Origin of the sequence: Paenarthrobacter sp. NPDC090520 (assembly GCF_044769205.1) — a bacterium.
In the GTDB taxonomy this organism is placed as follows: domain Bacteria; phylum Actinomycetota; class Actinomycetes; order Actinomycetales; family Micrococcaceae; genus Arthrobacter.
The window spans coordinates 1-56889 of the sequence record NZ_JBIVXM010000020.1 but is presented as its reverse complement, the minus strand read 5'-3'; the positions used below and the strand labels follow the sequence as shown (position 1 = coordinate 56889).

Sequence of the window (56889 nt, the reverse complement as noted above, 5' to 3'; positions counted from 1 at the left end):
CTGCCTTTTACGATGAAGGCTGGCCAGGGCCGATGGTCTTAGGTTCGCGTTTCCGTATGATCCCGCGCGGACAAGCATTCCCTCTGGCGTTCGAAGAGCTTGAGCATTAGTTCCTGAGCCCACAAGGAAAAATAGAGCCTCGTGGTCCGATGCAGTAACATGGCCGTCAGACTCAGGGACTCGGGGTGCCTGGAGTACGGGCTTTCCTAACGTCGCCAGCAGCACTGAAATGGTGTCCAAGAATTCATGGCAGTCAGCTTCCAGCGGTCGTGGCGTGTGGCGATTGGAGGCGGCATTGCTGTTCTTCAGTGAGTATCTGCCTGCTGAATTAGCAATCTCTATCGACCGAAATTCCATATAGCCGACATGAGTGTCGGTCCAAGTGTTGGTCAGGGAAACTGCCACCAAAGCTCGGTACCAGAAATCTTTCTTCACCGCGTGTTCCGCTAGTCGCAGCCCCACGTTCCCGGTTTGCCCGATGTAGCATTCCGGCAAGTCCTCGGTTCCCCCTCCGAAGAGGAAATACAGTCCCACTTGTGTCGATTCCGGCATGGACCGAAAAGTCTGAAGCATTGACCTTGGAACCTCAAAAACCCTGACCGTGCGAGTGGTGATTTCGGCCTGCCGGATACCAGCGGGATCTCCATGGGGGAGAAAGATCTGTATCGTTTGAGGCCTTTGCATGCCGACTGCCTTTCGTCTCTACTTTCGATATTCGGTGTAGACCTAAGACAACCATGCGTTGCCCCGGTCAGGCGTGCCCCACGCTCTCGGCCACCAGCTTCGCGTCCATCCCCACCCCGCCCAGGATCGATGAGTAGTGCCGAGTCAGCCAGGGTAGCCCCACGGCGTACAACCCGGCGTGTTCGGTAACGCCGCCGGCGTGCCGCGGATATCCCCACTCGTCCAGCACCGGGATGTCGATGAACGACAGGTCCAGCCCATACCCGGTCGCCCACAAAACGGACGTGATCCCGGCTTCGGCCAAGTTCAACGAAGCAGGCTCTGACGGCAACCAGTCGTCGTCGGGCACAGGCGGCTGGTCCGGCGCATGAAGACCCGCCGCTGCGATGTATCCGTCAATCGCCTTCCGCATCCGCTGATCGAACCCGGACTCGACTGTCGCGAGGCGTTCGGGGAGGTCGTCGCTGAAGGTGATGTCGCCGTCGTTGATTGTTTCCAGGCGGCCGTGCAGGTGCATGCCGCGGCGGCCGAGTTCGCGGAGGTGGATGTCGTGGCCGCCGTCGGTGCCGGAGAGCAGCGGGTTGCACGCCAGGCGGGCGGCGGGGGAGGGGAGCGCCTCGCGGGTGAGGGCGTTGACGCCGTGATCGGGGCCGTGTTTGCCGGTCTCGAGGAGCCAGTAGAGGATGTCCTGGCCGCGGTATCGGCGAGGCGCTTCGGGGCAGGTGGAGACGGCCAGGTGGACTTCGCGGCCGGCGTCGTGCAGTTCCTCGGCGATCTGCCCGCCCGACTGCCCCGTCCCGACAATCAGGACGGCGCCCTCGGGCAGTTGCTGCGGATTGCGGTAGAGGTGGGTGTGGAGCTGGGTGACTTCCTTGGGAAGCTTGCCGGCCACGGCTGGCACCTTGGGCACCTGGTAGGCGCCGGTCGCGAGCACCACCTTCTTGGCTGCCAGCCTGCCCAGCGAGGTTTCGAGGCTGAAAGTGCCGTCCGTTCCCGCCGATAGTCTGGTGACGTCGACGCCGGTATGGATCGGAGCGCTGATGACTTCGGCGTATCGCCTGAGCAGATTTACGACGGCGGTTCGGGGCAGAAAGCCTTCGGGGTCATCGCCGGTGTAAGGCATCCCAGGGAGGTCGAGCGTGTAATTGGGGGTGTTCATGTAGAACCCGTCCCAGCGGTCCTGGAACGCGCCGCCCAGGGAGCCGCGCCGCTCGAGGAGCTGATGCTCGACGCCCGCTTGCGTGAGCCAGTAACTGGTGGCGAGACCGGCTTGGCCGGCGCCGATGATCACGGTACCTGGGGCGGATCCCATGGCGTGGATTTTACGCTTGGGGCTCCGGTTTGGGGATGGGTTTTTGGTGGTGCGTTTAGCTGTTTTGGGCCTCGAAGAATGCTGCGATCTCCGCGTCCGTCGGCTCCCTGAGTTCTACGGGGGTTGTGGCCGGCGTCGGGGCTATGTAGTCGTGGATGGAGGTCTGGCCTTCGAGCTCTGGGGTGGGCTCAGACGTAGCGTCGTCGGTCATTCGCAGCTCCTGGGGTCAAGTGTTAGACCACCATATTCGGCAGGCCGCCTGATCCTTCGGAAGACATGCAGGGATGCCCGGTGGGTTGGAGGATCGCCGATCCTCCAACCCACTCCTGGACGGGGCTCATGCAGAGACGAGCGCTTTGGCGGGGGAGTCTTCGACGCGTGCAGGCCTCAGCAGTGAAAGTGTGAGGGCAACACCTGTAAGGATGATCGCCGGGACGGTCATGGCCCACCAGAGGGCTTGATGTTCGAGGAGAGCTCCAGCAATTGCACCCAAGAACATCGATATGACGGCCGCGAGCCGGCGAAGGGTCGCTGCCGTCTTAGCGCCACCCCAAAAACGTCCTGCTTCGCTGAAGAGCAGGGACAACGTAGAGGTGATGACTACCGTGGAAACGTCCGGTACCCCCACCCGGCGCGCTGCGATTGCCTGAAAGCCCATGAAGATGCCGATGGCCACCGTGGCGGCATGCATCAGGGATTCATTGAGAGGCAGCAGGGACATGAGGACTGTGACGGCAACCATGCCGACGGCGATGAACCAGAACACGGGGATGACGGCCGTATCCTTACCGTGCTTGGGAGGAAACCGTCGCAGGATCAGCCCGAGGATCCACGAACCGAAGGCGAAGCCACCGAGCGCGGTGAGGGGTCCCCAGAGCGTTATGTGTTCGGATCCAGCGAGGGCCAGGCCCACCAGGATGACATTGCCGGTCATGTTCGCGCCGAAAATATGCTCCATGCCCAGATAGGTGGCAGCATCCAGCGCTCCGGTACCGAAACTGACGGCGATCATCAACCAGAACGTGATTCGTTGTGAAACCACCCGGCTACGTCCCGTCCGCCAACAATCCGTCGGAACGCGGATCGGACCCTACCGCGAAGGATGCCGCATCCTCAGTTAGCCGAACCACCTGCAGATGGCCGGCTGCGTCGTCGAAGGCTTCCAGTTCCTTGGAACGGAATCCTGCGGCGTGCAGGGCCTGGACCGCGCGGTCGGACACTCCTGATTCGACGGCGATGGTCGCGGCATCATCAACCGCGGCCGCCCCGGCTTCCATCTGCCCGATGATCCATCGGGCACGGGCGGAGGCCGCGTCGGGTGCCATGCCCAAGGCCAAGTTCAGTGCGAGGTGGGTATGGACCTGGGGTTGCGCCCGGCCGCCCATGGTGCCATGCGCCCCGACCAGCCTTCCGTCCTTTCGGACCAGCACTGGCATGAGCGTGTGCGGAGGGCGTGTGCCTGGCCGCAATTCGTTCGCTACACCCGGTACAAGGCTGAACGAGGCGGCCCTGTTGTGGAGGAGAATTCCAGTGCCTGGATCCAGGACGCAAGATCCAAACGCGTGGAAGGCGCTTTGTATGAGCGAGACCCAATTTCCTTCTGAGTCAGCGGTGACGACGGCCACCGTATCGCCGGTTCGTCGGGCGTAGGTGCGTCCCGTGATGCTTCCCGACAGACTGCGAGTGAGGGCGCGTTGTGCCGTCGCGGCGGCGGTTTCGCGTGACAGCAGGGCGTCGACTGGAACCTCGCGATGTGAGGGATCGCCCAAGTACTGGTCCCTGTCTCGAGCAGCTGCGGCGAGAATGCCGGCGATGACGCCGGCGTCTTCGCCATCCGGGTCGGGGATGCGTCCCAGCTCGTAAGCCACGACATCCAGCGCGGCCAGGCCTTGGAGGAAAAAGGTTCCCTGGCTGTTGCCTGCGGCGCTGAGGTACTCGGTCCCGGCAAACTCTACGGAAGCAGGGCGTTCAAGGGTGGCTTGGTGATCCTCAAGGTCCTTGCGAGTGAGCTCGCTGCCCAAGCCACGGAGTGTTTCAAGAACGCTTTCGCCAAGGGGTCCCCGGTAGAAGGCATTCACGCCATCTTCAGCCAGACGGGTCAACGTCTCTGCAAGGCGGACTAGTTTGAGGGTTTCACCTTGCTTGAGGACAACCCCATCCTGAAAAAATACTTCACGGCATCCCGCATCCTGGGACAGGAGATGCTGTTCGCGCATCAGGTCGCGGGCTACACCAGGTGCTACGGTGACCCCGGCCTTTGCCACGGCTGCAGCCGGGAGCAGGGCTGCCGCCAGAGGCTGACGTCCCCACTTATCCGCAAGCACCTCCCAAGCGCTGAGAACGCCGGGCACAGTGACGCTAAGAGCTCCGGCGACGGGTACGAAGCCGTCTGGTCCTATGTATTTATTGAGGTCAGTGGTGTGGGCGGAGCGCCCGCTGCCATTGACGACTGTGACGTTTCCGTCGGGGGTACCAACCATGGCTATGGCATCGCCGCCGATGGTGCACTGATTGGGATAGACAACGGTGAGCATGGCTGCCGCAGCCAAGGCAGCGTCCACTGCGTTGCCACCTTCGGCGAATGCCCGATGGGCTGCGGCCGTCGCTCCGGAATGCGGAGTGGCCGCCGCCCCGGTGAGGGAGTTCTGATTCATTGCTTAGGTTGCTTTCTCGTTTGGTGTGTCAGGGTCCCAGGCGCCGACGCCGATGGCCTCGGCGACCTGGTGGATATGCCCGGACATGGATGCGCGTGCTTCGTCGGCGTCGTGGGCGCGGATGGCCTCGTAGATCCTCCGATGCGCGGCCACGGATTGCTCTATTCGAGCCATGGTTTGGTGGGTTCTCTCCCTGGAAGGTGCCATCCATTCGTTGGCGACACCCAGGAGCTGAACCAGCATGGGATTGCGGGTTAGCTTCGCAACTGCAGCGTGGAACTCGACGTCGAGGCGAACGAGCAGTTGGAGGGATGGTTCCCGGCGGCGGAGTTCACTCTCAGCAAGCTCCAGTGGTTGGAGCAGAACTCCCAGTTCACTGGCTCTCGCGCGGAGAGCGGCACGCTCAGCCATCGGAGGTTCTACCACTGCGCGCAGGTCCATTACCTCGGCCAGCATCCTCTGTGAGGAATCCATGGCTCCGAGCATTCCTGCGTGGAGCTCGGGCCTGGTTTGTTCCTCGACAATCGTCCCGCGTCCTGGTTTGCGGCTTATGAGGCCTCGCAGCTCCAGCTCGCGCAGGGCTTCCCGGACAGAAGTGCGGGATATGCCGGCGGTCTGGGCCAATTCGCGTTCGTTGGGAAGTTTGTCGCCTGCCTTGAGTTCACCGTTGGTGATCATCCGGATCAGCTTTTCACTTAACCGTTCGGAAAGGGGGCCGCTGGCCACGGAAAGACTGCTCATGGACGACATAGTTACCTCCGCTGAATTGGTTAGACAAACCTACCAGCCGCAGAACCCACGCCCGGTCTGGCTAGTCGAGGATCTCCACGGTGACCCAGTTTTCGAAACAACTGCCGCCGGCAAGGCTCATAACGCCAATAGTTGCCCGCCCACCCAGCCCGACTTCGGGACCGAACACCTCCACGAAGAGGTCTGTGGCGCCCGAGGAGACCTTGTGGACTTCAGTGAATTCCATCGTGGAGGTCACGAAGCACAGCGAACGAACGATACCTTTCACGCGGTCCAAGGAGCCGAGTGCCAAGCGGATTCCGCCCAGGCAGTTCAGCGCCGTCAGACGGGCCGCCTCATAACCTTCCTCGACGCTGAGGTTGGCCCCGAGACGCCCTGGGTATCGGACTGTGCCATCGCTTTTGTCCGGGGTATGACCGCTGAGGTAGAGAACGTTCCCCACGATATGGTGCGGCTTCATGCTCCCGTAGGTGTCGGCTCCGTAGTAGCCGTCAACTTTGAAGTCCGGTATCTCCAGACCGAGTTCCCGGACGCGGTCTTCATAACTAGTGGTCAAGGTAATGCTCCTAAGTATCCTGCCTCGCCAGTGGCAGATAGTCCAATGGTCCAACCAAGTACCTATGAGCGTAGTCACACGAGGGGGCTAGGTCAACAAGGCAACTAAAAAATGAACGATATTCATAAAAACTGTTGACTTAGGTCCAAAGGTCGGACAAACTCCAGATATGGGAGTCATCGCCGCCTCCCGTACAACCAAGTGATTCTTCCCCCAAACACCAGCTCTGACTTGAGCTCGTACGTCACTTGCAAAGGAATTCCCATGTCCACTCCGGACCACCCCCTTCAGCCCTTACAGGTCAGTTACGTGGATGACCCGCGCGTCGTGAAAGAAGCCGCGACCGAGGACTACACCACCCACGTAGTCCCTCTCTCGTGGCGCAGTAACAAGAAGTCCCTGTCGATGTCTTGGTACTCGCTGGTCAGCGGAATGTTCTACCTCGTCACCGCGGCAACGCTGGCCGCAGTCGTTGGTACCGTCGATACCCTTATCGGCATAGTCCTGGCCTGCCTGGCTTTCGGAGGCTTGGGCTTTATCTTCTCCAGCTACGCGGCCAAGACAGGCCTGACAGTCGCACTCATTTCCCAGCGGCTGTTCGGTGCCTCAGGTTCCATCGTGGCCCCGCTCATCCTCGCGGCCACCTCCATCTATTACGCCGTGTTTGAAAGCTCAATGATCGCCCATGCCTTCCATGCATATATCGGCGGCATTGATATCCGGATCTGGTACGCGATCGCAGTGGCCATGAACCTTCCGCTGGTCATGGGCGGAATCAGGCGTTGGATGGACAAGTACAACGCTGCCTTGCTTCCGGTCTACTGGGGCGGGCTCATCCTGGTGATCGTCTTGGCAGCCACCCACGCAGACACGTCGGCTTGGCTCGCACATACCCCTGAAGAAGCCACAAGCCTTGCTGCGCCTGGCTGGCTATACGCTTTCTTTATCTACCTGGGTGTCCTCGTCCTCATGATGTTCACCATGGACTTCGCCCGCTTCGGCAAACCACGCGACACCAAGGTCAACGGCGTCGGCACCTTCGGACCCGTCTTCTACGTCTTCGTCTACCTGGCTAACGGTCTCATCGGTATTTTCATCGCCTACTCTGCCGGCCTGGCGGGAGGCGTATCCTCCACGGCAATCGTCGAGTTCATCGTCACGCTGATGGGCGGCTGGGGCCTCTTCCTGGTCTGGGTCACGCAAGCCCGCATTAACACTGCCAACTTCTACGTTGCCTCAACCAACATGGAAGCCCTCTGGACCAGGCTCTTCCGCGCTCGGCTTCCACGAGCTTGGGCAGTGCTGATTTGTGGTGCCATCACCTACCTGATCATGCTCACCGATGTTCTCAACTACGTGCTTGTTGCCCTTGCCTGGCAGGGTGCGTTCATTGCATCGTGGGTTGGCATCATGCTCGTCCACATTCTTTTCAGCTCGCGTGGCGACAAGAATGGACTGCCGGAATTCCGCCCAGGGCGCCTGGCCCGCTTCACTTTGGGAAGCTGGATTTGGATTGGCAGTTCACTCCTCGGTGCGTTGCTCTACCAGTTCGGCGGTCCATTCGGAGCCACCTGGTCAACACCCCTCACCCTGACCCTTGCTGCAGTCCTGTACACAGCGGCGTTCAAAGCCCAAACCCGTAGCGCCATCCTCCGCCGTCGCAACGATCCCCGAGACGAAGTGGATGACATTTGGGAAGCGCGTATCCGCTGCCACGCGTGCGACCACAGCTACATCGCTGCCGAGATGGATCGTGATCCCAGCGTTCCCGGGCAACCTCCCATCTGCTCAGCCTGCGCAGGGCTCAGCCGAAGGTACTTGAACGCTTGCAAGCAGGAGGATGCAGTTCTGTCCTACAGCGCCACTGAGCACGATCATTTGCCCGTGTAAGTAACTGGTGATGGCTGCGCACCCCTTGGGTGCCGCAGCCATCGCCCGTATCCGTCCGGATTTTTGGCTGAGCAGCGCAACTCCAGGCGTGGCCTTGGCCCGAGTGTCCTATGACTGTTTGAAGCCATTCAAAACCGTGTACATTCCGCCGATTTCTTGCGCCACCTTGTCCAGGTCCTTGCCGCTCCAGTTTTCCTCCAAGGCAAGGGACAAGTCTGCGACGATCCAGTTCTCGCCTTCAACGATCGCCACCGGCTGCGAGGTATCCATGTAGACCTGCGCGGCGTCGGCCCGAGCATCCGAGCTCTTGAACCACTCGATCTGAACCCTGTTGCCGCAAACCGCGTATTCGGCCGTGAAGCCGGCCAGGTCCGGGTTCACGATCGGTCTCGCCGTTGGCTCACTCTCGCAGCCGACGACGGCGGCAACGGCCTCTCGAGCTTCGGCAAGTGACGCGAAGGTCGGGCCTGGCACGGGTGGGATGCCGGCGTCGGGCTCTGTCGCCCGCTCAGACGTGCAGCTGGACAACATGCCGGCAACTGCGAGCCCTGCAGTAATGAACGCGAATCGACGAAAAGAAATCACTGGACACCCCCATTTGTCAGTGGTGCCATCCTCGCACGACTACGTGGCGTACGGGATAGAAGACGATAGGCTTCTTGGACGACGTCGTAGGGGGAACGATTTCCAGAATGACTACTGCACGCAAGTTCCGCGTACTCACCTTGGCATCCACGGCTTTAGTTCTGGCCATTCTGATTTTGCAATTCACCCAAGTGATCAGCGGGTTCTGGAGCGTGACGCTGCTCGTCATCGTCGGGATTCCCGTGACGATAGCTTGGGTGATCCTGGAGAGGCGCTTGGGTGCCGAGAAAATGAGGGACGCGCCTTAGGCGGCCGATTCCGGCGCCGACCTTAAAAATGTCAGTGGTGGATGCCATGCTGCCCCGATGGATCAATTTCCGTTCACACAAAAGCTGCCACTGACCCTTCGAGCACGTCTTTGGTGGCACGACGGCGCCGGCGTTCGGGTCCGTGGGTGGTCAAACCGACAGTGGCTTACCGTGACCGTCCTTCTTGGGCTCACGGCCAGCCTCCTTTCAGGTCTGACATTCTTCTCATCCGATCTGCTCACCGTCGGCTGCCTGGTTGCTGGTTCGTTCAGCCTCATGGGCCTGAGTTGGTTCGGACTCTACTCCGCACTTCAAGCCGGCAAGGCGACTTCAAGGTGCAGGCCTTGATTGACGTCGAGGTCAAGAAACCGGTGTCAATGCGAGTGTCAGTAACGCGGCATTTATCAAGTTTCTGTTGTAAATTTTAGACATGGAATTACGACGGTCCGCAACCCTTCTTGACGTAGCCCGCTTGGCTGGCGTCTCCCGCTCAACGGCAGCCAGGGCACTCGGCAAGTATGGCTCAGTGAGTCCGGAGTTGCAGTCCATGGTCGCCGCGGCTGCTGAGGCGCTGGGCTACCGCGGGAATGCCTTGGCCAGAAGCGTAAGTTCGGGCCGGTCACACACCATCGGCGTAGTTGTGAGTGACATCGAAAATCCGCATTTTGCCAGGGCCGTGCGGGGCATGACCGATGCCGCGAAAGCTGCGGGCTTCGACGTCATTCTCGCCAACACTGACGAGAGTGTTGAAGCTGAACGCGACGCGGTGCAGGTGTTCCTGGACAAACGTGTGGACGGTCTGATCGTGGCTTCGACCAGCAGAAGCGATTCCGGCCATCTATTGGATGTTGTGGGCATGGGGCGACCCCTGGTGCTGTTCGATCGACGCCCGGATAATGTGGAAGCCGACTGGGTCGGCACAGACTGCTACGCAGACGCCAAGTCGGTCATGGAGTTTCTCATCAGCAAGGGGCACCGGCACATCGCCTTCCTTTCTGCGACTACCAAGACCCCAGAGGAACTTGAGGCGGGCAGCCCGCTTCCTATCTCGACCATCGCTGACCGAGTGCGTGCCGTGCGCGATACGGCTAGGGCACGAGGAATCGGGTATGAGTTCATTTCCGGGGCAATGTCCCCGGAGAAAACACAAGAAATCGTGGCTTCGCTTCTTCGTCGCCCAGACCGGCCGAGCGCCATCATCGCTTCCTACAGCCGCATCGCATTACCCACTTTCCAGGCCATCCACGGCGCCGGGATGAGCGTTCCGGAAGACATCTCCCTGGTGTGCTTGGACGATACGGAGTGGATGACCGTCAGCCACCCGAGCGTCACCGCGATCTCCAACCCCGCGTACGACATGGGAATCAAAGCAGCGGAGGTCCTCCTTGAGCGTATTGCCGGTGCGGGGCCGGATGTCCGCGATCACCTGTTGCCTGCAACATTCATCGAACGCGCTTCAGTCGCGGACTTCATGCAGGCCAAGGTCGGCAACCCCGCATAGTTGCCGCCGGAACCAGCAGGACCCGCAGCCGAAAGGCTGCGGGTCCTGCTTTTTAAGGGGGATCGCCGTCGCTCCCGGGTTGGCCGTGGCATCCAAGAAAAAATGATTGATCAAGATACCGGTGTCTCATACCATTAAGAAATCACTGAAGATACCGGTGTCACTACGAACCTTAATATCGATGAAACAGCCCCGAAACTATTGACAGTTAGGGTTTACTCCAGAAATACTTTCGTTGCGTAGGGTGACACGGATCACCCGATCTCCCAGACTTCCGAGGTAGGAGCAGTACAGATGAAAGAACAGACCAAGTTGTGGGGAGGCCGGTTCGCTGGCATGTCGAGCCCTGAGCTGAGCCGTTTTTCGAGGTCCGATCCTCGCTACTTCAGCATGGCCCCGTATGACCTGCACGGGTCCCGGGCGCACGTACGGGAATTGAACCGCTCTGGTCTCATTGACGACGCCGAATTGGGCCTCTTCCTGAACACCATCGATGATCTTGCCCGCGATATCGCTGAAGGTCGCGTAACACCACAAGAAGCGGACGAGGACGTCCATACCTTCCTGGAGCGCCTGCTTATCGAGCGGATGGGACCGACAGGCGGGAAGATCCGGGCCGGCCGATCCCGGAACGACCAGGCCGCAAACGACCTGCGCCTCTACATGCGTGACAAGGTCCGCGGAGTCAGCGAACTGCTCGTGGAACTCACTGAGTCGCTGGCCAGCCAGGCCGACCAGCACCTCCGCACGCCCGTCCCGGGTTTCACCCACTTGCAGTCCGCACAGCCGGTGGTCTTCGGACACCAGATCCTCGCTCACGCACAACCACTGGTCCGGGATCTGGAACGGTTCCAGGACTGGGACCGCCGGGCAGCGGTTTCACCGCTCGGAGCGGCGGCGCTGGCTGGTTCAACATTCGCGCTCAACCCCGAACTGGCTGCGAAAGACCAGGGCTACGAAACCAGCGCAGAAAACTCGATCGACGCCGTCGGAAGCCGCGATGTGGCCATCGAATTCCTCTTCGTCTGCTCCCTGACGCTCATCGACATATCCAGGCTGTGCGAGGAAATCATCTCCTGGGCGTCCCAGCAGTTCCGTTGGATCACCATGGATGATGCCTACTGCACCGGCAGTTCGATCATGCCGCAGAAGAAGAACCCGGACATCGCCGAGTTGGCGCGTGGCAAGGCGGGCCGCGTGCTGGGCGACCTGATGGGTCTGATGGCGGCCGTCAAGTCGTTGCCGCTGGCCTACAACCGGGACCTTGCCGAAGACAAGAATGCCGTCATCGACGCCGTTGAAACTTTGGAAGTCGCTCTTCCGGCGCTCGCTGGACTCGTCCGTACTTTCACGGTCAATGTTGAAGAGGTACGTCGTCAGGCAACGGCCGGCTTTACCTTGGCGACGGAAGTCGCTGACTGGCTGGCCCGCCAGGACATTCCCTTCAGCGAAGCCCATGAGATCTCAGGAGCACTGGTGCGTTTCTGCGAAACCAAGGGGCTGGACTATGACGACCTGACGGATGAACAATTGGCATCCGTGGACCGCCGTCTGACCCCGGAAATCCGGACGGTCCTCACTATCGAAGCTGCCCTCGAAGCGCATTCAGGATTCGGCGGCACCTCGCCTGCTCGAGTCGCAGAACAGTTGACCAGGCTTCGGGCAAAACTGGACCAGATCAAGAGCTGGACAGTGGATTACAACGGCCTGCGTGTCAGGCCGAACAACGCGGGCTGAACCATGGGCCCTACTAGCGCAGACTCACGCGGCGCCACCGATACCCTCCACGATCAGGAAAAAACCATGAACACTCAAACAGAACCGGGCGTCACCAGTGCCGCTCCGGCCGATTTGAAAATCGTTCCCCGGAAGCACGTGGGGCGGTGGATCGGCGCCGCCGCGGTGGTCCTGCTCCTGGTGTGGCTGGGCGTCTCCTTCTACCGGGCCAAGATCGACTGGCCAACCGTCCAGGAATACCTCACCGTCCCGGTGCTGATTCAGGGCATCGGCGTTGCGCTGCTGTTGACCGCGGTGGCCATGATCATCGGGTTGGTCCTGGGCGTGGTCACAGCGGTCATGCGACTGTCCAAAAACCCTGTGGTCTCGGGCGTTGCATGGTTGTACATCTGGGTCTTCCGCGGCACACCGGTTTATCTTCAACTGTTGATGTGGTTCAACCTGGCCCTGATCTTCCCCGTGATCGGTATTCCAGGCCTTTACTCCGGCCGCATGATCGATATCCTCACGCCGTTCGTTGCAGCCTCGATCGGTCTGGGCTTGAACCAGGGCGCCTACACCTCCGAAGTGGTCCGCGGCGGCATTCTCTCAGTCGACGAAGGCCAAACCGAGGCCGCCCAGGCTGTGGGCATGACACGGCTGCAAGCCATGCGCCGAATCGTCCTGCCGCAAGCAATGCGGGTCATCATCCCGCCGGTTGGCAACGAAGTCATCGGCATGCTCAAGACCACCGCACTGGCCTCCGCGATCGGCGTGAGCGAAATCCTGTCCGAAGCCCAGCACATCTATTACGTCAACAACCGGATCATGGAACTGCTGATCGTCTGTGCCGTCTGGTACCTCGGGGCGGTCTCCATCCTCAGCATCGGCCAGTTCTACCTCGAGCGCTACTTCGCAAAGGGCGCCTCCAGCCGGCAACTGCCGCTGACTCCATTCCAGAAGGCAAAGGCCATTTTCGGCACCAACAGGAAGGCACTGTCATGACCACCAATGTTCTGGTCCGAGCCGAAAATGTCCACAAATCCTTCGGCCCCATCGAAGTCCTCAAGGGCATCAATCTCGAAGTGACCAGCGGAGAGGTCGTATGCCTCCTCGGCGCCTCCGGGTCAGGGAAAAGCACCTTCCTGCGGTGCATCAACCACCTAGAGACCCTCTCCAACGGCCGCATCTGGGTAGGGCAGAACGTGGTCGGCTACCGTCAAGACGGCAACCGACTTTTCGAACTGTCCGATAAGGAAGCCGCCCGGCAGCGACGATCCATTGGCATGGTTTTCCAACGCTTCAACCTGTTCCCCCACATGACAGTCCTGGAAAACATCATTGAAGGCCCGGTCCTGGTCAACAAGGTCAAACCGGCCGAAGCCAAACAGCATGCCTCCGAGCTCCTTGCGAGGGTGGGACTGGAGGGACGCGAATCGTTCTACCCCCGCCAGCTTTCCGGTGGTCAGCAGCAACGCGTCGCAATTGCCCGCGCGCTGGCCATGAAACCGGAACTGATTCTCTTTGACGAACCCACCTCGGCCCTCGACCCCGAGCTCGTCGGTGAAGTCCTGGACGTCATGAAAGACCTGGCTGAATCCGGCTTGACCATGATCGTCGTAACCCACGAGATCGGCTTTGCGAAGGAAGTTGCCGACCGCGTCGCCTTCATGCATAACGGCGAAATCGTCGAGCTTGGCCCGCCGTCGCAAGTCCTTGGGAACCCACAGCACGACCGCACCAAAGCATTCCTCTCCCGCGTCTTCTAAACCCTCTATGCCCCAACCATTGGAGTCACCATGAAGCATTTCAAGAAAGCCGCCTGTGCGGTTGCAATGACGGCCGTGACCGCTTTCGGACTTACCGCCTGCGTCGGTGGAGCCGACGCGACCTCCGACGCCGGCGCCACTACGGCGGGTCTGCCACAGGCCATCAAGGATTCCGGCAAGCTAAGGGTTGGCCTGTCGCCGGACTTTCCACCCATGGAGTTCCGCGACGGCGACAAACTCGCCGGACTGGATATAGAGCTTCAACAGAAACTCGGCGAGATCCTTGGTGTGCAAATCGAAGTGGTCGAGTCCCCGTTCGACCAGCTGATCAACTCTGTGCAGACCGCACGCGTGGATGTGGTTATGTCGGGAATCTCTGACACTCTGGAACGCCAGAAGACCGTCGACTTTGTTGACTATTTCAAGTCGCAGGGCCGGCTCTACACCTCCGGGGCCAGAGCCGCGGAATTCACCAAAGCAACCGACATTTGCGGAAAGAAACTCGCCGTCAGCGGCAAGACCGACTACTTCGAGCAGGTCAAGAATCTGAGCAAGTCCGTCTGCACTGACAAGGGGCTTCCCGAACTGAGCATCCTGCCAACCGACTCCGGCGCTGCAGCCCGTCTGCAAATTGAGCAGGGCCGTGTGGACCTCGCCGCCCAAGGCGCTGAAAACCTGGCCTACTTTGGCAAGACTGAACCTGGGAAGTATGCCGGCGTCCTGGATCCGCTTCCGGCCAAACCGTTCGGAATCCTGATGCAAAAGGGTGACACCCAACTGGCTAACGCGATCAAGGACGCTTTCACCAAGATGAAGGAAAACGGCGACTACCAGAAGATCCTGGACAAGTGGAACCTTGGTTACGGTGCCATGGATCCAGAAATCAACGGCGTCAAGTGAACCAAAACGCGCACCAGAAGACTGGGGCGACGGCGTGGCCGGAAGGTAAGCGCAGCGCCGTCGCCCTGGCCTTCGATCTCGACGGACCAACTGGCGACGCCATGCTCAAGAGCACTATCTGGGACAAACCTGAGTACTTCAGCCAGGGCGCCTATGGTCCGTGGCGGGCCCTCGACCGGATTCTTGGACTGCTGCAGAGCCACGGGGTGCCAGCGACTTTCTTCACCCCGGCTTGGGTGGTGGAGACTTGGCCAGAGCAGTGCAGGCGAATCGTTGATCAAGGCCATGAGATCGCCCACCACGGATACAAACACGAGAAGTACTGGGACCTCGGCCTCTCCGAGCAGCGGCAGGTCATCGACGTCAGCCAACGGATTTTTCGGGATGTTCTGGGCACCACAGCCGTGGGATTCCGCACTCCCTCCGGGGACTGGCGCCCGGAGACCCCGGCACTGCTGGAAGACATGGGATTCGAGTATTCCAGTTCAATGCGTGGTGACGACCGCCCCTACTTCCATCCCGGTGGAAGGTTGGTCGAGATACCCGCGAGGTCGGAGATGGACGACTACGCCTCCCTGGCCTACACCACCAACCCAGACTGGCCTTCCGGTGGGGACCGCATTGCGAGCTATGAACTCACCTTGGACAACTGGACCCGGGAATTCGACGGGTACCACGCCGAAGGCCTGTGCTTGTCGACCATCTTCCACCCGAAGGTCGTCGGAAAACCCGGTCGCGCGGTCTTGCTGGACCGCTGGATCGACCATATGAACGACGCCGGCGACGTATGGTTCGGCACCAGCCAACAGATCGCGGCATGGTTCGTAATGACCAGCCAGCAAAAGGAACATGAGGTACCGAGGTGACCACACCTGAGCAACCTGGGCGGCGGTGGCCTGACGGTAAAAAGGCTGCCTTCGTCATCACCGTCGGCTTCGAAGCTGAATTGTCGGTTCTTGCTGCCGCCCCTGACGCGATCGACCGGGCAAAGAGCTTGTCCGTGGGACAGTACGGCGGCACCCGCGGTGTTGAACGGCTACTTGCGGAGCTTGCCCGGGGCCGGAATACCGCAAGCTGGTTTATTCCAGGCGCAAACCTCATCACTTACCCGCGGCAAGTTGAATCCGTAGCTGCGGCCGGGCACGAACTCTGCAACATGGGCTGGGCCCTGGAAGACATGAGCGAGCAACCGTTGACGGCGCAATTGGATTCCGTGGAAAGAGCCCAGGCAGAGTTCGACAATCTTTTCGGTGTCCGACCGAGCGGTTTCCGTTCCGGCCGTGGTTCCTATGCACCGGGCCTCCCCGAGGTGCTGGTCAACCAAGGATTTACCTGGTCGTCGTCCTGGCACGGTGACGATCTTCCGCACTTCCATCCCGGAAACGCCGCCGGGCTGGTTGAAATCCCACGCCACCACGAACTGGACGACTACCCCTACTTCGTATTCAACCTGGACCCGCCCATCCCCAAAGGGAGCCCACGAATAGCGTCCAGCAGGGAAGTCCTCCGCAACTGGATTCTGGAGTTCGATGCCTACCGGGCTGAAGGCCTCTGCTTCGTGCTGACCATCCACCCCGAGATCATCGCAACCCCCGGACGAATCAGTCTCCTGCGTGAATTCCTGGACTACGTCAACGCACAAGAGGACGTTTGGCACGCAACCGGAAGTGAAGTTGCCCAGTGGTGGTTGCGTACGGGACCAGCCAACACCCCGGACCACCCCGCTGAGGTCTTTCACGCCCTAACCAGTAAAGGCAGTCCATCTTGACCGCACATCACACAGCGTCCGAACGAATCGCTAGATTCATCACCGAACTCCAACCCGAGAAGATTCCCTCGTCAGTCCAGCACCGGGCGAAGATCCACCTCCTGGACACCCTCGGCGCGGGCATAGCAGGAGCTGCTTCCAAGGAAGCAGCCATCAGCACCACCGCACTGTCCGGGGTATGCGGTCAAACTCTTCCGGGGACTGGATCGACTCTCTGGGGGAGACCAGGAGAACTGCCGGCCCTCGGTGCCGCCTTCGTCAACGGCATCGCGTGCCACGCATTCGAACTTGATGATTCAGGGGGATGCGACCATTCAGGTGCCGTAGTAGTTCCGGCGGCATTTGCCGCGCTATCCCTTTCCTCACGGAATGAGGAAGACATGACCGTCTCCGGGGGACAGTTACTCAAAGCCATTGTCAGTGGCTACGAAGTAGCCCGACGAGTGCAGGACGCGCTGGGTGGCTACGATGCCGTGAACAACGCTGGATGGCACTCAACAGGAGTGTGCGGAACGTTCGGCGCGGCGGTGGCGGCTGGCGTGATCCTTGGACTCAGCGAACAACAAATGGTCAGTGCCATTGGACTCGCTGGATCCTTCACGGGTGGCACATGGTCGTTCATCGGAGACGGTGCCATGTCCAAGCGCATGCACGTGGGACGAGCCGCCGAGGCTGGCCTCAACAGTGCTTTGCTGGCCCGAAACGGCTTCTCGGGACCCAGAGACCTGTTCTCAGCGCCGTGGGGCAGTTTTCTCCGGCTGTACGGCGATCCAGGCGTCACTGACGAAACCAAGCTCCACGACACCCTCGGACTCGAATGGCAGATTGAGCGGGCCTCCATCAAACCCTACGCCACCTGCCGCAGCACGCACGCAGCGATCGACGCCGTCTTGGAGGCGCGAGCAGGAGGCATCAGCGCAGAGGACATCACCAGCATTACTGTGCACACCAGCGCCCTGATCGCTGACATGTGCGGTAACGCCGACACCGGCTCGCTGGTGTCGACGCAGCTAAGCATGCAGTTTGCGCTGGCTGCCGCCATACTTCATGGAGAAGTTGGCCTCGAACAGATCGCAGAAGCCGGCAGGACCGACAGACGGATTCTGGATCTCATGGACCGAATCCAGCTTGCCGTCGATCCTCTGCAGACAGGCGGATCGGCCGAGCCTCGTCTCGAAATCCAGGTGGCCGATGTGACTACAGAAATCCAGGCAGTGCGTGCGAAGGGTGCGCCAACAAACAGGCTTAGCGATGACGAAACGATTAGCAAGTTCGTGCGTTTGGCTCGAACTCGGCTGTCAGGGGAAAGCGTCGATGAACTGATTCGCATCGTCATGGACCTCGAAGCGTCAAAGGACGTTGCACAACTGCCGGGGCTGCTCAAAGCCGAAAACCATCCGGTCCTCCTTAGCTGAGCTTCCTAGGAGTCCAAACCAACACGGTCGCCTGGAGAACCTACGTACTCCGAGCAAGATGTAGGTAACCCATCGTGACGCCCCCAACCGTCACGCCGCCGTCGTACCTGACACCCAACTAAAGGGCAGGCACCTGCCCCGCAGAAGCGACGGAAGGGTGACTATGGAATTCCTGGCTGACTTGGGGGAGTTCGTTGGTGCGATCGTGGGGATGGTGACGCTCGTCTATGTCATGAGAGCCACCAGGCTTTCGGGCCAAGCCGTGCGGGATGCGCAGCGCATGCTTGAACTGGAGGGGGAGCGGGATGAACGAACGATCGCCATGCAGGAGCGGCGGCAAGCCACGCAGGTGGCCTTCTGGCCGGTGAGGGGAGAAGTCGATGGCGGATTCCAATGGGGGATCGAACTGGTGAACTCGAGCGATGCCCCTGTGTTCGGGATGGAGCTCAGCAGGTCGGAAGGCAAAGCCGGGAAGGGAACCGCAATCCCTGAGATCCAAGCATCGGCCAAGATTCTTCCGCCCGGCCGCTACTTCTTCAGCGAGCGGAAGCGGTGGCCCATCCACGTGGAACCGGGCAAAGTCCTGGAGCCCATCCCCGGTAACACGGACTACATGCCGTCGGTGACTTTCACGGATTGCGACGGCCGTGGATGGCACCGTGGAACGGACGGGCATCTGCAGCGGAAAACCGAGGATGACTTGGTATGAACGAGAAAACCACACCTGCTGGATTAATCCGTCCCAGTACTAGCCATACCGCCAGATGTCTGTAAACTTGACGGTGTTGTTGTGTTTGGCATTTGGTAGTTCAGGCAGTCCCCGCAGTCCACTTTGGTCTGCGACCTTCTGAAGTAACGGTGGAGAACACCCCACACCGGAGACCCGAAAGTCGGGAACAATCTCCACCTTCAGTTAGGACTGAAATTATGGCTACAGGTACCGTCAAGTGGTTTAACGCTGAAAAGGGCTTCGGCTTCATCTCCCCGGAAGATGGCAGCCAGGACGTTTTCGCTCACTACTCCGCAATCAACTCTTCGGGCTACCGCTCCCTCGAAGAGAACCAGAAGGTCTCCTTCGACGTCGAGCAGGGCCCCAAGGGTCCCCAGGCAGTAAACATCCAGGCTATCTAGTCTTCGGATAACTCAAGAGCAGGGCCGGTCAGGTGAACTGACCGGCCCTGCTTTTTTATTGTCGTGGGATGGATGGGATGTGAGTGTGGCTGTCATAGCTTCACGTGCGGTTGATCCTGGTACCGAGGTTGACATGGTCGCCGCTGCCCGCTTGCGGCACTCGCCATAATGCCAATCCAGCATCCATCGATTGAGACAAGTTTTGTCACTGATCGCCGTTAGACTGTGCCCATGGTGGCACACGGACGAGTCGTTGGCGGAGATTACAAGGGTGCGACAGTGTCGACTCCAATGGGCAGCACCCTGGTGGTGCAGGCCGGGCTGAAATTTCGGAAATTGACCCCTGAGAACGTCGCCGAGTGGGACGAAGTTGTCAGCGAAGGGAAGGGCAACCCGGTAGGGGCTGTAAGCAAGGCAGTCGCCGGAGCAGTTCTTCCTGGTCACATTGGAAAGGCGGCTTCTGCCGCTCTCGGTGCGACGTTTGATGCCATGGGATCGTCGCATGTTGTTCGTGTCGATTGGGCCGACGGCAAGCGATCCCTCATCAAATTGCCGGACGGAATGTTCAAGCACTTCGAACTCGTGCTGGCGAAACAACGTGTGCTTAGCGTTGAACCCTCCTCAGGTCAGGTCACCGCAGCTCCAGTGGAGAAACCCACAGTGACGGAGCAGGCTTTTTCGCTAGTTTCGGGAATCATTAAGGAGCGGCTGCCCGCGCCGACCAAGACTTCGTCGGCGGAGCAAGGGCCCGAAACTTCCGTGGACATAGCGGAGCAGATCTCAAAGATCGCCTCACTGCGTCAGGCAGGCATTCTCACGGACGAGGAATTCGGAGCCAAGAAGGCCGAGTTGCTGGCCCGTATGTGATTTGGAAGAGCCATCAGGGCGCGCCCGCGGCCCTCGTTTCTGGACCTTGGTCATGCACAAGTCGCTGAGAGTTGACCGACAGTTCTGTTGCTATCCTGTGGAGCGAGCGTCGGGCTCGGACCGGCGCGTCATATATCGGTGATCCTTGGTGCTTGCACCAGGGATCACTTGTTTTTACCTTGCTCGTGAAGTCCCAACCAAAGGTCTCAGGGTTCCGCTAAGCCAGGGGTTCTTACTCGGCCAGTTCTCGCTGAGTCGCCGCACCAGACCTGCGTTGGGCGGCGCTTTCGAGGAGGTGGGCAGCGTTGGCCGGGGTACGCAGAAGATAGGCAGTTTCCTGCCTCGTATTCTGCAAGCGAGATCAGGACACCGCTGCCCTTGTTCGAAACGATCCCCACTGCCGTGCGGTCCGCGATCACCTGCTCTGTGAGTGAAAGCAAATCTGCCTTGGCCACTGAAGCTGTGACAGCCATGCTGGCTCCCGTCCAGATTGATGTACGAATGATCGTACCGGCGTAGGGCCGGTCGCTGGCCGGCGCCCTGCTTCCTGTCTTACCTATCGTATATATCTACTAGTGAAGTTCAAAGCAGTCGAATACATATCCACATAGCGAATTACACCCATGTAATTCGCTTCCCGAAGCCCATAGCGTGGAGACCAAGACGCCACCACGCAAGGGGTACCGATGATCCGCGAGAACCTTCACAGCAGCCAACCAGAGTCGAAGCCTCACCACCTAGTCCATTATGTGGACCCCCTAGATTGCCCTGAATCACTACTCAAATTTCTCCGGATAAGCCTGTGCAAGTGTCTAACGGCACCTAGACCGCGATTCCTGACTTAGCTTGCGAAAGGGTCCGCATGTTGGTCTTAAACGGAAATAGAGGGTTGGATCGGGTGTTCGATTCAGAAGTGCAGCGCATTCTTGACTACATCGGGCGTGGCATAGGCGTGCGCGTCGTTGGCGCTTTGGGCTGTGGGAAGACCACTGTGCTGCGCAGTGTGGTTGCCAAGCTGGAAAAAGCTGGAGCGATCGTCCACCAGATTCGAGGACTTAGCACCCACAGCAACATCCCTTACGCAGCAATTAGGGGACTTGGGCTCGAGACGCGGCCGGGTCGCGGAGGCGTGTTGGAGATAACCGACGTGCTGGCAGCAAAGCTTGCGACGCCTGGCAAGCACGTCCTCGTGGCTGATGACATCCATTTTCTGGATAGAGAGTCCTTGGCAGTTCTGGAGGCAGTGAGAAGTAGGGGCCTTTGGCCGCTATTGGCAGCAGCACCTGAGCTAGTCAACTTTACGGCCGAGCAATTGGCAGTTCTCAACAAGGGTCGCGAGGCGATCCTCCCTCTGGATCCGTTGCATTACGAGCAAGTCCACAGGCTGATTGCACAGGTGCTGGAAGGACCAGCAGACGCCGACACAACGGCACGCATTCTGACGAAGTCGGCAGGTAATCCACGCCTCGTGGTGAGGATTGCTGAAACTGCCGCCTTGAGCAAACTGTTTGATCTGCGAGACGGGCTCTGGCACATGGCCGAGGGCAGCGTCTGGAATGAGCATCTTCGTGGGACGGTCGAGTCGCTCTTGGTCGGGCTGTCGCAAGAAGAGATTACCGGTCTCAACGCGATGGCCATCCTCGGAACCGGGCACGTGGAAATTCTTCAGAAGATCGTGGAGCCAGACGTTCTGGACAGCCTTGAGCGTCGAGGTTTGTTGGCGGTCATGACTGATCATCACCAGGGATCCGTCGCAGCCATTACGCCGCCAGTTCTGGCTGACTTCTTTCGTGGCCAGAAACAGCTCCGTGAGAGGCATGTCTTGCGTCGCAGGATCGCTCAGATTCTTGACGCAACGCCGAAGACCGGCGGCAACGGTGAACCGACCGATGACCTCACTCGCGTTCTGTCTGCCCTTCGCCTCGAGAAAGGAAAGGACGACGCCGTAAACGCCAGACACTTCCAAGATCACAGTTCCCGCCGGGAACTGACGCGCTTTGAACGGTGGGAAGCCAATAAGTCGGCCGCAAACGCGGCATCACTTCTTCGGATCTACTGGGGTGCGCCGCTTGACCTTGGCCGTGTCCAACGCATTGTCACTGAAACCTCTGTTGCTGATGCTGATCCCAAAGACCTACTCTTCCTGACCATAAATAAGGCACTGCTTTCGATCTACCTCGGAAAGGGTCTGGCGGCCGCCGTCGAAATTCTGGACAAGTTGTCATGGGCTGTACCTGAACTCAAGGACGAAACCGATGCGGCCGCGCTATTTCTGACGGCGTCGCATGGACGGGTACCTCCGTCTCCGGCATCTAATGAATTGTGTCCAGAGCCGGCCAGAACAGCTTTCGAGACCCTGACGCAAGCCTTGCTGGAGCTCTACCGCTGCCGCCCAGAGTCGGCTCTCCAGATCACCGAGGGTGCGGAGGAGGATGAGCTCTTCCCGCATCTCCGCCCGTTCGTTCGCGGATTCGCGTTGTTTGCTGCCGGACGCATTAACGAGTCACTAGTGTTCTCGCTCGACTGGAGGGATGAGGCGCGACGAAATGTCGACCAATTTGGAGTTGTAGCAAGCAGCTACGTGGCCGTTCACGGGCTGCTCTATAGCGGGCACTTTGACGAGGCCGAATATCTGATGAGCAGTGTTTTTGCGATGGGTAGGCCGGGGTTCGTGGTCGACAAACTTTACGACGCCATGCTGCGCCTTTCTGGATTGCGGCACGTGGCCACGTCGCCCGCTTCGGCTTTGTCGATTGCGTCTCAGGCCAAGACCGAGGTCCCGGACATTGGTCCTCTTCCTGGTGTGGGCAAGGGGGCCTACGTGCTTATTGCAAGCAGCAACTCAAACCCCATGGGATTTGACCGAAGAGCGGCCAAACTCATCAAACGACAACTGAGAAGCGGCTATGTGCTCGAGGCTGCTCTAACGGCACTCTTGTGCACGTGCTTGAGCCCGGGACGTCCAACCCTTGATTTGCTGAAGAGAATAATTGGTGAGAACGGCTTAGCAGTCCACGACCAGCTGATTGCCGTGGCAACTGCCGTAGTTGAAGGCGATCACAAGCTATTGGAGCTTTTGGTTGAGCACTACCAACCCGATGTTGATGTCTATCAAGTCGGGATGCTCCTCCAAGCGGCCATGAAGCGCCGGGTGCTCGAAGGCGATGCTGTTGGAGCTGAAGCAGCGGCGGTCGCCTGTTCGTCCTTTGCACGCCGTTTCCCGACGGCTTATGAACCTCTATCATTTAGCACGTTCAAGACAAGCCCGCTCACGGAGCGTGAGCACGAGATAGCTGCGCTGGCAGGCTACAGCACGAACATGGAAATCAGCGAGAAACTGGGCATCAGTGCTCGAACTGTTGAAAACCACATCTCAAACGCACTACGGAAAACCGGGGCAACATCACGCAATAGTCTCTTTATCCTCGTAAGGAATTCAATGCCGGCCAACTGAATGTGCATATGCTGAGGGCATCTGACGCTTACTGGAACTGATGCCAGCGTCGTGACCACGATGCACAAAGGACTGAGAGTGAACACCCCACCGGCTTTGGCCCGCCGACTCGGTACGTTCGATGCTTCCTTTATCGGCCTTGGCTCCATGATCGGAGCCGGCGTTTTCGCGGCCTTCACGCCCGCGGCGGCGGCTGCAGGCTCGGGATTGCTAGTGGGGCTCGGTGTGGCTGCGTTCGTTGGGTTCTGCAATGCCACGTCCTCGGCGCAGCTTGCTGCTGCCTATCCAACTTCCGGCGGCACCTATGTCTACGGCCGCGAACGTTTGGGCCCCTGGGCCGGGTTCCTGGCTGGTTGGGGATTCGTCATTGGCAAGACGGCCAGTGCCGCAGCCATGGCAATGACGTTCGCCGCCTACGCCGCACCGCCCGGTTGGGAGCGCCCGGTGGCGATTGCCGCCGTCCTCGCTCTGACCGCGGTGAATTATCACGGTGTGACGCGAACAGCGGGATTGACGCGTCTCCTGGTTATTGCCGTGCTGCTCGCCCTGACGCTTACGGTTACAGCAGTTTGGAGCGGCTCGGGACCCGAACTGGGCGACGTGGTGGGGGATGGCTTGTTGGCCCACGGCTGGTACGGGATCCTGCAATCTGCCGGGCTACTATTCTTTGCCTTTGCGGGGTACGCGCGGATCGCCACAATGGGCGAGGAAGTCAAAGACCCCCGGCGGACCATCCCGCGCGCGATCACCATTGCTTTGGGTGTCGCGATCGTCATCTATGCGATCATCGCGGTGACTCTGCTCTCGGCACTTGGCCCCGATGGCGTGGCGGGAAATCCGACGCCGTTGGCTGCCGCTGTCGGCGATGGCTGGGCTGCAGCTGTGGTTCGGGCAGGCGCCGCTGTGGCGTCACTTGGCGCGCTGCTGGCCCTGGTTGCCGGGTTGGGGCGGACAAGCTTGGCGATGTCCCGCGAACACGACCTGCCGCATGCGCTCGCGGCAGTTCATCCCCGGTACAAGGTCCCGCACCGGGCCGAGGTCGCCATTGCTTTAGTGATCTGCATGGTTGTTGCTGTGGCGGATCTTCGCGGGGCAATCGGATTCTCGTCGTTTGGGGTGCTGCTGTACTACTTGGTGGCCAACGTGGCGGCGTTTACGCAGTCCGCCGAGGACCGGCGCTTTCCGAAAACGCTTCAGGTGGCCGGGGCAGCTGCGTGTGTGGTGTTGGTGGTGACGCTGCCACCGTTGTCGATCGGACTGGGCGTTCTGATGTTCGCCTTGGGGATCATTTATCGGTTAGTGCTCTTGCGGTTGAACAGGCACGGTTCCGCCTTGGGGTAGCCGACGGAACCGTGCCCTATGCCTCCTACGCCTGGAACGAGTGGGGGTTCCCGCCGGACACCGGGTCTCCCGTTCCGGAGGCACAATCTCAGGCTATGGGCCGTGTACGCCTGACCCGGTCACGTCCCGTCGAACTAGGTGGTGAAATGCTTGTGAACGGGCTGTTCTTGCTGGTTTTCGAGCAAAAATAGGTGGTCCGAGATGTGGACTAGGTGCTGACGCCCCGACTGGACCTTCGCGTTCGCCGTTCCACTGCGAAAATACCCCGGCCTACGTAGGCCCGCTGCCCGACCGCGAAAACTGCGATCGTCGTCACCGCTAGCACCAGGCTGGCTACGACCACCTGGGCCAAAGAGATGTTTCCGAACGCATTCCTGAAGAGCAACGTGCTGGGCGCGGTGGGCGGGAAGAAGGTCAGAACTTGCACGATTTGGGAGTTGGGCTGCTCCGAAATGAGGCCGAGCGCATATCCGGGAGCAAACATGAGGACGGCGAACAACGCAGCAAATCCCGAGCCTTCCCGTACGTTTCTGAGCCGAGCGCCTATCGCAGCGTGGACGGAGACCATGAATCCAATCCCTAGGAGCAGGACAACAAACCCCGTGAGGAGCTTCGCACCATCTAGGACCCAGCTATGAAGTGCAAGGGATGGTAGGCCGAGATTCGCACCGAAGGCGAAATAGAACAATGCCATTGGCAGCAACATGCACACCAGTTGGGTGAGCCCCAAAATGGCTGTCGTGAGGATTTTGGTGGTGAAAACAGTGGTTGGTGAAGCATCGAGGAACAAAATCTCGCGAATCTTTTGCTCCCTTTCCTCGGCGAAGCTGCCCATGGTCTGATTCCCCAGGAACATTGTAACTACGAAATACAACAGTAAATAAATCAGTGGCGGAGCTACGGACTGCAGCCCCGGATCCACTACGCCATTCCTGTATCCCACACGACTGATGTCGATGGTTCCCGTTAGGGGCTTGATCAGACCGGGCCGGGAATCGGACTTCGCGAGGGATATCTGCAGAAGCTGTCGAGCAACCGCCGAAGACTTCTGGTCACCGACCAAGCCAGTACTGTTCTCGTATATGTTGATCCGGCCGGTCGTGACGTCGGAGGGAAAAACTAATAATGAATTCTTCGTTCCATTCACTACATCTTTGATTGCACTATCGGTGTCGTAAACCTGGGTTCCTCCGGACTCTTCTGCGAGCCTGTCGTCTATGACACCGTTCGGGTCAACGTAGAAGAATTTTAATCCAGTCACCGAATTGCCCTGTGACGCCGTTGTCGCCGCCGAAGCCCCGAGCTGTGACAGGATGGCCAAGACTATGACTACCAGCGGCACAAGCATCGAAGCAGCCCAATAGCCCTTGCTTTTGAAATGACGCTTCAGCTCAAACCTCAGAAGAGTTCCATTGAGCGTGCTCATGCAACCAGCGAGCCCGTCGCAGCTGAGTCCCCGTAGATACTCATGAAAATCTCCTCAAAGTTTGCCAATCGCGAGTTGAAGTCCGTAACTTCGACTCCAGCAGCCAGTAGTCCCGCCAATAACCTGTTTGCGTCGTGCAAACCGTGTTCCTGTTCCATCACAGCTTTCCCTGGCTCTCGGACGTTCAAATTCCAGCGTTCTATATCTTTGGGAAGCTGACCTGTGTAGGTCACTTCGGTTGTTCGTCTGCCAAGGTGCTCCTTTGCAGAGTGATTCTGTCCGAAGAAATGAAGCCGTCCCTTTCGCAAGAACAGAACCTTTTTCGTCAGTTCTTCCACTTCGTGCATTTGATTCGTTACGAGAAGAAGCGTGGCTCCTCGTTGGAGATGGCGCTGTAAGTGGTCTCTGAAGAGGCCTTGATTCACCGGATCGAAGCCACGGGTCGGCTCATCCAGAACAAGTAGGTCTGGATCGGCAATGAACGTGAGGCCAAGATGAACCTTCTGTTGCTGTCCGTTGGACAATGTCTGGATTCTCGACCGGGCCTGTCGCATCAGCCCAACCTCTTCGAGGTACTCGTAGGACCGCGTGCTTGCATCCTTGTGGTTCAAGCCCCGGAGTCTTCCAAAAAGCCGGAGAACGTCGAGAGGGGAATCTCGCTGAAAATTGCCCCGCTCTTCCGGCAAGTAGCCAACTCTTACATGATGCGCCGAGGAGTATGGTTTTCCTGAAATGCTCGCGAGACCGCCGCTGGGAGCCAGCAGGCCGAGGAGGCAGCGAACCAATGTTGTCTTGCCCGATCCGTTTGGGCCGACTACGGACAGCGACTCGCCAGCTGGCAGGGCAAAGTTGATGTCGCTGAGTGCCTCATGAGTTCCGAAGCGTTTGGACAAGTTTTGTGCATTAATGACGTTCATATCATCCTCAATGGGGCCACCCGCAAGATAGGGAGGCCGCACCCGTACCACAGGGGTCCAGATGCGGCCTCTGGGACGAGCTCAGTTACCTTCGTTGCTTCTTGTAGACGATCCACGTGGCGATCATTGCAGCGGAAGCTGCCAAAGCCAGCGCCGCCATTGGGGGATTGCTAAAGAAAGCGATAACAGCTGCCAATAAGAAGAGGGCAGCCGCAGTCAAGGTAAGTAACTTCATTCTCTGCCTAGCCGCAGCCGAACATCATCGACAATGTGGAAACCGAGTAGCCGATTCCAGCGATGACGAGAGTTGCACCGCCGGTGAAAGCTGCGGCGATGAGTGACCCCGTCGACATAAATTGCCCGACGAAACCTGCCAAGCAGCCTATCTGCTGCCAATTCATGAGTGCTCCTTAGACGTTGATTTAATTTCGGATCAGCGGACTCTCCCATGGGAAAAGATCAAGAATCACGCTGAGCTCATCCTTCAGATGTGGAATCACATCTAGGTGCTGAAAATGCAGCTCACGACCGAAAATTCAACGAAATGAGTGCTTAATCTGGGTAAAGTAGGTGGTGCCATAAGGAGCCTAGGTGCTGAGCAGCTGTTGACGCGTGATCCGCGATGCCGAGAACTCGTTGGATCAAGACGGATTAGTGGTATCCCAACTCTGCTGGCCGCTGCCGTCCAAGGAGGATGCACGGCGGCTGTACCGAAATGGGGTAACGATCGGTGTTTTGCCATACTTTCAAGTGATGCACCGGGTCCGCATCAGCCCCTTCGGGCGGCTACTTGGTTCTGCACGCGGTCCATGTAAATCACAAGGCTCGCCACCGTCAGAAGAAGGGCTGAGACTTCCGCCGCTGTGGAGGAGATGTCTTGGAACTCCACCACGATGTCCGGACCGAGGGTCATGGCGTTGGTGAATGCCGCGAGAGCGAAGATGGCCGCTTTGAGCAGCGGATACCTCACCGCATTCGTGACCACTACTGCCAGGGGGATAAGGACACCCAAAGTTCCCAGCGACACAACGGCCATGGTCTTGAGGGTCTGCGGATCCAGAACCTTGAGTCCCTCCGGTGGGGGAGCGAGCCACAACAAGTTTGCGGAGATCGCGGAGGAGACTGCGACGATGCAGCCAAGAAGACGGAGTGCCCATGGGAAGATGCGTGTCATCATGCACGTACTCTGGACCCGAAAAATCGGTCTAGGTGCTTGGAATCGGCCTCCCTAGATCCACTCGGCCGAAATTAGGTGGTGATCCGGGAAAATTAGGTGGCGCGCGGGATCGTCTAGGGGTGCCCTGGTGGACAGTTTTCCGCTGCTGGGACGCCAGCCTCCGCTGACGCCCCAGCCCACGTGTGTTAGCCCTTCTCGCAGGCAATCCCGTCGCCGTCGCTGTCCAGATCGTAGATGTCGGTGCCGATGACAGTTACCGGCCCACGAACGTAGGCGGGGCCATTGCCTTTGCCGCCTGCGCAGTCGACGTCGGAAGCAATGGGAACGCAGCCGGAGTAGTTCGGATCGCAGTTACTCTGTGCTGGCGGGGCTGCCTTGGGAGCCGCAGCCTGAGCGGCCTTCCGGTCGGCTTCCGCCTTCGCGGCAGCCGCTGCTTGGGCCGCGGCCTGGTCTGCCGCGGCTTTGTCCGCTGCGGCCTTGTCGGCAACTGCTTTATCCGCGGCTGCCTTATCAGCCGCCGCCTTTGCTGCGGCTTCAGCGGCACGCTCGTCTGACAGTTTCTTGGCGGTTGCTGAGTCCAACCACGTCAATTTTCCGGAACTATCCAAGGCGCAAATGTAGGTGTCGCCGGCACCAACCTGAGTGGCCTTCTCCGTAGTACAAGCCGTTCCTGCAATTTTGGACGGCGTGGGCGTAGGCGATGGCGTCGACGAAGGCGAAGCCTTTGTGCTGCTCACTGAGCTGGCGGTCGACGTGCCGCCGCATGCTGTGGCGAACGCCAACAACGACCCAATGGCCACCAACCCGAATGCTTTCGAGCCCCGAACCCACGAAGACTTGCGCCTCAGATGCTGGTTTTTGGACGTGCGAATAGATCGCGTTTTCAAAATAGTGCCCCCTTTAGAATGCGCCGATGCGATGGCGCGTGATGCGACCATAACACCCGGCGAATCAGGAAAGGGAGGAGAAGTTTCCTATGACTTTGCGCGCCACCATGATGACGTTTCCCTTGGACCGACTTGAGGTGCAGATCCGTGCGTCAACTTCCTGTCATTGGCGTCATGGCATCCTGTGGTCATGACTTCAAACGGGAGACAACGTTCGGAGATCCTTCAATTTGTTGCCTCAGAGTTGTTGACCCTCGCACCTGGCCGTCGATTTGTTGCGATCGATGGCGTCGATGGTAGTGGCAAATCCACCTTCGCGTCAGAATTGGCGGAAGCACTGACGAGCCGACCCGTGATTGCCATTAGCGCTGACAACTTCCTGAATCTCCGCGAAGTGCGTTACCGCTTGGGGCGGACCTCTCCGGAGGGTTTCTGGCTCGACACTTACGACTACGACACCTTGCGGGAATTCGTCTTGGAACCGTTGGCGCCGGATGGTACTGGAGAATACCGTGCGGCGGCGACCGATCATGTCAACAATCTGAGGCTTGAACCCGTGGCCGTGCAAGCACCTGCCGATTCACTTGTCATTGTCGAAGGGATGTTTCTCCATCGCGATGAATTGGCCGGGAGGTGGGATTACTCGGTTTTCCTGGACGTGCCTTTTGCTGAAACCGCACGGAGGATGCACCTGAGGGACGGCAGCAACCCCGACCCCGAACACCCAAGCATGAGGCGCTACGTGGGAGGCCAGAGACTGTATTTCCAGGAAGCAGAACCATGGTCCCGGGCTACGAGAGTTATCGACAATGCTGATCCACATCGGCCAACGCTGCTATCCCCGCGGGAAGCCAGGAATCGGCCTAGATAACTTACGCCCGCACATGCTTTCGTCGCGGCGCGGAGTCACCTGCAGCCCGCTCGCCAGCAGCGGCCCCAGCCCGCTCCTCTGCCGCAACCGCAGCGCCGGTGCCCAAGCCGCGGACCGTCCAGCCGGCCGCCCGCCAGGCCTCAGCGTCAAGCACGTTGCGTGCGTCCAGCACCATCCGGCGTCGTACGAGTGCCCCAACCTCAACCGGCGAAAGCTGCATGTATTCGTTCCACTCCGTCAGCAGCAGGACCAGCTCGGCGCCTTCGAGGGCGCGCTTGGTGGAGGCCTCGAAGCGGATCTGCGGGTAGCGGATCCAAGCGTTGTTGATGGCCTTCGGGTCCGTGACGGTGACGTGGGCACCCGCGGAGGCCAGCTGCGCAGCGACGTCCAGGGCGGGCGAGTCGCGGATGTCGTCGGTGTCGGGCTTGAACGCTGCGCCGAGGATGGTGACCGTGCGACCGGAGAGGAACCCACGGCACATTTCGCGGGCCACGTCCACGGCACGGGAACGCTGGTTCAGGTTCACCGTGTCCACCAGGGCCATCCACTCATCAACGGACGGCACGTCGAGTTCGCGGGACTGCGCACGGAACGAACGGATGTCCTTGGGCAGGCAGCCGCCGCCGAATCCGAGGCCGGCGTGCAGGTATCGGTTGCCGATGCGCGGGTCCAGGCCCATGGCTTCGCTGAGTTCGCTGACGTCGGCGCCCGACGCATCGCAGAGCTCGGCCATCGCGTTGATAAAGCTGACCTTCGTGGCCAGGAACGCGTTCGACGCCGACTTGATCAGTTCCGCCGTCGCGAAGTTGCAGACCAGCCGCGGGATGCCGGCGGTGATCAGCGGCTCGTACACGGCATCCAGCACGGCGGTCACAGGCGCACCGGCAGCGGCACCCTTGCCGCCCGGAACGCCGTATACCAAGCGGTCGGGCACCAGTGAATCCTTCACAGCCGTGCCCTGCCGCAGGAACTCGGGGTTCCAGCCGAGGAGTACATCGGACCGCCTGGCCAACACGGCGCGGACGGTTTCCACAGTGCCTACCGGCACGGTGGATTTACCGACGACGGCGGCACCCTTGGCCAGGTGCGGCAGGAGGCTCCGGGTGGCGCTCATCAGGTAGGAGAGGTCCGCGGTGTCCGAGGTCTTGGACTGCGGGGTGCCCACGCAGAGGAAGTGAACTTGGGCATCCGCAGCGGCAGAGAAGTCCGTGGTGAACGCGAGGCGGCCGGTGGTGCGTCCGTCGCTGAGGAGCTCGTCCAAACCGGGTTCGTGGAAGGGAGCGAGCGCCTTGTTCAGCTGCTCAACCTTGTGCGAATCAACATCGATGCCCACCACGTTGTGGCCCATCGAAGCGAGGGTCGCGGCGTGCACTGCGCCGAGGTAACCGCAGCCGATCACGGAGATCTTCATGAGAAAGGTCCTTTGCTTGGAGTCAGTTCGGAATCAGGGCCGGACGGTACACCGGCGATCACTTCGTTGTAGTGCCGCACCAGGTCGGCGCAGAGCACAGGCCACGTCCGGCCCTGGACCGAAGCGGTAGCTGCCGTGGCGAACGCGCGGCGCTTGGCGTCGTCGCCCATCAGGTCCTGCACGTAACCGCGCAGCTGGGCAAGGTTGCCCGGCTCGTAAAGCCAGCCGGTGCGGGAGTTTTCCACGAGGTCCAAGGGCCCGCCGCGGCCGGTCGCGACCACAGGAACGCCCGATGCCATGGCTTCCTGGATGGTCTGGCAGAAGGTCTCGAACTCGCCGGGATGGACGAAAAGATCAAAGGAGGCAACGGCTTCGGCCAAGGATTCGCCGCCAAGAAATCCTGTGAACACAGCGTCCGGCAACTGCGCTTCCAGGGCGGCTCGCTGCGGTCCGTCACCCACGATCACGAGCTTCGTGTTCGGCAGGCCGTTCAGTACGACGAGGTCCTCAACCTGCTTCTCCACCGCGAGTCGCCCGACGTAGCCGACGATCCGTTGGCCGTCCGGCGCTACTGAGCTGCGCCACGCCGTCGAACGTTTTGCAGGGTTGAAACGTGCGGTATCCACACCGCGGCGCCACATATCCACGCGGAGAATTCCGCGCCCGCGCAACTGGTTGAGCGCGAAGGTCGATGGCACGAGGGTGCGAGTGGCCAAGAGGTGGATGTTGTCCACGCGGTTCCAGGCCCAGTTCTCCAGGAACGGCACGCCGTATCGGGCGGCGTAGCTGGGAACCTCGGTCTGATAGATGGCGACCGTCGGGATGCCGAGCTGGTCGGCGGCCTGCACGGCGCGCCAGCCGAGCACGAAAGGGGAGGCGAGATGAACGACGTCGGGGGAGAAATCGGCAAGGATTCGCTTGACCCGATTCACACCACCCAACGCAACCCGCACGTTCGTATAACCGGCCAGCGGCACAGACGGAAGCCGGTGCACATACGCACCCTTAACGACGCTCGAAACATCAGTGTCCGACGTCGACGGCGCAATGACCATCACCTCATCCCCGCGTTCCTGCAGATGGTCCAGCACCCGAAGTATCGAGTGGGTTACCCCGTTCATGAGCGGCAGGAATGATTCGGCGACGATTGCGATCCTCACGCATTCAACGGTGGTCGGGGCGGTTGGCGTTGCGGGTTCGATCGGGTGGCCTGTGGAGGAAGAGTTGGTTAACAGGAGGTTTGTGTTCTTTGTCGGAGCCCCCGCGTAGACTGCCAGCATCCGACGTGCTGGGCGTCGAAAGTTCTGGGGGTCTTGCCATGACTGCTGCTGGGGATCATTCGCGCGCGCTTGTTGCAGGTTCGGATCGCGTACGACGGCGGCGCTTGGGGGCGGTGGGGGTTGCTGCGGGCGGCCTGGGGCTGGCCATGTTGTTGGGAACCATGGCTTCGCCGGCGGTGGCGGACGACGTAACCAACGTTGTTCCTGTGGGAGCACAACCCTCTGCCGTTGCGGTGAATGCGGTGACCAACCGGGCGTACATTGCTACCGGTGATGGCGTGTCCGTCCTGGACGGGTCCACGTCCTCAGGCCTGCTCTACACCGGTGACCGGCCAGTGGACGTAGCCGTGAACTCGGTGACGAACAAGGTGTATGTCAGCGAAATTGGCGGCTCCGTGGCCGTGGTCGATGGCGCAACGCGAGCTGTCACGTCTGTGCCGGTTGGCGCTTCACCGAGTGTCGTTGCGGTGAACGAATCGAACAACAAGATCTACGTTGGCGTTCAATCCGGCCTTGCCATCATTGACGGGGCCACGAATGCCGTGAAGACCGTTGCCCTGGCCAACGGCGCACAGGACATAGTGGTGAACTCTGCTACGAGCAAGGCTTACGTGCTCTCGGGCGGGACGCTGAGGGTCCTTGATGCGAGCGGCACCGTGAAGACCACCATCAACATCGGCGCCGGCGGCATCCTTGCTGTGGCAGTGAACGAGGCGAGCAACAAGGCCTACTTCACGACGCTCGGCCGCTACGGCGCCAGCGTACGTGTCGTTGATGGGATCACGGACGAAGTTACCGGCACTATTCCCTTTGACCAATTCGTGGGGAAAGTCGCCGTTGATCCGGCTACCAACAAGATCTACGTTGCCGCGGACAGCACGTCGCTCGAGGGATACGTCAAGGTGTTCGACGGGCAGACGCTGACGGAGATCGCATCCTATGTGGCACCCACACGGATCACAGACCTCGCCGTGAACCCCGGCGCTGATAAGGCCTACGCCCTCATGGGTGGCAGGGGAGTGACCGTTGTGGATGGTCCTTCCGGCAAGGTCTCTGGAGTGTTCACCGGGCAGGATCCCGTTGACGCTGCTGTGAACTCCTCCACGGGGATGGTCTATGTGGCAAACAACGGGAGTGCTTCGGTGTCCGTTATCGCTGGCTCTGCCGCCGCCCCCGTCAAGAACGACTTCAATGGCGACTCCTTCTCAGATGTCCTGGCACGCGATACGTCCGGTGTTCTTTGGCTATACCCGGGCAACGGCTCGGGTGGCTGGCTGCCGAGGGTCCAGGTGGGGGTCGGTTGGAATGTGATGACTGCGCTGGTCTCGCCCGGTGACTTCAACAGCGACTCCTTTCCCGATGTCCTGGCTCGTGACACCTTCGGTGTTCTGTGGTTGTACCCCGGCAATGGTTCTGGTGGATGGTGGCCGCGGGTGGCGGTTGGCCAGGGATGGAATTCCATGACCGCGATCGTGGGAAGCGGACCGTTCTTCGCTGACGGCCATGTGGACGTCATGGCCCGGGACTCCAGCGGCACTCTGTGGCGGTACCGCGGGAACGGCCAGTTCGGTTGGTTGCCGCGGCAGTGGGTTGGCTCGGGCTGGAACGGGATGTCCGAAATCACCGGAGTGGCAGACTTCAACGGAGACGGCGTCTCCGACATGGCGGCCCGCGATTCCTCGGGAGCCCTGTGGTTGTACCCGCCGAACGGCATTGGGGGATGGCTGTCCCGTCAGAGCATCGGGCAGGGTTGGAACAGCATGAACTCGCTTGTTGGACCCGGCGATTTCGACGGCGACGGCCGCGCGGACATCCTGGCGCGGAATGCGGCCGGGGAGCTGTGGCTGTACTCCGGAGCCGGCGGCTCCGTGTGGCCGTCCGCCTCGCGCGTGGGCACGGGATGGAATGGGATGACGGCGATTCTCTAGGGCCATCGCCGTGTTCGTAGCGAGATCAGTCGTCTGTTGGGAACCCTCCGGCGGCTAGTATCTGTCGCAGATGATGCTGGACATCTTTATCTCGGTGTGCGTCGCAGGCGATCGCTTCCTCTAGCCAGCCATCACCCTTTCGCGCCACTACCATTGGTGCGAATCGTTCGAGCTCACCTACATGAGCTGGAACGATTCCACGGGCATGGAGGTCATCTAGGAGCTCCTTTGCTTTCACTGGCTCTGCCCTAAATGCGCGTACTCCATATTCCTTCAGTCTCCGCCACTCACTCTCGACACCCATGGCCGCGGCAACGTCTTTTTTCGACTGGCTCGTATACGTGGCATCCGGTTCGGTTCCCAGGACTCCGGTGACCATATCGAGAACCTGCCGGTGGGTTCGCGTCATTCTGGGAACCTGGAATTCCGCCGTCGCTGCCATATAAGTGGCTTTGACAGTAGACCAAGTGCCTCCGAGAACTGTGTATAGCCTTTCGATGCTTCCCTCTGAATTCAGTATGTCGAGGTCGGGGGCGGCCACAACAGGCACCCCAGAAGCTACGAGCACCTCCGCCAGCGCCGGTATATTTCCCTTTCCTGCGGAAGGTACGAAAAGGACGTCATGCGGGCGAAGCGGCAGCACTTCTTCAGAGCCGAGCGCCTCTAGAGCTGCGGCAAAAAACTGGCAATCACGCTCGTTCTCCGCAATCACAACTAGTTTGTGGAAAAGGCCGTCCAGCAGGCTTGAGTGACGGATTGACGCGGTACCCCATGCCTGTCGGAGCTTTGCTGAGTCCAGGTGCTTCGATTGTGACGCATCGCCGTCGCGGCTCAGACGGACGACGGAGACGGAAACCTCAGCTGCATCCAGCAGGCCGGTAAGGAAATGCCGGTCGTGTGTTGCCACGATCATCTGGACCTTGCGAGAGTGCGCTAGCCTCGCCAGGATGGCACCCAGCTTTCTTGCCTGCGGCGGATGTAGGAATGCCTCCGGCTCGTCTACGAGGACCAGAGGAAATGTTGAGGTGATGACCGGCATGAGTAGGGATAGAGCTGACTGCATGCCGTCGCCTTGTGTTTCGAGGGTGGGCAGCCGCAGAAGTTCGTTGAGGTAGCTCCCTTCCGCTACTCTGTCTATCGGCGGCGCGGGTGAGTCGGGCTTCCCGACTCGAAAGAACAAGCTCCCACTTACTGGATCGAGAGTTAGGTCGCAGTCGAAGATGTCCTTCGCTGCGGCCTGAAATTCGAACTTTAGTTGGGCATTTTGCTCAATCCAATGGAGCGGATGGGTGGGTGGGTCGTTCAAGTCGCCTCGCCTGTTGGCGGGTGAACAAAATTGAAACCTTTCGCGTGCTGTGGCGAAATGCGCCAGCAAACTGCGTAGTGGTCCAACGTTGTTATTATCGCGGCCCCGACGGTGGTATGCCAACGCCAGATCGGGCTGAAGTATCTGATCACTCGTCCGGAACCCAACGTTGTGAGTATCGCGCGCCGAATAAGGAGCCGCTAGGGCGAGCCAAGCAAGAAAATCTCCGGCTTCGCCCTCCAAAACCGTGGGTGCCGACCGAAGGACCTGCGACATACCTTGGGTTGGCGGGCGCAATAAGCTGTCATGCAGTTCACGAAGTAGCGACGACTTGCCAACGTTGTTTCCTCCTACGATGGCGGTGACTCCCGCTCGCTCCAGGGGGATTGACTGCCCGTGATATAGGTTCAAACTCGCAATGTAGAATCCGAAATTCTCAGCTTGGCCGTCTCGCAGCTCCGCCCCAACGCTCGACTTCCAGAGGTCCTGATCTGTTTGCATCAGCCGAGCATAGCGCCCCCAGTAGTGAGCCGTCCCATCCTGCGCTTCGTTCCCAGTGATCAGAAGGGGTGATCGACGCAAATGTATTGTTCAGCCAGCACAGTTCCATCGGGTCTCCTGAGGTTCGCGAACCTCACTATGTAGCGGGGCTTTCACCCTGCGCCTGCTTCAGGTCCTCCCGCAGCCCCGCGTTGTCCTTAACCAACCCACGGTTGTCTTCCACCAACCCGCGATTCGTAGCTTCCAACTCGAGCACCAGCTTCACGCCGGCCAGGTTGAGTCCCTCGTCCAGGAGCACTCCGATCCGTCGCAGTGTCACCAGGTTCCGTTCGCTGTAGCGCCGCGTGCCCCCGTCGGTCCTTTCGGGAGTGAGCAGCCCTTTGCGCTCATACAGCCGGATGTTCTGCTGACCCATGCCCACGAGTTCGGCCGCAACGGAGATGGCGTAGACCCCTAGGTCGTCCCTCGAAGCAGCCGCGCCGGGGCCGCCGCCCGGCGCCGAACCAGCCAATCGGCCGTCGTGCGCTTCCGCCGGAAAACCTGCCACGAAACCACTCCCAAAAATCTCCAAAAAATCCACTTGCAGCCCATCGTAGCTGAGTGCTATAAAAAATCTATACCAGCCAATACAGATCAGGAAGGCTGGCACCACAACAGAATCAGCATCAAGATCCAAAGGAGTGAGAACCACATGCTGATGCGCACTGACCCGTTCCGCGAATTCGACCGGCTCGCCCAACAGGTTTTTGGCACAACAGCACGGCCTGCCGGGATGCCGATGGACGCCTGGCAGGACGGCGAGGAATTCATTGTTGCTCTCGACCTGCCCGGAGTAAGCCCCGAGTCGATTGAGCTGGACGTGGAACGCAACGTCCTCACGGTCAAGGCGGAGCGGAAGTCGCCCGCCGGAGAAGATACGGAACTGATCGCCGCTGAAAGGCCCCAAGGCGTCTTCAGCAGGCAACTCATCCTCGGCGACACCCTGGACACGGACGGCGTCAACGCCAGCTACGACGCAGGCGTCCTGACCCTCCGCATCCCCGTCGCCGAAAAAGCCAAGCCGCGACGCATCGAGATCAGCTCCACTGGACAACGCCAGGAGATCAACGCCTGATAGCTCGCTTCGCGGAGGCCACGCAGCCAACGCGAAGCGTGCAAGCGGGAGAGCATCCGACCGGCCGCATCGGAGAAATGGGCGCAGGCTTCGCGCCACGCCATAGCGCTTGTTGCGCAGAGGAAGCGCGGCCCCGACGTTGCCTCCCGAAAGGATGGCCCCCGGCCCTGATACGTTCAGTCCGTCGGGGGCCATCTCCCAGCCAACCGCACGTCCACCGGGAACCGGCCTTGGGAAATGAACCTGACTACTACGCGATCCTCGGTGTAGCGCCAACTGCGTCGGCGCGCGAAATCGCCCGCGCCTACCGCGCCTTGATACGGCAGCACCACCCGGACACGCGCAAAAAGACGCACGACGGCGGTGCCTCCGAGGCGCTCGACCTCCAGCAGTTGCACGCCGTCATGCAGGCGTACGTCGTTTTGTCGGACCCAGGAAAGCGGGCGGTTTACGACAGGGGTCGCACGCGCGGTTCCGGCACGCCCGTCAGCGTTCGAATCCATCGAACGACGGCGGTGCCCGCACCTGGGCGGCAGCAGCAACCCGTCAGCTTCGGACCTACCCGCTGGTCACCACTCCGCCGTACACATCCAAGGAGACCCACATGAGCGCCTGGCGTTCCTATGACAGCCACCTGATGCCTGCGTTCTACGAGCGCTTCGAGGAGCGCTGGGGCAAGGGGACCGCGCCGTTCCTGGACCCCGAAGTGCACGAACAACCCATGCCCCGCGCCCAGTGGATCAACGTGGATACGGGTGCCGCGGTTGCGGTTGTTCCCATCTGGACGGACGATCCGGAATATCGTTCCTTCGGGGTGTTTTACCTCCCGCCAGCGGGGGACATCTGGATCCTCCGGCCGGGGCCAACCACGTTCATGGAGCCCGGCAGCGGTTCATCGCGCGACCAGGTCTCCTTGCGCAACGATGCGTTCAAGAAGGCCGTCAACCATGCCAAGGAGTTCATCTACGGGCCGCAGCCGTGAGGGGCGCCGCCGTCGAGCGCTGAGCTGACCCTAGGCCGTAGGACGAAGCGCGTCTTGGCGGATCGAAGGCAATTAAGGCGAAGTTCGCTATGACCGGCGCACCAGGCGATAGAGGGATGCTGCGGCAATGCCGCCGGCAATTGGCGCAACGACGAAAACCCAAAGCTGACCGACTGCCCAGCCATCCGCCCAGAGGGCCGTTGCAATGGAACGTGCCGGGTTCACCGACGTATTCGTTACCGGGATGCTGATGAGGTGAATAAGAGTCAGGCTGAAGCCGATGGCCAGGGCTGCGAATCCTGGCGTTGCCCGCTTCTCCGTGACACCGAGAATGATCAGAACGAAAACCGCGGTCAAAACGAATTCGATGACCAGTGCCGAACCAACTCCAAACCCACCAGGGGAGTGATCACCGAAACCGTTCGATGCGAATCCGCTGGCACGTGCGGCCGCAAAGAAGCCCTCGGGGCCACCGGTTGCAATTGCGGCCAGCACGCTTGATGCGGCAGCGGCGCCCGCAATCTGGGCAATCACATAGGCCGGGATGTCTTTTGCGGGGAAACGCCCTGCAACAGCCATGCCGATGGTTACTGCCGGATTGAAGTGCCCACCGGAAATGTGTCCGAACGCATACGCCCCTGCCACGACGGTAAGTCCGAAGGCCAGTGACACTCCGAGGAGTCCAACGCCCAGGGTGTTTGACTTGTCCGGGAAATTTGCCGCAAATAGTGCCGTGCCAACGCCACCAAAAACCAGGATGAATGTTCCGATGGCCTCGGCGCCCAGTTTGGCAGCCAAGGTTGGCGCGGGTTCCAGGTCGTGCCGATGTGGAAGTGTTGTGGTTTTTTGGCTGACCATATTGGTCCTTTCAAACTAAAGGGCTATGTATCGCTTCGAGGGCAACCACGAAGGTGGTGGCGGAGTTGCCGGAGGTAGTGGCTGCGCTACTGCTGGCGGTGTCTTACGCGGGACCAGCTGCGTCCTCTTCGTCGTCGATACGTGACACGAAGTCCGCGGCCGCACCCTGAACGAGGTCAACCTGGCTGGCGAACTTGCCGTCTGTCTTTTCGTCCACGAAATCGCCGACTTTCTCGATTCCGTCCTGGATGGCTTCTTCGTTGCCCGCGATAAGGTCCTGGGCCTTGCCCTGCAAATCTTCAAAAAGTCCCATGGGGTATCTCTTTTCTCTGCCATTGCTCGTAAAGGGGCGGAGTTGCCCCAGCAGATAAGTCCGGTGGGGACGAGATTCGTGACGCGCTCCGACAACGATTTCGGGCTTTCATCAAGCTGTGAATGTCCCGCAGCTCGGAGAGCACTGTCCTGCAACTCGGACACACAGCCAGATGGCTCTCAGCGCGGTTCCGTTCGGAGGACCCGATGGTCTCCCTGGCGAGCCTTGCGAGTAGCCGACGGGCCTTGGCACATTTGTCTGATTCGGCAGCCCGCACATGCTGCTGCAGATAGGCGACCCTTAGTCCCTCCCGTGCCCGGATGAGCAACGAGGCAACGGCGTTTGGACTCACTCCTAGCCTTGCGGCAACCTCAGCGTGACGCATGTCCTTCAGGTCGATGCACTTCAGGACTGTTTGCCAACGTGCCGGAAGAGACCGCAGCGCTTGCATCAGCATGGTGGAGTCTTCTTTCAGCGTGGATTGTTCCGCATGCGGATGAATTGGTTCCAGCGCCCGGTCGTGCTCCAGAGCCTTGGTGCGTCGGGCCAGTTGGTTTCGGCGATGGGCCATGCGGCGGGTAACGGTCAGGACGTAGGACTTGAAGTGCTCCCGTGGTCCCGTCCCGGCCGCGAGGGCCCGGAAGATCTCCAGGAAAGCCTCGGCGACGACGTCTTCGGCATCACTTCTATTGTCGGTTTCCTTGAGGGCCACGAATGCGACCGCTTTTCGATGTCGACCGTACAGTTCATCGAAAGCCGCTGGGTCTCCGTTACGAACAAGCTCCATGAGTTCCTTGTCATCGAGCGCCGCGTAGCGGGAGAGTGCAGGCGGGACCTGTGCGAGCATGGCATTTCTTTCAGGATGGGGAAGGCAGTGGCCCCAAAACTAGGGCTGGCGTGATTGAATGCACGGCAAACGCAGGAAAAACCGGAAAGTGCTCCATCGATGCAGGATTTCGATCTGGACGAGCGCGATCTGCGCTTGTTGCATGCCCTCCAAGTGAGACCAAGGGCTTCGTGGACGTCGCTGGCGCCTATCGTGGGTGCGGACGCGGTGACCCTGGCCCGGCGGTGGACTGCTTTGCAGCAGGACGGCCTGGCGTGGATGACGTCCTATATTGGGGCCGGTACGAGGTTCGTTGGCGCCATCGTCGAAGTGGACTGCAAACCAGCTGCTCTCCCAGCCATCGTCGAGGACCTTGCCAGGATCCATGAAGTGATCAGCATCGACCAGACAGCCGGTGGACGCGACCTTGTTATCACCGTGCTCTGCCGCAGTGATCCTGAACTTTCAGCGTTCCTTGTTGACCGGATCCCTGGGGTGCCAGGCATCCGGGGTACGCGCACGCATCGAGTCATCACGTTGGTTACAGACGCGCAACGCTGGCGATTGCGTGCGTTGGGCGAGGAGGAGGTGAAGACCCTGGAACGGGCCGTTCCACTGGTGAGTCCTGCACCGTCTGCCCTACCCACAGATGTGGAAGAAAAGCTGATCCGCATGCTCTTGGTCGATGGCCGGGCTTCGGTTGCAGACATCGCTCAGTGGTTGAACATTTCGCCTGCCCGGGCAAAGAATGCCTTGTCGAACGTGTTGGGCCACCAGAGGGTCGTTGTACGGCTGGAGGTTGCAAGGACCTTCACACCTTGGCCCATTAGCGTTTGGTATTTCATGCGAGTCCCAACCACCAAGGTTGAGTCTGTCGCGGTCAGCCTTGCTGGCCTGGACGAAGTCCGCTTGGTTGTTACGACCGGTGGCCTCTACTCGTTGGTGATGTCGGTGTGGTTGAGGCAGGTGGAAGACATGACACGGTTGGAAAAGCAGCTGGGTCAACGGTTTCCCGACGTCGAGATTGTCGACCGATCCATTGTTCTTCGCACTCCCAAGCATGTGGGCAAGAGGCTCGCCCCTGACGGGAGACGGATCGTCTAGGGACGAAGCTTTGGTTCTTCCGGAGATGCCTCAAGAGGCGCAGACCATTGCTTACTGTCCTGCCCAACGACGCACCGTGCTATTGCCGAGGCCAACCAGGACGGCAGTCCACCAGCAGCTTTGGGACACAGCTGCAGCAATCATGATCCGCACCCGCAGCCGCCGGCCCAGTCCTCCAAATCGTGTCTGGGCAGGAAGGGACATCAACCTTTGCATGGCCGGACTGACGCCCAGGCCGTTCAGCATGAGCACCAGAACGCTCACAAGTTTGACGCACGTCGCCGGATTGCCAAGGTCGGGTTTGATCGTTGCTCCCGAAGCCAGCAGCAAAGCGATACCGCCCCAGATCAGAGGTCGTGCGACCGACTCGAGTTTGCCCGGTTCATGGAGTGCCACTTTGCCGAGAATCCAGAGCAGGCCGAGCCAATCAACCACCAGTATCGTGCCGAAAGCCAGCGTCAGAGCCACAACGTGAACTGCGAGACCGATGCGGTGAATTTCGGGACCAGCATCCATATATTGGCCAGTCAGTACCGAAGCCGACCACGCTCCAAAGCAGATCAACCCCAGCGGCAGCCTGCGTGTCCGCGGCAAGGCGTGCCGGCCGCTTGCCGTAGTCAACAGCTTTCGTCCCATGGAAAGTCCGTGAAATCGGCACGCTTGATGGTATTGGCTGCTTCCAGCACGCGGGTGTTGAAGGAGTGGTTCGAGTCGAGCATGTGGGGGCTTTCGGTTCGCCTGCGGATGGCGAACGCCTGCGCCCACCTCCATACAAGTGGTCAAACAGCAATATCGTGACGTCGGAACTAAGTCGAAGCTAAGTCGAAGCTAATCCGTCGCTGCTGCCGGATGCCGGCTAAGCGCATTGGGTGCGTATCGAACGTTTCGGACTGGGCATCAGTCTGCGCCCGGCCACGCATCCCGCAACTCCTCCGGCAGTTCCTCCACATACACCGTCTGCGGTGGCTCGAAGTAGATCACCAGCACCTTCTCACCCACGGGGTACACGCTGGTCTTGTCGAAGGGGCGGGCAAAGAAGGCGGAGGTACCTCCCAAGTAGGGAAGCATGACCTCGCCCAGGGTGTCCGGCCCGATGGCTCCCGTGACCCGGCCGATCTTGCCTGTGAGGCTGCGGTTGACCTCTTTATGCACCGGGCTCCTTGGCGGGAGCCGCAGTCGCGACCGGTGCCTCAGCCGGGCGGGCAGGGGACTTCCCAGGCGCTGGCCGCGTGGGTGATTCCTTGCCGCGCAACGCCGCAGCCAACGACGGCAGGAAGCTGCCCACCTGGGACAAGATCCCGCCTACCATGCTGTTCAGGCCGTCTCCGCCGTTGAGCACAGTGAGCTGCCCAATGCGTGAGAAGGGCTCGGCCGCCGCGGACACAATGGCTGGCATGTTTTCGGCGATCGGCTGGGAAATGACAGCGTCCTGGTTCGACTCCAAGGCCTCACCGCGGGCCTTGATGCCCTCGGCCTCCGCCAAAGCCTTGGCCTTCACCGCCGAGGCGGCCGCATTGCCGCGGGCCGTCGTCGCGGCAGCCTCAGCCTCACCCGTGACGCGGGTTGCGCCGGCCATCGCGGCAGCAGCGCCGGCGTTGGCTTGGGCTTCGAGTTCCACGCGTCGGGCGTTTGCCTGCGCCTCAAGTTCAGTCCGCTTGGCGAGGGCCTCGGCGGCGCTGATGTCCGCGGCTTTCTTGGCTTCGGCCTCCGTCCGCTGGGCATAGGCCTTGGCATCGGCGGGCTTTCGGACGGTGGTTTGGAGTTTCTGTTCCTCACGGTCGGCCTCAAGCTTGGCAACCTGGGTTTCCTGTACCACCACCTCCTGGCGGGCTGTCGCGTCAGCCAGCGGCCCTGCCTGGGCTGCATTTGCACGGGCCTGCTCTGCGTTGGCCTGGGCCGCAGACTGCTGGATGGAGGAGCGGCTCTGCGCATCGGCGATGAGTGCGGCTGCTTCCGCTTCCTTTTCCGCGGCCTCACGGTTCCTTGTGGCTTCGGCGATCCGGGCTTCCATCTTCACCTGCGCAATGTGCGGCTTGGCCAGGTTCTGGATGTAGCCGGTGGGGTCCTGCAGGTCCTTGATCTGCAACGAATCAACCACAAGGCCGAGCTTCTCCATCTCCACGCCGCTGGCACTGCGGACCTGTGAGGCGAGCTTGTCGCGTTCCCGGATGATCTCCTCCACGGTCATGCTGCCAATGATCGAGCGCAGGTGTCCTTCAAACACGTTGTACACCTGGCTCTCCATCTTGGGTTGCTGCCCCAGGAACCGGCGCGCAGCGTTGGCGATTAACGGGGGAGCGTCGCCGATCTTGTAGATCACCACTCCGTCCACGATCACCTGGATGCCTTGCGACGTGACACAGGAGACCTTGAGTTCGGTTTCGTTGAGCGTCAGGGCCAGGGGACGCACGGTCTGGAGTCCAGGAATCACCAGCGCTCCCTTGCCGGTGACGATCTTGAAGTCCATGCCGTCAGTGTTCTCCAGTGTTCCTCGCGTGAGGCCGGAGATGATCAGTGCCTCGTTCGGTTCCGCCACTTTCCACATGGCCTTCGTGGCGAGCCACACGAATCCGATGGCTACAACCACGCCAACGATCAAGGCAATGAGCGGGAAGAATGCTGAGAGGTCGTTCATGGACCCTGTCCCTTTCCAAAGAAACACTTAGCCGGAAGCCACAAGTGGTTGCTCGTGTACACAGTCTGGTTCCGGGGGAACAGGTAGTCCAGCAATTTTGTGCATCGGTTGTAGCGCTCGGAACAGGCGAGAGGGCATAAGAAGGCTGGTGCAACCTGGAGAGTATCCGTAGGTGGTTGCACCAGCTGCTAGTACGACTTTCAGTAGTTAGTTGTGACACCTATCCATTGGCCGCTCCTAGTTCCCGGCTTCGATGATTTTCCGGGCTTGCGAAGTCTGTGAAAACACCTCCAATTTTACGGCCGGACCACGGAAAAAGCTCCGGAGTTGGCGGCATTACCGGGAGTCTGCCGGGGGACTGGAGCCCACCGTGGCACGATAGATCACGATGAAACTGCGCGCTGATCAGACCGGAAACCGTGGCCTCCCCATGCCCCTTTGGCTGCAGGGTGGTCTGGAAGCGGCTCAGGCGGCGATCATTTCAGCCATCGTTGTGGTGTTGCCCCTGGTGGGGGTCTGGGCCACGGACGGATTCCAGAACCGCAACGTGGATGCGTTGGCCCGTCTGGCCGGCCAGGCATGGCTGCTGATCCACGGGGTTCCGCTGCACCTTGCGCAGGTCAATCTGGGCACCGCGGGCCAGCCGGGTTCGGGGTCCTTGTCCTTGATTCCCCTCGGCCTGACCCTCATTCCGTTCCTGCTGGCGTGGCGTGCGGGACGTCGCCTGGCCCGGGCCTCTTACACAGACCAGTTGTGGCAGGCATTCCTGGGCGCATGGCTCGTTTATGCAGCCTTCGGTGCTGCAACCGGGTTCGTGTGCCGGACCTCGGACGTGGTCATCAACCTGTGGCTCGCCATGTCCATCCCGCTGATCTCCTTCGGCCTGGGCCTCGTGGTGGGCGCGCGACGCGAGGCCGGTTCCTGGAGCCGCCTGATCGGCGTGGACGCCGTCAAATGGCTTGCCAAGACCAGCCAACATTCGCGCTGGGCAGGCTCGTACGTGGGCTCGGCGTTGAAGGCAGGATTCGTGGCCACCATGGCCGCGGTCGCGCTTGCCGCCGTGCTCCTGGCCGTGGATATCGTGTGGCATTGGACGGACATCATCGCCGTCTATGAAGGCTTGAAGGCGGGTGCCCTGGGCGGCGCAGTCCTCACGATCGCCCAGCTCGGTTTCCTGCCTAACCTCGTCATTTTCACACTCGCGTGGTCCTCCGGCGCGGGCTTCTCACTCGGCGTCGGCTCCACCGCGGGACCGTTGGGAACCGCCGTCGGGCCTTTGCCTGCCGTCCCCATCTTCGGTGGGCTGCCCGCCGGACAGCTCGACCTCGGCGGTATGGCCCTCGCGCTGCCGGTCGTGGCGGGGATCGTGGCCGGTTGGTGGTTCCTGCGGGAAGGCGAGAACCATTTTGACGAGTGGCTCTCCATCAAGATCAAGGCCCGCTGGTTTACGGCGGCGGTGTCCACGCTGTTCCTCGGAGCCTTCATCGGCGCCGTCGCGGGCCTGCTGAGCGCGGGTCTTGCGTGGATCGCCCGCGGTTCCGCCGGTATCGGCCGCCTGACGGACATTGGCCCCCACCCGCTGTGGACGGCAGTGTGGGTGGCCGCCGAGGTGGGTATCGGCGTCGTTATCGGTTACGCAGTGGGGCCGTGGCTGGAACGCAGCCAGAAGCTCCGCGAGGCGAACCTGGACGAAAAAGCGTACGACGACGAACACGCCTAAGCCTGGAGGCGGCCGCTTGGGTGGGGGTGCCTAGCGCAACGGCCCGGGCATCGAGTTCTCCAGGTCCGCGAGGCACTGCGATTTTGCCGTCTCGGTCAGCGCCGACCGCGCACAATCCTGGTACGTGCTCACCTGCTTGAAGAAGAGCGAGGTGGTGAGGATCAGCAGGCACATGATCGCCGAGACCACCAAGCCGGAGATGGTTCCGAAGAGCACGATCTTGGAGTGCTTGTACTTCAAGGCCCGCACCAGGACCACGATTCCCAAGGCAACGCTGGCGACGGTGAGGATGGCGCTGAGCCACACGTAGTTCACGTTCAGGGAGAAGACGAAGAACGATCCCAAGGCCGACAGGAGGAACGCTCGGAACAGCACCTGCGTCCGCCCAAATGCGGACTTTTCCGCCCCGGCGCGGGACTTGGGACTCTGCCGGGGATCGACGTCGGGATTCATGTTTTCCAGCCTACGCGAGCCGCCCATAAGCTAGTGCAATGCGCATTGTTGTCCTCGTGTCCGGTACTGGTTCAAATCTGCAGGCTGTCATTGACGCCGTGAAGTCGGGTGAACTGGATGTGGAGATCGCCGCCGTGGGCGCGGACCGGCCGGACACCTACGGCGTTGAGCGCTCGGACGAGGCAGGCATCGAGACCTTCGTGGTCAACTTCAATTCGTTCGAAACCCGTGCCGAATGGGATGCGGCGTTGCGGGACAAGGTGCTCTCCTACAGCCCGGACGTGGTGGTTTCCTCGGGCTTTATGCGCATTGTCAGCGCGGACTTCATCGATGCTTTTGGCGGCAAGTACGTCAACACCCACCCCGCGCTGTTGCCTTCCTTCCCCGGTGCCCATGGTGTCCGCGACGCCATGGCGTACGGCGTGAAGGTCACCGGCTGCACGGTCCACTGGGCCGACGCCGGAGTGGACACGGGGCCGATCATCGCCCAGGAAGCCGTGGTCATTGAGCCGGCTGACACCGAGGAAACCCTGCACGAGCGCATCAAGGTAGTTGAGCGCCGGCTCCTGGTCCAGACCCTGGCCAACCTCGCCGCCGCGCCCAACTAGGGGACAGTAAACGTCGCACTGAGGGCTCAGAGGAACGTTTGCTGTCCCCTAGTTGGGCGATCGGGCCAGGAGCCTGTGGATAACGTCACGCGCCGGTAGTCATTTTGCCAGCATGGGCTCATGAAGATCCCACGGCCGCTACCGGCAAACCTGGCTTCCAACCCCTTCACCAGGCAGGAAGCGCTCGACGCCGGTGTCACAGTGGGGCGTTTACGTTACCGGGATCTGGACTCGCCAAGCCGTCAAATCTTCATTCCCCGATCCGCTGACGAGCGTCCACTGGCGGAGCGTACCCGGCCGTTGACCCTTGTCACACCATTTTCGGCAGCCTCGCACGCAACAGCGTTCCTGCTCTGGGAGTTTCCGGGATTCCTGCCCGGAAGCCATATGCCCGGGATCCACATTTCGCGGCCTGACACGATGGGAAGGGTACGGAGGCGGGGCGTCATCGCCCACAAGGGACAGTTTTTCGAGGACGAGATCATCACACTGAATGGCCTGTACATCACGAGCCGTGCCCGCACCTGGCTCGACTGTGCCCGGAAGATGGACATCGACGAGATCACCGTCGTGGCCGATCATCTGATCCGCGTTCCGCGGCCGGAGTTCGAGGGGCGCACTGCACCGTATTGCACTCTCGCCGATCTTGAGGACATGCTGGATCGCCACTGGGGGACACCCGGAGTCCGCAAAGCCCGCCTGGCTTTGGAGCAGGCCCGCGTCGGCGCCGACTCCGCGCCGGAAACGCGATTGAGGCTGGCACTGGGTCGGGCCGGGCTGCCCACAGCGGGTGTCAACGTGCGCACGGAACTGGGTCCCGGCGTCGTACGTCAACCTGACCTGGGGTACCGCGAGTGGCGCGTTGCAGTCGACTACGAGGGTGAGGGGCACTCGGACCGCGAACAGATCGCCCGGGACATCGCGAAGGAAGAGGACTTCAGCCGTGCTGGATGGACCCTGGTGAGGATTTCCAAGCGCCATATGTCCACCGACGCAACAACCGCTGTACGAAAAGTGCGGCGCGCGCTTGAGGAACACGGCTGGACACCCAAGTAGGGGACAGCAAACGTTCTAGCCAAGCTCCAGAGGAACGTTTGCTGTCCCCTAGTTGGGTAAGCGGGTTACGAGAGGACGCGCTGCTTTGTTTCCGGGGCGAAGAACGCCATCCACAGCACGGAGAGCAGCACCAGCCCACCCGCCAGGGCGAAGGACGTAGCCAACCCGAATTCCGGCCAGAAGAACGAGGCAAACACCAGCGGCCCGAAGCCAGCGCCGATGCGGGAGAACGTCGACGCCCAGCCAAATCCGGACCCGCGGAGCTCGGTGGGGTACAGCTCGGACACGTAGGCGTAGAGGACCGGGATGGCCACCTGGACCACAAAGCCGAACACGAGCAGCCAGATCACTGCGGCCGAGGGAATGTCCACCACGAACGCCACGATCACCAGCGTCACCGCAGACAACGGACCAGTGATGGCCAGGATCCATTTGCGGCCCACACGCTCCACCAACAGGGCGGCGACAATAACCCCCAAAAGCCCGACGGCGGCCATGCCGGCTGTGGTGACAAAGGCCTTGTACTCCTCGAACCCGGCACCGATGAGAATGCGTGGCATCCACGTGAGGGACAGGTAGTAGACCAAGAGGACGGAGAAGAACAAGGCCCACGCTGCCGTGGTGATCTTCCAGTTGAACGTCCAGATCCGGCGGAGCTGACCCCACGCGCTGCCAGCCGAGAGCCGCGGAGCGTCCTGCGGTTCGGGCAGGCTGTAAGCGCGGGCAGGAGCACCGGTTGCTTCAACCAATCCGTCTATCACAGCGGCGGCCTCCACGCGCCGACCCTTCCGAATCAGGAACAACGGCGACTCCGGGACCGAACGGCGGACCCAGAACACCAGGAACGCGGGAATCACCATGACAAGCATCGTCAGGCGCCAATCCCCGTACAAAGCAACCAGCCCGGCCGAAACAAAGCCGCACAGGGCCGCGCCCACGGGCCACCAACCGTCCATGGCTGTGAGCACCTTGCCGCGTTGCTTCCGGGGCGTGAACTCACCCACCAACGCATAGTCCACGGGGATGCAGCCGCCCAGGCCGAACCCTGCCATGAACCGGAAGATGCAGAACCACACGATGTCCGGAGCCAGCGCACCCAGCACGGTGAAGATGCTGAAGATCAGGAGCGTCGCGGTGAAGGCCTTCTTGCGTCCGATCGTGTCCGCGATGGTGCCCCACGCGAAGGCACCCACGGCCATGCCGATCAGGTTGGCGGTGCCGATCCAGGCTGCGTCGGCTGGCTGCAGCGACCAATGCTTGGAGAGCAGCGGAATGAGGATGCCGTTGAGCGTCACATCCCACGCGTCGAACATGAAGCCGAGGCCACCGATCAGGAAGATCTTGCCTTGGACCTTCCACCGCCACGGCAGTTCCTGCACCACTTGTTCGCCGCTGGGCACGGTTGTGTATGTATTCATCAAGGCCTCCTACCTGCAACTCTAGGCGCTCGGCCAGACACTGTTACTTCTGGTTGTTGATGGCCCTCCGGAGGAAGCCACCAGCCTCCTCCAGCGCACCGTTCGCTGCCGCCGGATCGAGCCCGGTCAGCACCACCAGGATGGCCGCCTTCACCGAACCACCAACCGAGTCCAGCGCCGCAGCCGCCTCGTGAGCCGAAACACCCGTTGCGTGTTGCACCGTTCGCTGCGACCGCGCCTGAAGCTTCTCATTCGTGGCGCGCAGGTCCACCATCAGGTTCCCGTAGGTCTTGCCGAGCTTCACCATCACCAGCGTGCTGATCATGTTGAGGACAAGTTTCTGCGCGGTGCCCGAATTGAGCCGCGTGGAACCGGCGATGAACTCCGGACCCACCACCACCTCGATCGCCACGTTCGCCAGATGACTCACGGCCGAGCCTTTGTTGCACGCCAGCGACGCCGTAAACGCACCCTTCTTCCGGGCCTCCTCCAGCGCACCGATCACGTACGGCGTCCTCCCGGACGCGGTGATACCCACGACGGCGTCCGCTTCCGTCACGTTAATATCGTGCAGGTCCCGCGCGCCCGCGGTCGCGTTGTCCTCGGCGTACTCCACCGGTTTCTGGATGGCTTGCGTGCCGCCCGCGATCAGCCCGACGACGAGTCCCGGCGGAGTGCCGAACGTCGGCGGGCACTCGCTCGCGTCAAGCACACCCAGCCGCCCGGCCGTCCCGGCTCCCACATACAAAAGCCGACCGCCGCGCTGCAGTCGCTCCGCAACGGCGTCGACCGTTCGGACAATCGCCGCACTGGCGTCTGCGACGGCGGCATGCACGCCCGCGCTGTGGGAGAGCATGGCTTCCACGAGTTCGTCGGTACCCAGGATGTCCAGGTCATTCAGGTTCTCTGCGGCGGCTTCCGTCTGCAGGCCGGCGAGTTCCGTGCGGAGAGCGGCGAGTTTGTCAGCGTCAGTCGGGCCAGTTTGTTCCGTCACGGTGGATGTACCTTTCCTGGAGGAGCCCGCGGCGCGTCGCAGCGAGGGCGGCACCGTCCAGGCCATCGCCGAGCGGGGCCACCATCTCAATCCCAGCCGAAGCGAGGGACTTCTGCAAGAGTCCCGAGAAGAACCCAGAAGCGGCCACTCCGCCCAGGACGGCCACCCGCGGTTTGCCGCTTGCGTCGCCGGACGCGGCCAGTTTGACGGTGCTGGTCAGGATCGCGCAGGCGTCGTCAACGATGTGATGTGCGACGGCGTCACCCGCCTCCGCGGCGTGCAGAACCAGCGGCGCGAACCGGGCCATCGCCCGGTAGGGGTTCTCTTGTTCGGCGAGCCAACCCGGGAGGTGCTCAGGCGACTCGACCAGAGCGCCCGCCGCAGCGGAGAGCGACGTGGCGGTGCCGCCGTCGTGCGCTTGCAGAACTGCTTGAAGACCCTGCTGGCCCATCCAGCGGCCGCTGCCGTGATCGCCAAGATAGGGACCCCAGCCGTCGGCACGGTGCAGGACGCCGGCTTCGTCGAAACGGAAGGCGACCGCACCCGTCCCCACAATCAAGCTGATGCCCGGTGCTCCCTGGAGTGCGCCGAGGTGGGCGGCGGTTGCATCCGAGAGGACGGCCGCGGGGACACCGAAGTGCTGGGCCAACATGGTCGCGAGCTCCCGCGACTTCTCCGCCGATGCCTCGACTCCGGCAACTGCTGCCCCGACGCCCGTCAACGTGCTCACAGGCAGGCCGGGCGGGAGCGTCGCGATGGTCTCGAGCAGAAGGTCGAAAGCCAAGGTGGGCCCGTTGTCGATGTGGACGCCCGGGAAGCCGTGTTGGTCCGCAGCACCGAGCAACTCATCGCCGGCCCGCAGTTCCACCCGGCAACGGCTCTTCCCAACATCGGCAACAAGAACGACGTCCGTGGCATCCATGGCTCAACCCTATGTTGGAGGACGCAAAACCAGCCATGCAGCGAAACACGATAAACTGCCCATATCCCCACCGACCCGCGATATCTACGCGAACTAAGACGGAGACTTTTGTGAGCTTGACGCAGCTTGACCGTGTTCCCATCCGCCGTGCACTGATCTCGGTTTACGACAAGACGGGACTGGAGGAGCTCGCGAAGGGCCTGCACGCAGCCGGCGTCGCCATTGTTTCCACCGGCTCCACCGCCAAGAAGATCGCCGCCGCAGGCATCCCGGTCAAGGAAGTCGAAGAAGTCACCGGCTCCCCGGAAATGCTCGACGGCCGCGTCAAGACCCTGCACCCGCGTGTGCACGGCGGCATCCTCGCCGACCGCCGCGTGGAAGCACACATGGAAACCCTGGCCGGCATGGAGATCGAAACGTTCGACCTCGTGGTGGTAAACCTGTACCCGTTCGTCGAGACCGTGAAGTCCGGCGCCGCGCAGGACGACGTTGTTGAGCAGATCGACATCGGAGGCCCCGCCATGGTGCGTTCGGCCGCGAAGAACCACGCCGCCGTCGCCATCGTTACGGACCCCAACTTCTACGGCGCCGTTGTGGACGCCGCAGCTCACGGCGGATTCGACCTGAACACCCGCCGCCGCCTGGCCGCCAAGGCCTTCGCGCACACGGCCAGCTATGACAACGCTGTTGCCTCCTGGACTGCCAGCCAGTTCCTGGACGAAGACGGCGACGGCGTCATCGACTGGCCTGCCTACGCCGGCCTGGCCCTGGAGCGGTCCGAGGTTCTCCGCTACGGCGAAAACCCGCACCAGCAGGCTGCCCTCTACGTGGACAAGGCTGCTCCGGCAGGCATCGCCCAGGCTGACCAGCTGCACGGCAAGGCCATGAGCTACAACAACTTCGTCGACGCCGACGCTGCCCTCCGCGCCGCGTTCGACTTCGCCGAGCCCGCTGTCGCGATCATCAAGCACGCCAACCCGTGCGGCGTTGCCGTTGGTTCCGCTGATGCCGCCGACCCGATCGCCGACGCCCACGCCAAGGCCCACGCCTGCGATCCCGTCTCCGCGTTCGGTGGCGTCATCGCTGCCAACCGCACCGTCACCGCAGGCATGGCCCGCACGGTTGCCGACATCTTCACCGAGGTTGTCATCGCTCCGGACTTTGAGCCGGAAGCCGTGGAGATCCTCTCCAAGAAGAAGAACATCCGCCTCCTTGCCTTGCCGGAGGGCTACGGCCGCTACGCATCCGAGATGCGCCAGGTGTCCGGTGGTGTCCTGGTCCAGATGAGCGACAAGGTGGACGCCGACGGCGACAACCCCGCCAACTGGAGCCTCGCAGCCGGCGAAGCCGCCGACGCGAAGACACTGGCGGACCTCGCCTTCGCCTGGACCGCCTGCCGCGCAGCCAAGTCCAACGCGATCCTTCTCGCCGACAACGGTGCCGCAGTCGGCATCGGCATGGGCCAGGTCAACCGCCTCGACTCCTGCAAGTTGGCTGTCGAGCGCGCCAACACGCTGGGCGTCCAGGTGGAGTCCGACGTCGATGGCGCCGGCGGTGCCTCCAACGCCAGCGGTGCCAACGCGCCTGAGCGCGCACGCGGTGCCGTGGCAGCATCGGACGCGTTCTTCCCGTTCGCCGACGGCCTGCAGATCCTGATCGACGCCGGTGTCCGCGCAGTGGTCCAGCCCGGTGGCTCGGTCCGCGATGAGGAAGTCATTGCCGCAGCTAACGCCGCAGGCATCACGATGTACTTCACTGGCGCACGGCACTTCTTCCACTAAGAACCCCGCGCCCAGGCGCGTAGCAGCCCAACGCAACGGCGGCCGTCCCTCGAAAGGGACGGCCGCCGTCGTATTTAACAGGGACTTGCTACAAAGAAGCCGTTACGAAGCCGCAGCGGTGGTGTAGGTGGACTGGATCACGGAACCCCAGTACGGGCCGTACATGGTGGTGGAGTTGCTGCCGTAGCCGTAGGAGTTGACCGAGTTCTGGTATCCGGTGGAGCTGTTGCCGATGAACCACGGACCACCCGAGGAGCCGCCGGTCATGTTGCAGGGGATGCCCTGGGTATTGAACTGCGGGTTGTAGGGATCGTTGGTGGCCGTGCCGGAGCAGCTCTTAAGCGATTCGCCGTTGAACGGAGGAGCGGCCGGGTAGCCGAAGGATTTGTAGCTCAGGCCGCGGGCAGCGTTGAACTGGACGCCTGAGGAGCCAACAACGTCAGCAAGCTTTTGGCCGTTGAGGGTGTTGACCACGGCAAACGCCGTGTCGTACTGCATGTTGCCGCTGGAGGCCCACTGGGTGGGGGAGTACAGCGCCTTTGCCGTCCACTTCCCGTAAGGTGCGGAGCCGTTGAGGTAGGCCGGAACGAACACGAAGTTGGTGGCGTACGCGCCCGGGCCTTCGTTGACGCAGTGCCCTGCGGTGGACACCGTGCTCTTGTTGGCTGCGGTGACGGAGTTACCGGAGCAGACGTAGTTGGAGCCGCCGAGCGTGAAGAAGATCTTGCCGATGTGCTTGACCGGCGATTCGCTCTGGTTGACCTTCAGGTTGATGGCCTTGGAGTCGGTGGAGGCCTGCTGGCCTTCGATGCTGGTGACGGCGCCCGGGGCTTCGGTGACCGGGGCTTTGCCGAGGTTGAGCAAACCGGTGCGCTGCAGTGCCTTGGCGGCGAGGACGTCGCCGTTCTTGGCGCTCTTCATGCGTTCCGGGGTCCAGTAGTCTGCGGCGCCGGCGTCCTGCGTCACATGGCTGCTGACCGCAGCACCGCTTGAGTCGATGTCCTTGACGGGGGCCGCGTTTGCACTGGTGGTGCCAACCAGCGCAAGGATCGCGGCAGCGGACAGACTCAACAGGCTTGTGGCCAGGGTCTTGGTTTTTGTCACGTTGTTCCTACCTAATCGAGGGAGTGAGGCGGCCAGTGATGGCGACCGCCGACTGACGGAATCGAAGCTACCTGCCGTATGACAAGTTTGTAAAGAGATGTTTCAGACTTTGTGATATTTTGCTGTCAGTTTCTTGATGGGCCCCGGGAGAGGAGTACGACGGCGGTGCGTCACCCCCGGCGGCCAGGCCGCCGTCGGGCTTTTGGGCGCCCGGGAAGCGCGTGCGAAGCGGCTGTGAAAGCGGTAACGCAAGGCGTGATCCCGGACACGAAGAGCCCTCAAATCGGCGTGCTCGGGTAAGTTAGAGATGTTGAAATCTGCAGACTTTCAGGGAGAACCCCGCCAATGGCCAAGATTATCTATACCCACACAGACGAAGCGCCCATGCTGGCAACCTACTCGTTCCTGCCGGTTGTGGAAGCGTACGCCTCGACCGCAGGTGTGGAGGTCGAAACCCGCGACATTTCGCTGGCCGGCCGCATCATCGCCGTGTTCGGCGATTTCCTGACTGAAGACCAGCGCACGGGCAACGCCCTGGCTGAACTCGGCGAACTGGCAAAGCAGCCGGAAGCCAACATCATCAAGCTGCCCAACATCAGCGCCTCCGTTCCGCAGCTCAAGGCCGCCATCGCCGAGCTCCAGGCCCAGGGCTACGCCCTCCCGGACTACCCGGACAACCCCTCCTCGGACACTGAGACGGACATCCGCTCGCGCTACGACAAGATCAAGGGCTCCGCTGTGAACCCGGTGCTGCGTGAAGGCAACTCGGACCGCCGCGCACCCCTGTCGGTGAAGAACTACGCCCGCCAGAACCCGCACTCCATGGGTGCCTGGACCGCGGACTCCAAGACCAACGTTGCCACCATGGGCCAGAACGACTTCCGCTCCAACGAGAAGTCCGTGGTCATCGAAGCCGATGACGCCCTGAGCATCCAACTGGTCCGCGAAGACGGTACGGTCAAGGTCCTCAAGAAGGACTTCCCCGTGCTTGCCGGTGAAGTTGTGGACGGCACCGTCCTGCGCGCAGCGGCCCTGGACGAGTTCCTCGCAGCACAGGTTGCCCGCGCCAAGGAAGAGGGCATCCTCTTCTCCGCACACCTGAAGGCCACCATGATGAAGGTCTCGGACCCCATCATCTTCGGCCACGTGGTTAAGGCCTACTTCTCCGAGCTCTTCGACACCTACGGCAAGCAGCTCGCCGCAGCCGGCATCAGCCCGAACAACGGCCTCGCCGCCATCCTCAACGGCTTGGAAGACCTGCCGGAGGACGTCCGCGAAGGCGTCAAGGCAGCCATCACCAAGGGCCTCGAAGACGGTCCCGCGCTGGCCATGGTTGACTCGGACAAGGGCATCACCAGCCTGCACGTTCCCTCGGACATCATCGTGGACGCCTCCATGCCCGCCATGATCCGTACCTCCGGCCACATGTGGGGCCCGGACGGCAAGGAAGCCGACACCCTGGCAGTCCTCCCGGACAGCTCCTACGCCGGTGTGTACCAGGTTGTCATCGACGATTGCCGTGCCAACGGTGCCTTCGATCCCACCACCATGGGCACCGTTCCCAACGTCGGCCTCATGGCACAGGCAGCCGAAGAATACGGCAGCCACGACAAGACGTTCGAGATCGAAGCTGCCGGCACGGTCCAGCTCGTGAACCGCGCAGGCACCGTCCTGATCGAACACCAGGTTTCCCCGGGTGACATCTGGCGCGCATGCCAGACCAAGGATGTCCCCATCCGCGACTGGGTCAAGCTGGCCGTCACCCGCGCCCGTGCCTCCCAGACCCCGGCCGTTTTCTGGCTGGACAAGGGCCGCGCCCATGACGCCAACCTGATCGCCAAGGTCAACGAATACCTGAAGGACCACGACACCGAGGGCCTGCAGATCGAGATCCTCTCCCCGGTTGAGGCCACGGCCTTCACCCTGGAGCGCATCCGCAAGGGCCAGGACACCATCTCCGTTACCGGCAACGTGCTCCGCGACTACCTGACGGACCTGTTCCCCATCCTTGAGCTGGGCACCAGCGCCAAGATGCTCTCGATCGTTCCGCTCATCAACGGTGGCGGCCTGTTCGAGACCGGCGCCGGTGGATCTGCTCCGAAGCACGTCCAGCAGCTGGTCAAGGAAAACCACCTGCGTTGGGACAGCCTGGGTGAGTTCCTCGCCCTGGCCGTCAGCTTCGAGCACCTTGCCACCACCACCGGCAACGCCCGCGCCCAGGTCCTCGCCGACACGCTGGACCGCGCCACGGGTACGTTCCTCCTGGAGAACAAGTCCCCGCGCCGCAGCGTTGGCGAGTTGGACAACCGTGGAAGCCACTTCTACCTGGCCATGTACTGGGCCCAGGAACTGGCCAAGCAGACGTCCGACGCTGAGCTGGCTTCCGCCTTCGCTTCGATTGCCGACGCTCTGACCTCCAACGAAGAGGCAATCGTTGGTGAGCTTGCCGCAGTGCAGGGTCCCGCCGTCGAGCTGGGCGGTTACTACCGTCCGGACGCCGCCAAGGCCGCTGAGATCATGCGCCCGTCGGCCACGTTCAACAAGGTCCTCGCGACGCTGAAGTAAAGTCCCAACTGACTCGCAGTTGTTGTTGTTTTGAGTGGGCGGTTTCTAGCGGTTATCGCAACAGGAAGGTTCTGATCATCTCATTTGGGGTGCAGAAGTCGAATCGTTGGCGGGGTCTGTCGTTGAGTTCG

55 protein-coding genes (1 of these 55 only partly in view) are annotated in these 56889 nt (G+C 61.2%); 27 read left to right on the top strand and 28 right to left on the bottom strand.

All coding sequences use genetic code 11. The features are described from left to right. From ACIQTZ_RS19725 to ACIQTZ_RS19695, 7 genes are all read right to left on the bottom strand, one after another. Window positions 1-78, bottom strand: partial view of a DUF4357 domain-containing protein gene (locus ACIQTZ_RS19725; protein WP_402983174.1) — the 5' portion only. Its footprint begins 213 nt before the window's first position; only the first 78 of its 291 coding nucleotides appear in the window; the start codon lies at window positions 76-78; its stop codon lies off the left edge, out of view. A 673-nt stretch (window positions 79-751) separates the two neighbouring features. Next, window positions 752-1996 carry a flavin-containing monooxygenase gene (locus ACIQTZ_RS19720; protein WP_402983106.1) on the bottom strand — a complete coding sequence of 415 codons (1245 nt, stop codon included), beginning with the start codon at window positions 1994-1996 and terminating at the stop codon, window positions 752-754. 55 nt (window positions 1997-2051) lie between these two features. After that, window positions 2052-2207, bottom strand: coding sequence for a hypothetical protein (locus tag ACIQTZ_RS19715; RefSeq protein WP_402983103.1), 156 nt, complete (start codon window positions 2205-2207; stop codon window positions 2052-2054). A gap of 126 nt (window positions 2208-2333) precedes the next feature. Continuing rightward, on the bottom strand, window positions 2334-3038 hold the full coding sequence (locus ACIQTZ_RS19710; RefSeq protein WP_402983100.1) for a YoaK family protein: 705 nt from the start codon (window positions 3036-3038) through the stop codon (window positions 2334-2336). A gap of 4 nt (window positions 3039-3042) precedes the next feature. Continuing rightward, on the bottom strand, window positions 3043-4650 hold the full coding sequence (locus tag ACIQTZ_RS19705; RefSeq protein ID WP_402983097.1) for a gamma-glutamyltransferase family protein: 1608 nt from the start codon (window positions 4648-4650) through the stop codon (window positions 3043-3045). Between the two features lie 3 nt (window positions 4651-4653). Further along, on the bottom strand, window positions 4654-5391 hold the full coding sequence (locus tag ACIQTZ_RS19700; protein WP_402947243.1) for a FadR/GntR family transcriptional regulator: 738 nt from the start codon (window positions 5389-5391) through the stop codon (window positions 4654-4656). A gap of 70 nt (window positions 5392-5461) precedes the next feature. Beyond that, window positions 5462-5956 (bottom strand): RidA family protein, encoded by a 495-nt coding sequence (locus ACIQTZ_RS19695; protein ID WP_400336671.1) that lies wholly within the window; start codon window positions 5954-5956, stop codon window positions 5462-5464. Window positions 5957-6220: 264 nt separating this feature from the next. On the opposite strand from ACIQTZ_RS19695, the gene ACIQTZ_RS19690 reads away from it, so the two are divergent. Further along, window positions 6221-7846 (top strand): purine-cytosine permease family protein, encoded by a 1626-nt coding sequence (locus tag ACIQTZ_RS19690; protein WP_402983094.1) that lies wholly within the window; start codon window positions 6221-6223, stop codon window positions 7844-7846. Window positions 7847-7954: 108 nt separating this feature from the next. Here the strand turns inward: ACIQTZ_RS19690 and ACIQTZ_RS19685 are convergent, their stop codons facing one another. Continuing rightward, complete coding sequence (locus ACIQTZ_RS19685) at window positions 7955-8431, bottom strand: hypothetical protein (RefSeq protein WP_402983092.1); 477 nt, start codon at window positions 8429-8431, stop codon at window positions 7955-7957. Window positions 8432-8538: 107 nt separating this feature from the next. Between ACIQTZ_RS19685 and ACIQTZ_RS19680 the strand changes: the two genes are divergently transcribed. From ACIQTZ_RS19680 to ACIQTZ_RS19615, 14 genes are all read left to right on the top strand, one after another. After that, window positions 8539-8739: a hypothetical protein gene (locus ACIQTZ_RS19680; protein WP_402983089.1), complete on the top strand. Its 201-nt coding sequence runs from the start codon at window positions 8539-8541 to the stop codon at window positions 8737-8739. A 430-nt stretch (window positions 8740-9169) separates the two neighbouring features. After that, a complete protein-coding gene (locus ACIQTZ_RS19675; RefSeq protein ID WP_402983086.1) occupies window positions 9170-10240 on the top strand; it encodes a LacI family DNA-binding transcriptional regulator in 1071 nt (356 codons plus the stop codon). A 294-nt stretch (window positions 10241-10534) separates the two neighbouring features. Beyond that, the gene (gene argH, locus ACIQTZ_RS19670; RefSeq protein ID WP_402983083.1) at window positions 10535-11977 is read left to right on the top strand and encodes an argininosuccinate lyase; all 1443 of its coding nucleotides are present in this window, start codon (window positions 10535-10537) and stop codon (window positions 11975-11977) included. A gap of 66 nt (window positions 11978-12043) precedes the next feature. Then, window positions 12044-12961, top strand: coding sequence for an amino acid ABC transporter permease (locus ACIQTZ_RS19665; RefSeq protein ID WP_402983080.1), 918 nt, complete (start codon window positions 12044-12046; stop codon window positions 12959-12961). After that, window positions 12958-13725 carry an amino acid ABC transporter ATP-binding protein gene (locus ACIQTZ_RS19660; protein WP_402983077.1) on the top strand — a complete coding sequence of 256 codons (768 nt, stop codon included), beginning with the start codon at window positions 12958-12960 and terminating at the stop codon, window positions 13723-13725. Before ACIQTZ_RS19665 ends, ACIQTZ_RS19660 begins: the two co-directional genes overlap by 4 nt. 30 nt (window positions 13726-13755) lie before the next feature. After that, on the top strand, window positions 13756-14625 hold the full coding sequence (locus ACIQTZ_RS19655; protein ID WP_402983074.1) for an ABC transporter substrate-binding protein: 870 nt from the start codon (window positions 13756-13758) through the stop codon (window positions 14623-14625). Beyond that, a complete protein-coding gene (locus ACIQTZ_RS19650) occupies window positions 14622-15491 on the top strand; it encodes a polysaccharide deacetylase (RefSeq protein ID WP_402983071.1) in 870 nt (289 codons plus the stop codon). The genes ACIQTZ_RS19655 and ACIQTZ_RS19650 overlap by 4 nt, the downstream gene beginning before the upstream one ends. Continuing rightward, window positions 15488-16393 (top strand): polysaccharide deacetylase, encoded by a 906-nt coding sequence (locus tag ACIQTZ_RS19645; protein ID WP_402983068.1) that lies wholly within the window; start codon window positions 15488-15490, stop codon window positions 16391-16393. Before ACIQTZ_RS19650 ends, ACIQTZ_RS19645 begins: the two co-directional genes overlap by 4 nt. Further along, the gene (locus ACIQTZ_RS19640) at window positions 16390-17808 is read left to right on the top strand and encodes an MmgE/PrpD family protein (protein ID WP_402983065.1); all 1419 of its coding nucleotides are present in this window, start codon (window positions 16390-16392) and stop codon (window positions 17806-17808) included. Before ACIQTZ_RS19645 ends, ACIQTZ_RS19640 begins: the two co-directional genes overlap by 4 nt. A 157-nt stretch (window positions 17809-17965) precedes the next feature. Next, window positions 17966-18517 carry a hypothetical protein gene (locus ACIQTZ_RS19635; protein WP_402983062.1) on the top strand — a complete coding sequence of 184 codons (552 nt, stop codon included), beginning with the start codon at window positions 17966-17968 and terminating at the stop codon, window positions 18515-18517. A 218-nt stretch (window positions 18518-18735) separates the two neighbouring features. Continuing rightward, on the top strand, window positions 18736-18939 hold the full coding sequence (locus ACIQTZ_RS19630; RefSeq protein WP_021472668.1) for a cold-shock protein: 204 nt from the start codon (window positions 18736-18738) through the stop codon (window positions 18937-18939). Window positions 18940-19230: 291 nt separating this feature from the next. Next, on the top strand, window positions 19231-19806 hold the full coding sequence (locus ACIQTZ_RS19625) for an SHOCT domain-containing protein (protein ID WP_402983059.1): 576 nt from the start codon (window positions 19231-19233) through the stop codon (window positions 19804-19806). Window positions 19807-20704: 898 nt separating this feature from the next. Continuing rightward, entirely contained in the window at window positions 20705-23260 is a 2556-nt protein-coding gene (locus ACIQTZ_RS19620; RefSeq protein ID WP_402983056.1) for a LuxR C-terminal-related transcriptional regulator, read from the top strand. 78 nt (window positions 23261-23338) lie between these two features. Beyond that, window positions 23339-24601 carry an APC family permease gene (locus tag ACIQTZ_RS19615; RefSeq protein ID WP_402983053.1) on the top strand — a complete coding sequence of 421 codons (1263 nt, stop codon included), beginning with the start codon at window positions 23339-23341 and terminating at the stop codon, window positions 24599-24601. Window positions 24602-24809: 208 nt separating this feature from the next. Here ACIQTZ_RS19615 and ACIQTZ_RS19610 read toward each other — a convergent pair whose 3' ends face one another. From ACIQTZ_RS19610 to ACIQTZ_RS19590, 5 genes are all read right to left on the bottom strand, one after another. Continuing rightward, window positions 24810-26027, bottom strand: a complete 1218-nt coding sequence (locus tag ACIQTZ_RS19610) for an ABC transporter permease (protein ID WP_402983050.1) — start codon at window positions 26025-26027, stop codon at window positions 24810-24812. Next, window positions 26024-26944, bottom strand: coding sequence for an ABC transporter ATP-binding protein (locus ACIQTZ_RS19605; RefSeq protein ID WP_402983047.1), 921 nt, complete (start codon window positions 26942-26944; stop codon window positions 26024-26026). Before ACIQTZ_RS19605 ends, ACIQTZ_RS19610 begins: the two co-directional genes overlap by 4 nt. Before the next feature lie 242 nt (window positions 26945-27186). Further along, window positions 27187-27345, bottom strand: a complete 159-nt coding sequence (locus ACIQTZ_RS19600; RefSeq protein ID WP_402983045.1) for a hypothetical protein — start codon at window positions 27343-27345, stop codon at window positions 27187-27189. A 368-nt stretch (window positions 27346-27713) separates the two neighbouring features. Beyond that, window positions 27714-28121 carry a hypothetical protein gene (locus ACIQTZ_RS19595; protein WP_402983042.1) on the bottom strand — a complete coding sequence of 136 codons (408 nt, stop codon included), beginning with the start codon at window positions 28119-28121 and terminating at the stop codon, window positions 27714-27716. 185 nt (window positions 28122-28306) lie between these two features. Next, window positions 28307-28702 carry a hypothetical protein gene (locus ACIQTZ_RS19590; protein ID WP_402983039.1) on the bottom strand — a complete coding sequence of 132 codons (396 nt, stop codon included), beginning with the start codon at window positions 28700-28702 and terminating at the stop codon, window positions 28307-28309. A gap of 61 nt (window positions 28703-28763) precedes the next feature. Here ACIQTZ_RS19590 and ACIQTZ_RS19585 point away from each other — a divergent pair, with 61 nt between their 5' ends. Next, window positions 28764-29144 (top strand): hypothetical protein, encoded by a 381-nt coding sequence (locus ACIQTZ_RS19585; RefSeq protein WP_402983036.1) that lies wholly within the window; start codon window positions 28764-28766, stop codon window positions 29142-29144. Window positions 29145-29198: 54 nt separating this feature from the next. Beyond that, window positions 29199-29879 carry an AAA family ATPase gene (locus ACIQTZ_RS19580; protein WP_402983033.1) on the top strand — a complete coding sequence of 227 codons (681 nt, stop codon included), beginning with the start codon at window positions 29199-29201 and terminating at the stop codon, window positions 29877-29879. Between the two features lies 1 nt (window position 29880). Here the strand turns inward: ACIQTZ_RS19580 and ACIQTZ_RS19575 are convergent, their stop codons facing one another. Continuing rightward, window positions 29881-31290, bottom strand: coding sequence for a UDP-glucose dehydrogenase family protein (locus tag ACIQTZ_RS19575; RefSeq protein ID WP_402983030.1), 1410 nt, complete (start codon window positions 31288-31290; stop codon window positions 29881-29883). Next, a complete protein-coding gene (locus ACIQTZ_RS19570) occupies window positions 31287-32450 on the bottom strand; it encodes a glycosyltransferase family 4 protein (protein WP_402983027.1) in 1164 nt (387 codons plus the stop codon). The genes ACIQTZ_RS19575 and ACIQTZ_RS19570 overlap by 4 nt, the downstream gene beginning before the upstream one ends. A 158-nt stretch (window positions 32451-32608) precedes the next feature. On the opposite strand from ACIQTZ_RS19570, the gene ACIQTZ_RS19565 reads away from it, so the two are divergent. Next, window positions 32609-34498, top strand: a complete 1890-nt coding sequence (locus tag ACIQTZ_RS19565) for an FG-GAP-like repeat-containing protein (RefSeq protein ID WP_402983024.1) — start codon at window positions 32609-32611, stop codon at window positions 34496-34498. 25 nt (window positions 34499-34523) lie between these two features. Here ACIQTZ_RS19565 and ACIQTZ_RS19560 read toward each other — a convergent pair whose 3' ends face one another. Further along, window positions 34524-35804, bottom strand: coding sequence for an ATP-dependent nuclease (locus ACIQTZ_RS19560; protein ID WP_402983021.1), 1281 nt, complete (start codon window positions 35802-35804; stop codon window positions 34524-34526). 637 nt (window positions 35805-36441) lie between these two features. Then, on the bottom strand, window positions 36442-36852 hold the full coding sequence (locus ACIQTZ_RS19555; RefSeq protein WP_402983018.1) for a MerR family transcriptional regulator: 411 nt from the start codon (window positions 36850-36852) through the stop codon (window positions 36442-36444). A 144-nt stretch (window positions 36853-36996) separates the two neighbouring features. On the opposite strand from ACIQTZ_RS19555, the gene ACIQTZ_RS19550 reads away from it, so the two are divergent. The 3 genes from ACIQTZ_RS19550 (at window position 36997) to ACIQTZ_RS19540 (ending at window position 38401) form a co-directional block, all read left to right on the top strand. Next, entirely contained in the window at window positions 36997-37419 is a 423-nt protein-coding gene (locus ACIQTZ_RS19550; RefSeq protein WP_400270408.1) for an Hsp20/alpha crystallin family protein, read from the top strand. A 230-nt stretch (window positions 37420-37649) separates the two neighbouring features. After that, the gene (locus tag ACIQTZ_RS19545; RefSeq protein WP_402983015.1) at window positions 37650-38027 is read left to right on the top strand and encodes a J domain-containing protein; all 378 of its coding nucleotides are present in this window, start codon (window positions 37650-37652) and stop codon (window positions 38025-38027) included. Beyond that, on the top strand, window positions 38024-38401 hold the full coding sequence (locus ACIQTZ_RS19540; protein ID WP_402983013.1) for a hypothetical protein: 378 nt from the start codon (window positions 38024-38026) through the stop codon (window positions 38399-38401). Before ACIQTZ_RS19545 ends, ACIQTZ_RS19540 begins: the two co-directional genes overlap by 4 nt. Window positions 38402-38488: 87 nt before the next feature. On the opposite strand, the gene aqpZ is transcribed toward ACIQTZ_RS19540, so the two are convergent. The 3 genes from aqpZ to ACIQTZ_RS19525 all read right to left on the bottom strand — a co-directional run bounded on the left by aqpZ (window position 38489) and on the right by ACIQTZ_RS19525 (window position 40359). Continuing rightward, entirely contained in the window at window positions 38489-39259 is a 771-nt protein-coding gene (aqpZ, locus tag ACIQTZ_RS19535) for an aquaporin Z (protein ID WP_402983010.1), read from the bottom strand. A 103-nt stretch (window positions 39260-39362) separates the two neighbouring features. Continuing rightward, window positions 39363-39572 (bottom strand): antitoxin, encoded by a 210-nt coding sequence (locus ACIQTZ_RS19530; protein WP_402983007.1) that lies wholly within the window; start codon window positions 39570-39572, stop codon window positions 39363-39365. Then, window positions 39559-40359, bottom strand: a complete 801-nt coding sequence (locus ACIQTZ_RS19525) for an RNA polymerase sigma factor (protein WP_402983171.1) — start codon at window positions 40357-40359, stop codon at window positions 39559-39561. Before ACIQTZ_RS19525 ends, ACIQTZ_RS19530 begins: the two co-directional genes overlap by 14 nt. A 159-nt stretch (window positions 40360-40518) precedes the next feature. Here ACIQTZ_RS19525 and ACIQTZ_RS19520 point away from each other — a divergent pair, with 159 nt between their 5' ends. Continuing rightward, on the top strand, window positions 40519-41502 hold the full coding sequence (locus ACIQTZ_RS19520) for an Lrp/AsnC family transcriptional regulator (RefSeq protein ID WP_402983004.1): 984 nt from the start codon (window positions 40519-40521) through the stop codon (window positions 41500-41502). Between the two features lie 51 nt (window positions 41503-41553). Here the strand turns inward: ACIQTZ_RS19520 and ACIQTZ_RS19515 are convergent, their stop codons facing one another. The 3 genes from ACIQTZ_RS19515 to ACIQTZ_RS19505 all read right to left on the bottom strand — a co-directional run bounded on the left by ACIQTZ_RS19515 (window position 41554) and on the right by ACIQTZ_RS19505 (window position 44137). After that, entirely contained in the window at window positions 41554-42138 is a 585-nt protein-coding gene (locus ACIQTZ_RS19515) for a hypothetical protein (RefSeq protein ID WP_402983001.1), read from the bottom strand. 261 nt (window positions 42139-42399) lie between these two features. Then, on the bottom strand, window positions 42400-42654 hold the full coding sequence (locus ACIQTZ_RS19510; protein WP_402947162.1) for a hypothetical protein: 255 nt from the start codon (window positions 42652-42654) through the stop codon (window positions 42400-42402). Continuing rightward, window positions 42647-44137 carry a flotillin family protein gene (locus tag ACIQTZ_RS19505; protein WP_402982998.1) on the bottom strand — a complete coding sequence of 497 codons (1491 nt, stop codon included), beginning with the start codon at window positions 44135-44137 and terminating at the stop codon, window positions 42647-42649. The genes ACIQTZ_RS19510 and ACIQTZ_RS19505 overlap by 8 nt, the downstream gene beginning before the upstream one ends. A 388-nt stretch (window positions 44138-44525) precedes the next feature. On the opposite strand from ACIQTZ_RS19505, the gene ACIQTZ_RS19500 reads away from it, so the two are divergent. Then, window positions 44526-45857 (top strand): DUF6350 family protein, encoded by a 1332-nt coding sequence (locus tag ACIQTZ_RS19500; RefSeq protein ID WP_402982995.1) that lies wholly within the window; start codon window positions 44526-44528, stop codon window positions 45855-45857. 30 nt (window positions 45858-45887) lie between these two features. Here ACIQTZ_RS19500 and ACIQTZ_RS19495 read toward each other — a convergent pair whose 3' ends face one another. Further along, window positions 45888-46337, bottom strand: a complete 450-nt coding sequence (locus ACIQTZ_RS19495; RefSeq protein ID WP_402982992.1) for a hypothetical protein — start codon at window positions 46335-46337, stop codon at window positions 45888-45890. Window positions 46338-46348: 11 nt separating this feature from the next. On the opposite strand from ACIQTZ_RS19495, the gene purN reads away from it, so the two are divergent. Both purN and ACIQTZ_RS19485 read left to right on the top strand, forming a co-directional pair. Next, complete coding sequence (gene purN, locus ACIQTZ_RS19490) at window positions 46349-46918, top strand: phosphoribosylglycinamide formyltransferase (protein WP_402982989.1); 570 nt, start codon at window positions 46349-46351, stop codon at window positions 46916-46918. 120 nt (window positions 46919-47038) lie between these two features. After that, window positions 47039-47974, top strand: coding sequence for an endonuclease domain-containing protein (locus ACIQTZ_RS19485; protein ID WP_402982986.1), 936 nt, complete (start codon window positions 47039-47041; stop codon window positions 47972-47974). Between the two features lie 65 nt (window positions 47975-48039). On the opposite strand, the gene ACIQTZ_RS19480 is transcribed toward ACIQTZ_RS19485, so the two are convergent. From ACIQTZ_RS19480 to ACIQTZ_RS19470, 3 genes are read right to left on the bottom strand one after another with little or no spacing between them, the layout of a single operon-like run. Next, entirely contained in the window at window positions 48040-49392 is a 1353-nt protein-coding gene (locus ACIQTZ_RS19480; protein WP_400337497.1) for an MFS transporter, read from the bottom strand. Between the two features lie 43 nt (window positions 49393-49435). Then, on the bottom strand, window positions 49436-50386 hold the full coding sequence (gene murQ, locus ACIQTZ_RS19475) for an N-acetylmuramic acid 6-phosphate etherase (RefSeq protein WP_402982983.1): 951 nt from the start codon (window positions 50384-50386) through the stop codon (window positions 49436-49438). Then, on the bottom strand, window positions 50361-51308 hold the full coding sequence (locus ACIQTZ_RS19470; protein WP_402982980.1) for an N-acetylglucosamine kinase: 948 nt from the start codon (window positions 51306-51308) through the stop codon (window positions 50361-50363). The genes murQ and ACIQTZ_RS19470 overlap by 26 nt, the downstream gene beginning before the upstream one ends. A gap of 110 nt (window positions 51309-51418) precedes the next feature. On the opposite strand from ACIQTZ_RS19470, the gene purH reads away from it, so the two are divergent. Further along, the gene (purH, locus tag ACIQTZ_RS19465) at window positions 51419-53089 is read left to right on the top strand and encodes a bifunctional phosphoribosylaminoimidazolecarboxamide formyltransferase/IMP cyclohydrolase (protein WP_402982977.1); all 1671 of its coding nucleotides are present in this window, start codon (window positions 51419-51421) and stop codon (window positions 53087-53089) included. Window positions 53090-53191: 102 nt separating this feature from the next. Here the strand turns inward: purH and ACIQTZ_RS19460 are convergent, their stop codons facing one another. After that, window positions 53192-54193: a trypsin-like serine peptidase gene (locus ACIQTZ_RS19460; RefSeq protein ID WP_402982974.1), complete on the bottom strand. Its 1002-nt coding sequence runs from the start codon at window positions 54191-54193 to the stop codon at window positions 53192-53194. A 345-nt stretch (window positions 54194-54538) separates the two neighbouring features. Between ACIQTZ_RS19460 and ACIQTZ_RS19455 the strand changes: the two genes are divergently transcribed. Further along, on the top strand, window positions 54539-56758 hold the full coding sequence (locus ACIQTZ_RS19455; protein ID WP_400270424.1) for an NADP-dependent isocitrate dehydrogenase: 2220 nt from the start codon (window positions 54539-54541) through the stop codon (window positions 56756-56758). Window positions 56759-56889: the final 131 nt, after the last annotated feature.

Excerpts from the sequence above, each read along its gene's own strand:
- ACIQTZ_RS19720 (WP_402983106.1), bottom strand. The coding sequence starts at position 1,996 with ATGGGATCCGCCCCAGGTACCGTGATCATCGGCGCCGGCCAAGCCGGT.
- ACIQTZ_RS19715 (WP_402983103.1), bottom strand. The coding sequence starts at position 2,207 with ATGACCGACGACGCTACGTCTGAGCCCACCCCAGAGCTCGAAGGCCAG.
- ACIQTZ_RS19705 (WP_402983097.1), bottom strand. The coding sequence starts at position 4,650 with ATGAATCAGAACTCCCTCACCGGGGCGGCGGCCACTCCGCATTCCGGA.
- ACIQTZ_RS19700 (WP_402947243.1), bottom strand. The coding sequence starts at position 5,391 with ATGAGCAGTCTTTCCGTGGCCAGCGGCCCCCTTTCCGAACGGTTAAGT.
- ACIQTZ_RS19690 (WP_402983094.1), top strand. The coding sequence starts at position 6,221 with ATGTCCACTCCGGACCACCCCCTTCAGCCCTTACAGGTCAGTTACGTG.
- ACIQTZ_RS19680 (WP_402983089.1), top strand. The coding sequence starts at position 8,539 with ATGACTACTGCACGCAAGTTCCGCGTACTCACCTTGGCATCCACGGCT.
- ACIQTZ_RS19675 (WP_402983086.1), top strand. The coding sequence starts at position 9,170 with ATGGAATTACGACGGTCCGCAACCCTTCTTGACGTAGCCCGCTTGGCT.
- argH (WP_402983083.1), top strand. The coding sequence starts at position 10,535 with ATGAAAGAACAGACCAAGTTGTGGGGAGGCCGGTTCGCTGGCATGTCG.
- ACIQTZ_RS19665 (WP_402983080.1), top strand. The coding sequence starts at position 12,044 with ATGAACACTCAAACAGAACCGGGCGTCACCAGTGCCGCTCCGGCCGAT.
- ACIQTZ_RS19660 (WP_402983077.1), top strand. The coding sequence starts at position 12,958 with ATGACCACCAATGTTCTGGTCCGAGCCGAAAATGTCCACAAATCCTTC.
- ACIQTZ_RS19655 (WP_402983074.1), top strand. The coding sequence starts at position 13,756 with ATGAAGCATTTCAAGAAAGCCGCCTGTGCGGTTGCAATGACGGCCGTG.
- ACIQTZ_RS19630 (WP_021472668.1), top strand. The coding sequence starts at position 18,736 with ATGGCTACAGGTACCGTCAAGTGGTTTAACGCTGAAAAGGGCTTCGGC.
- ACIQTZ_RS19625 (WP_402983059.1), top strand. The coding sequence starts at position 19,231 with ATGGGCAGCACCCTGGTGGTGCAGGCCGGGCTGAAATTTCGGAAATTG.
- ACIQTZ_RS19610 (WP_402983050.1), bottom strand. The coding sequence starts at position 26,027 with ATGAGCACGCTCAATGGAACTCTTCTGAGGTTTGAGCTGAAGCGTCAT.
- ACIQTZ_RS19605 (WP_402983047.1), bottom strand. The coding sequence starts at position 26,944 with ATGAACGTCATTAATGCACAAAACTTGTCCAAACGCTTCGGAACTCAT.
- ACIQTZ_RS19600 (WP_402983045.1), bottom strand. The coding sequence starts at position 27,345 with ATGAATTGGCAGCAGATAGGCTGCTTGGCAGGTTTCGTCGGGCAATTT.
- ACIQTZ_RS19595 (WP_402983042.1), bottom strand. The coding sequence starts at position 28,121 with ATGATGACACGCATCTTCCCATGGGCACTCCGTCTTCTTGGCTGCATC.
- ACIQTZ_RS19580 (WP_402983033.1), top strand. The coding sequence starts at position 29,199 with ATGACTTCAAACGGGAGACAACGTTCGGAGATCCTTCAATTTGTTGCC.
- ACIQTZ_RS19575 (WP_402983030.1), bottom strand. The coding sequence starts at position 31,290 with ATGAAGATCTCCGTGATCGGCTGCGGTTACCTCGGCGCAGTGCACGCC.
- ACIQTZ_RS19565 (WP_402983024.1), top strand. The coding sequence starts at position 32,609 with ATGACTGCTGCTGGGGATCATTCGCGCGCGCTTGTTGCAGGTTCGGAT.
- ACIQTZ_RS19550 (WP_400270408.1), top strand. The coding sequence starts at position 36,997 with ATGCTGATGCGCACTGACCCGTTCCGCGAATTCGACCGGCTCGCCCAA.
- ACIQTZ_RS19540 (WP_402983013.1), top strand. The coding sequence starts at position 38,024 with ATGAGCGCCTGGCGTTCCTATGACAGCCACCTGATGCCTGCGTTCTAC.
- aqpZ (WP_402983010.1), bottom strand. The coding sequence starts at position 39,259 with ATGGTCAGCCAAAAAACCACAACACTTCCACATCGGCACGACCTGGAA.
- ACIQTZ_RS19530 (WP_402983007.1), bottom strand. The coding sequence starts at position 39,572 with ATGGGACTTTTTGAAGATTTGCAGGGCAAGGCCCAGGACCTTATCGCG.
- ACIQTZ_RS19525 (WP_402983171.1), bottom strand. The coding sequence starts at position 40,359 with ATGGAGCTTGTTCGTAACGGAGACCCAGCGGCTTTCGATGAACTGTAC.
- ACIQTZ_RS19520 (WP_402983004.1), top strand. The coding sequence starts at position 40,519 with ATGCAGGATTTCGATCTGGACGAGCGCGATCTGCGCTTGTTGCATGCC.
- ACIQTZ_RS19515 (WP_402983001.1), bottom strand. The coding sequence starts at position 42,138 with ATGGGACGAAAGCTGTTGACTACGGCAAGCGGCCGGCACGCCTTGCCG.
- ACIQTZ_RS19505 (WP_402982998.1), bottom strand. The coding sequence starts at position 44,137 with ATGAACGACCTCTCAGCATTCTTCCCGCTCATTGCCTTGATCGTTGGC.
- ACIQTZ_RS19500 (WP_402982995.1), top strand. The coding sequence starts at position 44,526 with ATGAAACTGCGCGCTGATCAGACCGGAAACCGTGGCCTCCCCATGCCC.
- ACIQTZ_RS19495 (WP_402982992.1), bottom strand. The coding sequence starts at position 46,337 with ATGGGCGGCTCGCGTAGGCTGGAAAACATGAATCCCGACGTCGATCCC.
- purN (WP_402982989.1), top strand. The coding sequence starts at position 46,349 with ATGCGCATTGTTGTCCTCGTGTCCGGTACTGGTTCAAATCTGCAGGCT.
- ACIQTZ_RS19485 (WP_402982986.1), top strand. The coding sequence starts at position 47,039 with ATGAAGATCCCACGGCCGCTACCGGCAAACCTGGCTTCCAACCCCTTC.
- ACIQTZ_RS19480 (WP_400337497.1), bottom strand. The coding sequence starts at position 49,392 with ATGAATACATACACAACCGTGCCCAGCGGCGAACAAGTGGTGCAGGAA.
- ACIQTZ_RS19470 (WP_402982980.1), bottom strand. The coding sequence starts at position 51,308 with ATGGATGCCACGGACGTCGTTCTTGTTGCCGATGTTGGGAAGAGCCGT.
- ACIQTZ_RS19455 (WP_400270424.1), top strand. The coding sequence starts at position 54,539 with ATGGCCAAGATTATCTATACCCACACAGACGAAGCGCCCATGCTGGCA.